Source organism: Ruegeria sp. BA2 (assembly GCF_056539605.1).
This window is the reverse complement of record NZ_JBQFVE010000005.1, coordinates 227,342-283,362: the sequence shown is the minus strand read 5'-3', so window position 1 is coordinate 283,362 and position 56,021 is coordinate 227,342. Positions and strand designations below refer to the sequence as shown.

Sequence of the window (56,021 nt, the reverse complement as noted above, 5' to 3'; positions counted from 1 at the left end):
TTACAACGACTCTGCGCATGAAATGCCTCTTGCCTGCTTCCTGTTATGAGAACCGCTCATACCCCGGCCCGGGGTGTGGGGGCAAGAGCAACGGCACATTCTGAACCGGCATCATATCGCCATTGCCGGATCAGAGCGTTTGCCAAGTGAGTTGAAATCGCCTCGAGTGCATATAAACCGCCTAGCCCTGCAAGACGTGCTAAGCGGTTTCACCTTGACTGTTTAGCTTACTGGAATTCCGCAACAGGCTCATGCGCCAGTTTCGCAACCTCGAGCGCGTCGGCCAAATCAACGGTCTTGCGGAACAACGCTCTGCCAACAATGGCACCCGAGATGTTCGAGATATAAGCCAGGCGCGAAATGTCGTCCGACGTACGTACAACACCGCTGGCGATGATCGGGGTGCGTGATTGTTCGGCCAAACCCGAGATCAACCCAAGCTGCGCCTCGACATCCTCCATATCGCTATCGATATCGGTGACCAGAATGGCCGCAAAGGGTGCGTCGGCGAAGGCTTCAATGAAGGCTTCCGGTGTAAACGCACTTTGGCTACGCCAGCCTTCGGTCATCACCTGACCCTGCCAAACATCCACCGCCAACACGATCTGATCGGGATAGAGCTTTGCCAGTTCTTTCACCAAAGTCGGGTCCCAGGCCGCAAGTGTGCCGATGACGATTCGACCAGCACCCTTGTTGATCCAGTATTCCACCTGCTCGCGTGTGCGCATGCCGCCCGCCAGTTGCACCGACATTTCACAGGATCGAATGATCTCTTCGACCAATTCAGAATTGGTGTCGTGACCTTCGATGGCGTCAAAATCTGTCAGTTGCATCCACTCGGCACCCGCCGCAGACCAACTGCGGGCAGTTTCAACCGGATTCACATGCCAGACCATCGCGTCATCCAGACGCCCCTTGTCCAGCGTCACGCACCGGCCGTTCTGCAACTCCATCGTGGGGTAAATCATCATGATCCATATCCTCCGCTGAATCATTCCGGAATTCCACGATAGCATAGAGTCTCAAATTGCCGCCTTATTTCACAAGATCGGCAAAGCTCGGTCATTTTGCGGCATCAGACGATTGGATGCGTTTCACACCCGTGCAGGGGGTCCATTTCGACGAAACAGATGAACTTGCTTTTCGCGGTATTCCGCCTCGCGCAGCAAGGTATATCCAAGCTTTTCGGCCAGCCGTTGTGAGGCTTCGTGATCCGCATCGATCAAGGCGACCAGCGGGCCGGGTATCACACGGTCAAACCAGTCATGCGCGGCCTGCACAGCCTCGCACCCGTATCCTTGCCCCTGCATCTCGGGTGCCAACACCCAACCGGCCTCGGGGAACCCATCAAAGTCGTCTCCAAGCCCGCGATTGCCGTAGAAGAACCCGGCCTGCCCGATCAAGGTACGATTCGATTGCAGCACGACACCCCATTGGCCAAACCCGGTCATCTGCCAATGTCCAGCATTGCGCAAAAACTTGTCCCACGCCTCGCCACGTGTCAGGGGGGTGCCGCCGATATGGCGCACAACATCTGGATCACGCCAAATCTCGGCGAAGCGGTTGAAATCTTCAGGGCGCATCGCACACAAGGTCAGACGCGCCGTATTGATCATCGGGGTGGATCTTATCATGCCCTTGCCCGCTCTGAATTTTATGCCTCAGACTGCAGAGTGCGAAGCACGGCCCACATATGGCAAGCATGAATTGTGGCGGGCACAAAAAAACGGCGCCTCCGTTGCCCGGAAGCGCCGCTTTTCTATCAGTCAGTTAAGCTTAGGAAGCTTCGCTGATGAACTTGACCGCGTCGCCAAACGTCTGGATGGTTTCGGCGGCGTCGTCCGGGATCTCGATGCCGAACTCTTCTTCGAATGCCATTACCAGCTCAACGGTGTCTAGGCTGTCTGCGCCCAGATCGTCGATGAACGAGGCGTTTTCAGCAACCTTGTCCTCTTCAACACCCAGGTGCTCAACAACGATCTTCTTTACGCGATCTGCGACGTCGCTCATGTCTATTCCTCATTTCATTTCAGGGCTGTCCGCCCGGTTCTGCCCTTGCCCGTTCGGGATGGACTTGTTTTGCCCTTTCCGGGCGGTTTGGGTCCCGGGTCCCCGGGAAATCAGAGAACCGGCCCTTGGACCGGTTCCTGCGCATATGCGCCGCCTATAACACAGACAACGCACAAGGCAAACGCTTTCGCATCCGCCCCGAATTGCGATTACAACATGGCCATACCGCCATTCACATGCAAGGTGCTTCCGGTCACATAACCCGCCTCGGGGCTGGCAAGGTACAGAACGGCTGCGGCGATTTCATGCGGATCGCCCATGCGACCGGCCGGAACCTTGAGCAACAGACCCTTCTTTTGTTCATCCGTCAGCTTTTCGGTCATGGCGGTGGTGATGAAACCCGGTGCCACCGCATTCACCGTAATACCACGGGTTGCAACCTCATGCGCCAGCGCCTTGGAAAAGCCGATCATACCGGCCTTGGATGCGGCATAGTTCGCCTGCCCCGGATTGCCGATCGCCGCCACTACGGATGAGACGTTCACGATCCGGCCCCAACGCGCCTTCATCATGCCGCGGATCACGCCTTTGCACAGCTTCATCGTGGCGGTCATGTTCACGTCGATCACGCTCTGCCACTCTTCATCCGACATGCGCATGAACAGGTTGTCGCGCGTGATGCCTGCGTTGTTGACCAGAATATCGACGGAACCCATCGCCTCGGCAGCCTGTTTCGGCAGGGCTTCGACGGCTTCGGGATCACTCAGGTTGCAAGGCAAGACATGTGCGCGCTCGCCAAGGCTGTCGGCCAGAGCTTGCAGCGGCTCGACGCGTGTTCCGGATAGGCCAACAGTGGCTCCGGCATCGTACAATGCGCGGGCGATATCGCCGCCGATGCCACCCGATGCGCCCGTGATCAGCGCATTCTTACCTGTCAAATCAAACATCAATGTTCCCTCTCTGGCCGCCGACACCGGCGACTGTTCTTTGTTCATGCGCCGGGGTTAACGGCTTTTTGCACGTCTTCGGGCGACCCAACGGCCGTGCAGGCCAAGGCACGATCGATCTTGCGGATCATACCCGACAGTGCTTTGCCAGCGCCGATCTCCCACGCCTCGGTCACACCCTGCGCAACCATGTACTGCACGCTTTCGCGCCACCGGACCGAGCCGGTGACCTGTTCCACCAGCAGTTGGCGGATCACATCCGGATCGTTCACAGCCTCAGCGCGCACATTGGCGATCAGTGGCACTGCGGGTGCCTTGATTTCCACAGAAGCCAAAGCCTCTGCCATTACATCTGCCGCAGGCTGCATCAGCGCACAGTGAAATGGAGCACTTACAGGCAACATAATTGCGCGTTTGGCCCCTTTTTCCTTCGCGATCTCGGCCGCACGCTCGACAGCGGCCTTCGCACCCGACACCACGACCTGCGTTGGGTCATTGTCATTGGCCGCCTGACAGACCTCGCCTTGCGCGGCTTCATCAGCGACCGCACGCACGGCCTCAAGGTCGAGCCCCAGGATGGCCGCCATTGCACCTTCACCGACCGGCACCGCGCTTTGCATCGCCTGTCCGCGTGTCCGCAACAGGCGCGCCGTATCAGCAACTGTCAGCGCTCCGGCTGCTGCTAAAGCCGAATATTCACCCAGCGAGTGCCCGGCCACATAAGACGCCATCGAGATTGAAGCTCCTTCAGCCTCGAGCGCACGCATCGCTGCCATCGAGGTTGCCATCAGCGCGGGCTGCGCATTTTGGGTGAGGGTCAGTTCCGCGATATCGCCTTCCCAGATCAGGTCACTCAGCTTTTCGCCCAAAGCCTCATCGACCTCATCGAATATGGCGCGGGCGGCTGGATAGGCTTCGGCCAGAGCTTTGCCCATTCCGATCGTTTGGGCGCCCTGCCCCGGGAAAACAAACGCGCGTGTCATTGGTGCCTCTTGCGTGACGTCAGGTTTCGGCGCGGTGTAAACTGACTGATCGCGCGGCACAAGCATTGCCTGCGTTCTGCATCAGGACACCTTTGATGTGCATTTCTCTGCCTTGTGTCCGCACAGCATCCATTTAACTTACCCACAACTCAGCAATGCGGAGAGCCCAGCAATGTCCCTGACAAACACCCACTCCAGCTATGGTGGTGTAACCAAAGCATTTCATTGGCTGACTGCCCTGCTGATCTTCACGGCTCTGCCTCTGGGTTGGTTCGCAAATGAACTGGCCCATGCGATATACGATCCGAACATCCCAACGACCGAAGAGGATATCGCCCGCGCGGCCCGCCTGTTTTCGCTGCATAAAACCGTTGGGGTCACTGTGTTCTTCGTGGCATTGGCCCGAATCCTCTGGGCCATGACGCAGAGCAAGCCGGGCCTGCTGAACGCCGACAACAAGCCCGAGGCCTTTGCGGCTGAAACCGTCCACTGGTTGCTGTACGGATCGCTGATGCTGGTCCCGCTCAGCGGCTGGGTTCACCATGCTGCAACCGATGGTTTTGCACCGATCCTTTGGCCGTTTGGCCAAAACCTGCCTCTCGTCCCAAAGTCAGCCTTCCTGGCCGAGATTACTGCGGCGCTACACTGGTTGTTTGTCTGGATTCTGGGCGTGTCGCTGGTACTGCACATCGCAGGCGCACTGAAACACCACGTGGTAGACAAAGACAGCACCCTGCGCCGCATGCTGCCGGGGCGGTCGGATGCGCCCGAACCACCAGAACAACACCATTCGGCCTTGCCTGCGTTTACCGCTTTGGCCGTCTGGTGCGTGGTGCTTATCGGAGGTTGGGTCACTGGTGAGTTTGACGATCACGGCCAATCTGCGGTGGACACAGCAGAGCTTGAAGAGGTCCAATCGGACTGGGAGGTCGAAGACGGCACCCTCTCGATCACGATCTCCCAACTGGGCAGCCCTGTGACAGGCAGTTTCGCAGATTGGACCGCTGCCATTGCATTTGAGGACCCAGCAGAACCGGGACTGGCAGGCACTGTTGATGTGACGATTGCCATCAACTCTCTCAGCCTCGGTACTGTGACCGAGCAGGCAATGGGCGCTGATTTCTTTGACAGTGCTCAGTTCCCGACAGCCCAATTCAAAGCTGATCTGTTCAAAACCGATGCGGGCTATGAAGCCCGCGGGCCTTTGACGATCCGGGATCAGTCTGTGGACGTCGTCTTGCCTTTCACCTTGGAGCTTGAGGGTGACACCGCGACCATATCAGGCGCGCTGGAGCTTAACCGCATGGATTTCAATGTTGGGACGTCGCAGCCGACCGAAGACTCACTGGGGTTCGCTGTCGCAGTCTCGGTTGAGCTAACGGCAGAACGCGACGAGGAATAGAGAAACCGCCGGAGGGTTTGCCTCCGGCGGTTAGAAATTCTGTTCAGGTCGGCTTAGTCGGCTTTCTGTGCCTCAACCGAAATCCGAACCTCAACCTCGTCACTCACGAACGGAGCGAACTGACCAAGGTCGAACTCGCTGCGCACCAGTGTGGTGGTTGCGTCAAAACCGGCCCATGGCTTGCCTGCCATCGGATGCTCGCCCACTTGATTCAGCTTGGCATCAAGAACAACGGATTTGGTCACGCCGTTCATTGTCAGATCGCCGGTGATATTGGCTGTGCCTTCGCCTGTAACTTCGATACCGGTCGAAGTAAAAGTGATCAGATCGCCTTCGGTAACGCCAAAGAAGTCTTCGGTCATGAAGTGATCTTCGCGTGGCTTCCAGCCGGTGAACATCTCAACGACTGGCATCGACACGCTCACGCTTGAAGCAGCCGGGTTTTCCTGATCGAACATGATCTCGCCCTCAAAGCCTGAGAACATGCCGTAAGTGGTCGAAAAACCAAGGTGGTTATAGTTGAAGATCACCTGGCTGTGGCTGGGGTCCAGTACGTATTTTTCTGCGCTGGCGAATGCTGTGGTCGCCGATACGGCCAGAGCAGCGGCAAGAAGGGTGGATTTCATGACAATCTCCGCAAATTTTGTGTTGGCAAACCGGGTGGGTTGCTCACAAACCAAAATGTGCCGCCCTAGGGCGGCACACAAGTATTTTTGATTCACAAACTCTGTTCCTTTTTGAACAGAATAAAATTCAGGCGAAAATTGTTACGTTTTGGCTGAGTTGACCTTTGAGCGCTGAGCTGACATCCGCTGACTCCAAAGGCAGCTTCATCAGCAGGCTGCCATCTACGTCGAATAGTTCGACCTGATCATCCACAAAACGTGCTCCACCCAGCGAGTCATAGCTGCGGCGCAATACTGTTTGCGGGCGGCCATTTTCGTTTTTCTGGAGAATGCGAACCTCACGACGGATCGGATCAAAATACGCATCTGGGCGCGGGTCCATCGTTTGGATGGTCAGCAGGCTGACACCAACGATCAGAAACATGAGTGACGCGACCAGCTTGATGGGCCAAACCTCGGCCCCCATCACAGCACCGGGCATCAGCCACATCGAAAAGGCGGATACGATCAGGAATGCACCCACGGCACGCAAAAGAACCATCCGGGCGCGCCAGTTCGGAGCGAAGGTAATTAGAACGGGTACGGATTTCTCAAATACCGCGCGGGGCGCTGTTTGTTCAAAAGTATTTGTGTTCATGACGGCCATTGTCTTGCCCTGTCTATGTTTTTCGGGTTGCCGGGTTCTCCCGACCTCGCAAACAACCTCGGGGTGAAAAGCGTCAGGAATTGGGCGCACCAGTGGAAATTGGGCGACTTCACAAGGGCATATGTGGCAGGGCTTGCCCCGCCGCCATAAACGTGTATACGGGGCCATCCTTCGCAGGAGTTATGAATCGCGCAGCCTCTCGTGGCAGGGTCGCGAAGGATCATCTGGCCCCGCCTTTGAAATGCGCCTTGATATAAACAGGAGTGCACATGCCACTGTATGAGCATGTAATGATCGCGCGTCAGGATCTGTCCAACGCGCAGGCAGAAAGCCTTGTCGAACATTTCGGCACCGTTCTGGCTGACAACGGCGGCAACGTCGTCGAAAGCGAGTACTGGGGCGTCAAGACGATGGCTTACAAGATCAACAAGAACCGCAAAGGCCACTATGCCTTCCTGAAAACCGATGCCCCTTCGGGTGCGGTTCAGGAAATGGAACGCCTGATGCGCCTGCATGACGATGTAATGCGCGTTCTGACCATCAAGGTCGACGAGCATGCCGAGGGCCCCTCGGTTCAGATGCAGAAGCGCGACGAGCGCGAAGGCCGCCGCGAGCGCCGCTGATCAACGCCTGACGAAAGGACATAAACCATGGCCGCAAAACCATTTTTCCGCCGCCGCAAGGTCTGCCCGTTCTCGGGTGAGAACGCGCCGAAAATCGACTACAAAGACACCCGTCTGCTGCAGCGCTACATCTCTGAGCGTGGCAAGATCGTACCTTCGCGCATCACCGCCGTTTCGGCGAAAAAGCAGCGTGAACTGGCCCGTGCTATCAAGCGCGCCCGCTTCCTCGCCCTGCTGCCCTACGCCGTGAAGTAAGGAGAGACTGACATGCAAGTTATCCTTCTGGAACGCGTTGCGAAACTGGGTCAGATGGGCGACGTCGTTGACGTTAAGCCCGGCTACGCCCGCAACTTCCTGCTGCCCCAAGGCAAAGCGCTGAGCGCGTCGAGTGCGAACATCGCCTCGTTCGAAGCCCAGAAAGCACAGCTTGAGGCGCGCAACCTGGAAACCAAGAAAGAAGCTGAAGCGCTGGCTGAAAAGCTGGACGGTCAGCAGTTCATCGTGATTCGCTCGGCATCGGATGCCGGCGCTCTGTACGGTTCGGTCACACCGCGTGACGCCGCAGATGCTGCGACCGAGGCTGGTTTCACTGTCGACAAGAAGCAAATCGTTCTGGTTGCTCCGATCAAGGAACTGGGTCTGCACGCGGTTGCCGTCAAGCTGCACCCCGAGGTCGAAGTCGAGATCAAGATGAACGTTGCTCGTTCGGAAGAAGAAGCCGAACTGCAAGCGTCGGGCAAATCGATCCAGGAACTGGCCGCTGAAGAAGAAGCAGCTGCTGAGTTCGAGATCGCCGAACTGTTCGACGACATCGGCTCGGCTGCGTCAGAGGACGAAGATCTTGTCGCCGAAGAAGCTCCGGCTGAGGAAGACGAAGCCAAAGCCTGATCTGGCAATACTTCAGAATGCGAAGGGCTGTGCTGTTGCGCAGCCCTTTTTCTTTTCGCGAGGCGACAGGCAAAATTTAGCCCGATTATACGCGTAGGCTTGCGGACAAGTCGCGGTTTCATATCATCACCGCTCGAAATCAGGAGTACTAGAATGACCCCCCTCCTTCGCCGCAGTGTATTAACCTTGATGCTATTGGCACCATTGGCCGCGTGTGGTGGCCCCGGATCGTCGGGTGGCGATGACTCATTTGATCCGCCGCTTTACCCGAATGAAACACCCGAGCTGCGCGCCTCGATCAATAAATGGGCCGATCACTACGAGCTTCCGCGCGAGTTGGTGCACAAGTTGGCGATCCGAGAAAGCACCCACAGGCCCTGGGCCGTAAACCGGCCCTACTATGGGTTGCTGCAAATCCTTCCGGCGACTGCGAGATCAATGGGGTATTCCGGAAACGCCGAAGGCTTGCTTGACGCGGATACAAATCTGGAGTTCGCCGGAAAATACTTGCGCGGTGCCTGGCTTTTGTCTGACGGGGATCAGCAGCGCGCCATCTTTCTCTACGCCAAAGGCTATTGGCCCGAGGCAAAGGCCCGCGGCATGTTGGTTGAAACTGGTCTGGTTTCTGCCACAGAATAGGCATGTTTACTTCGCAATCGTCGCGTAATGCACACACATAATCATCATAATGCCACGGCGAATCCCATGACCCACTGCACAACCATGACGTTAACACCCTGCGGCGGTGCGTTATTGTGTGTCTGAAAGGCACAATTGCCTATAAAAGGCAGACATTTCCCACATCTTCTTGTCTTAACAGGCGAAATGTGATGTGCTGCTTGACGTCAGGGAAGACTGTACCATTTTCCTGGCCAAGGGGATCCGCCCGCTCACTCGGGTCTAACTGGTCGTTACCGTATGGATATTGTTGATCTCAGCACCCTTCCCGAACAGGACTCTCGCTATGATGAGTTCCTGCAGCAGGTCTGTGACAAATACGAAATGGACCATGCGGCCTATGCTGGTATGAACCCGGCCGCGGGAACGATCCATGGCCATGTGACCTATGGTGACGACTGGAAAAATCACTATCAAGAGCAAGGTTTGCACTTGATTGATCCTACCCTGCACATGGTTCAACGCAGCATCGCCCCAGTCGATTGGAGCCGCCTTGAGCGTGGCAAGGATTTCCAGCGCGTATTCCGTGATGCGCATGATTTTGGAATACCTGATCAAGGGGTTACCATCCCAGTCAGGGGCCCATATGGCGACATCGGTCTTCTAAGCGCCACACGGGATTGCAGCCGCGAAGAATGGAAGAAGCTGGTTCCAAATGTGATCAGCGACCTGCAATCTCTAGCCGTGCACATCCATGACAACGTCATGACGTCGGATACGATCAGCCGGATGCTGTATCACCCGACCCTCTCCAGCCGCGAGTTGGAGATTTTGCAATGGGCCGCAGCGGGCAAATCCCAACAGGATATTGGCGATATTTTGTCTATTTCGCACCGCACGGTTGAGGTGCACTTGCGTTCTTCGCGCGAAAAGCTTAATGCACTCACGACTCCTCAGGCAGTCGGTCGCGCCATCGGAATCGGGCTAATCTACCCAGGTTAAAGCCAAATTCTTCCGAAATTCGGCCAAAAAAAGCCAATATTACGGGAAACCCCCAATAGATTCGTCCTCGAATCCGAGTAACGTCTTATCCACAGACAGATCACTCGAAGGGGGTTAACATGATTTTGGTAGTTGATGGGCTGAACAGACATCTGTTCACCGAGGTACTTGACGAAATGTTCGAACTGCGCGCCCGCGTCTTTGGCGGTCGGCTTGGATGGGATGTACAGATCGAAGATGGGAAAGAAATCGATCAGTTCGACCACCTGGATCCTGCATATGTAATCGGTCTCGACGATGAGGGGAACGTCGTAGCCGCAGTGCGTGCACTCCAGACCACCGGTCCACACATGCTTTCGGATGTCTTCTCGGATATCCTGTGCGGCGAAGCACCGATGCGCAGCGCGACCTTGTGGGAATCAACCCGCTTCTGCGTCGACACTCAGCGACTGACGCGTGGCAAAGAAAAGAACTCGGTCTCTTATGCGACTTGCGAGTTGATGATCGGATCTTTGGAATACTGCCGCAGCGCAGGTATTCAGGACATCATCACCGTGATCGACCCGGTAATGAACCGCGTCCTCAAACGATCGAATTGCGCACCTTACGACTATGTAGGCGAGACGGTTCCGATGGGCAAAGTGCCCGCGATGGCCGCCCTACTGGACTGCAGTGAAGAACGGATTTCGGGACTTCGTGAATTTGCAGACATCCAACATGATGTCTTCATCGAAGAAGAAACGGCGCTTGAGATGTTCGAGGCCAAGAAAGCCAAGACACTCAGCCCGGCAAATCGTGACCACAAGCCGCTTACGGATCTTGAGAAGTACTTTGTCGAACAGATGAGTGCGGCCAAGACCGAAGATGAAAGACAGGCAGTGCTGAAACTGATCGAAGCGCTGACGGACACCTTCACCCCAGAGCAGAAGATCGCTCTGTTACAAACCCCCCGTGCTTTTGCTCATGAGGCCTGACCCCCTCACCTCATAGTACAAAGCCACCCATGCGGAGCCGTCTAATTTCGAGACGGCTCCGCTTTTTTTGCCCCTGAAAAAAGGGAAGGTAGAGGATTATTCCTCTTCCAGTGCCTCAACGGCTTTCTGCAGATCGTCTTTGCTGACTTCTTTGTCTTCGACCTTTGCCAGCTCGACGATATAGTCGACAACCTTGTCTTCAAAAATCGGCGCGCGCAGTTGCTGTTGCATCTGAGCGTTCTGCTGCACGAATTCAAAGAACTGGCGTTCCTGACCCGGGTACTGACGCGCTTGGTTCATGATCGCCTGCGTCATCTCGGCATCGGTCACTTCGACCTCGGCTTTCTGGCCCAGTTCAGCCAGCAACAGGCCCAGGCGCACGCGGCGCTCGGCCAGCTTGTTGTGCTCGTCGGTCGGCTCGATCGGATCATGATCGTGACCTTCGACTTCCGGGTTCTCTTCGTGCCACAACTGATGTGCGATCTGCTTGGCTTCGGCTTCAACCAGCGACGGCGGCAGTTCGAACGACACTTTCTCGTCCAGCACGTCCAGCAGAGCACGCTTCATAACAGCACGCGATGCTCCTGCGTATTCGGCTTCCAGGCGTTCACCAATTTGTTCTTTCAGTGCAGCCAGATCGTCGGCGCCGAATTTCTTGGCCAGCTCATCGTCGACCTCGGCGGCAACCGGTTCCTTCACCTCTTTGATGGTGCAGGAGAATACGGCGTCTTTACCCGCCAGATGCTCGGCACCGTACTCTTCTGGGAAGGTGACGTTGACGTCTTTTTCTTCCTCGGCTTTCACACCAACCAGCTGCTCTTCAAAGCCGGGGATGAAGCTGTTCGAACCCAGAACCAGCGGGTAATCCTCGGCTGAACCACCTTCGAACTCTTCGCCGTCAACCTTGCCAACAAAGTCGAAAACGATCTGGTCGCCGTCCTTGGCTTTGGAACCCTTGCGGCGCGCTTTAAAGTTCTGCGCGGTCTCGGCCAGATTGTTCAGCGCTTCTTCAACGGCTGCGTCATCGGCTTTGACAACCAGCTTCTCCAGCTCGACCGATTTCAGGTCAACTTCGGGGATCGAGGGCAGTGCCTCATAAGACATCTCGACGTGGACGTCGTCGCCTTCTTTCCAGTCCTCATTGGTCATCTTGACCTCGGGCTGCAGAGCCGGACGATCACCGCTGTCTTCAAAGTGCTTGTTCATCGCACCATCGATGGTTTCCTGCATCGCTTCGCCCAGCAGGCGCTGGCCAAACTGCTTTTTCAGCAACGCCATAGGCACTTTGCCTTTGCGGAAACCCTTCATTTCAACTTCGGGCTGCGCTTCGGTCAGCTTTTCGTTGACCTTGTCGTCCAGCTCGGCCGCGGTCACAACGATGTTGTAGCCACGTTTCAGACCTTCGTTCAGCGTCTCGGTAACCTGCATTTTGGTAGTCCCCATAGGATTCGGGGCGCGCAAAACGGGCGCGCCGGGCAAATTTGACGCCTTCTATTTGCCCTGCCGCCTGCGTGCAAGAGGCAAAGGCCCTTTCGGCCCTGTTTTACCCCTCTCTCAGACGAAAAAACGCCCCGACACAGGCCGGGGCGTTCGAACATCAAAAGCCGCGAAATCAGAACTTCCAGCGGGCGCCCAGCACCCAGGCTTCGTTATTGTCAAACGAAGCGCCATCTTCGAAGTCGTGATTGCGGTATTTCAGGTAGGCATCGGTATTGATGCTGTCGATGCGCTGAACAACAGCAATGCCCCATGCATCTGTGCTGGAGCCGTCATTCACAAAGTCCGAACCTGAATAATAGTCGATCCCGATACCGGTTTTGCCCCAGGATACCCAATCATCTTCATAGGCAATCTTACCGTAAAAGTAATTCGGATCAGACGCCCCATCCGCATCATTGTCGCGCGTACCGGCAGCAACGGTAAAGCTGAGGCCACTTTGTAGCAGAACCGAGGCCGATCCGATGGTGTCTTTGCGATCGCCTGATCCATCGTCAGCCGACCGAACCGAGTACGCAACGGCCGCTGCAAACTCAACCCCACCACCGAAGGTATTGTTGTAGCGCACACCGATGTCGTAATAATCGTCGTCATCGCTGCTGGACAGAATGTTTTGACCATAAGCGATCCCTGCCTTGAAACCGCTGAACTCAGGCGTGTCATAGCGAACGCGGCCGCGGCGTGCACCGTCAAAGTTGCTGCTGGAATCACCAACGGTGATGTCGCTCAGCAAACCGTCAGTACCGCGATAGAAGAACCCTCCATTTTCGTCATTGGTAAAGGAATACAGCGCGGTTCCGACATAAGACAGGTCCACTTCGGCAGCGCCATCCGCAACCATGCTACCCTGACCCGCCGAAAATTTACCCCAGTCACCGGCAAGCGCGAAATCAACGTGGCGGATATCTTCACGGGTCCAGCCGCTGAAATCCGTGCCCAGCTGGTTCCACTCACTCGAGTTCGGAAGACCAAGGCCGGTTTCAAAGCGGAAGGTGAAATCGTTGTTGCCGAAGGGCTGAAGCAGTTCCAAACCAACGCGGCTGTTCGACAGGTCATTGTCCAGAACCCGCGTTTCGGTTTCCTCACCATCGTCGACCGAGATCAAGGCCGGGTGCAATTGACCATAGAGTAGGACATAGCCGCCCGTATTGTTTTCGTATTTCAGTTCGGCGGCGGCAGGGATTGCTGTCGTTGTGACAAGCGCCGCTGCGATCGAAGTCAGCTTAAATTTCACTGTCATGTCATTCACCATAGATGGGTCAGTTTCTTGATATTGCCGATATGTTCACGCGGTTCATCTGTTCCAACGTTCGCAAATGCGAATAGGTCAGGCATTGCATTTCTGCCACATGCGGCGGCAGGCACCCTCTGGAAAGAACTTTATTATCAATAAGTTGACCTAATTCGGTAGATGCCGCCAACCCGCTCGCAAGACAATTCTGGCCCTGAGCGTTGCAGCATGCAAACATCCGTTATGCGCCATACGGGACAGAACGGCGAAACATCGCCGCTTTGCCCGGCCATCGGCCAATATCTGCCTATATTCTTAGATATCTAATTGCCTGAATACGGCTGGCACCTGTTCCGGAAGGTCTTCGGCAATCAATCCCGGCCCAAACTGCCTTGCGCATTCCACGTGCAACCATGCGGCGGTTTCAGCCGCGAGCACCGGGCGAAAACCTCGCGCCATTAGACCCACAATAAAGCCCGCCAACACATCACCTGATCCGGCGGTCGCCAGCCATGGTGACGCTCGATCATCAACCCCGGCATTGACCAGGCATCGACCATCTGGCGCTGCAATCACTGTATCAGGTCCTTTGAACAGAACCACGCAACCCGCTCGTTCAGCGGCTTCGCGGGTAGCATCCACTTTGGAAAAAGCCGGCCCCTTGTTCGGGGCCGCCGAGAGCTTTTCTGCGATACCAGGAAACAGCCGCGCGAACTCTCCCCCATGCGGCGTCAATACGCATCTGTCATGGAGCATTCCTAACAACGTATCAGGCGAATCCGCAAAGGTGGTCAACGCATCCGCGTCCAAAACAACAGAACGCCCCGTCGCCAAGGCGATGGGAACCAGATTTCGCGCTCGCTCCAACCCCAAGCCCGGGCCAAGGCACAGCGCATTCAACCGCTCGTCGCGTAGTATGTCAGTGAAGTCTTCGCTCTCATCAACTCGCTTGAGCATGAGCGCCGTAATCTGGCTGGCGACCTCCATCAATGCAGCCGGTGGAACGCCGAGCGTCACCAAACCTGCCCCAACACGCAATGCACCCCGGGCTGCCAACCGCGCAGCGCCGGTCTTGCCGACCCCACCCGTTAGAACGAACGCGTGCCCATGGGAATATTTATGGGCATCCTGGCTTTTTCCGAGGTCCCCGCCCGAGGGACGGCTTACAGCCTGAGCGATGTCAGTACCGCCTGTATTGTCGCTCAGCCCGATGTCTTTCACGACCACCCGACCACACATTGCTGGCCCTTCAGCCAGAATATGCCCAAGTTTCCGCGCGTGGAATGAAACTGTCAGGGCTGATCGCGCACAGCGACGACCATGCGGGGGAAACGCACCGCCCAGCACCTTCCCGGAATCCGAACAAAGCCCGGATGGCAAATCGATTGCAACAGTGCGCGGCGGCACGATGTCGGTTCCCTTACTCTCGCCGCGTGCTTCCCATGCATCCTCAGCATCATCGTGGGCCCACAAGTGTTCCCACAATGCCGGATCCTCGATCGGACGCGCCAACCCGGTTCCAAACAGTGCATCTATGGACAAATCCGGGTGCCGGATTTTCAACTTGGCAAGGTCAGCAGCGCCCAGTGTCCATCCGTCCCATCGTTCGAAATTTGTCTTTGCGTCCGGTGGCAATTTGGCCGGATCACCGAAAAGAAACGCTTCGACCTCCCAACCTCGGTCTTTAAGCAACCGCGCGACAACAAATCCGTCCCCGCCATTGTTGCCTGGTCCACAAAGAACAACTGCCCGACCGTGGATATTCTGCAGCTCGGGCCATTCTTCGAACATAGCCTCAACCACACCCCGCCCGGCCCGCTCCATCAGCTCCAATCCCGTCACCTGACCAGACTCGATTGCAGCTTGTTCAATGGCGCGCATCTGTGCGGCGGTCAGGAAATCTGTCATCTCAATCCCCAAAGCGATTCAATTATGATTACATTTTGTGCAAATCGAACAAAATTTCATCTGCTGCACGATTTCACAGCACAACAAAGCGACCAAATCCGCAGCGCCATTGCCGCCCGATCTTAGACGTGATCATTGCCGTCGTGACAACCATGCAAGGTGAGCCGGAATGAAAAAGATCGAAGCGATCATCAAGCCGTTCAAACTGGACGAAGTGAAAGAAGCGCTGCAGGACGTCGGCGTTCAAGGCCTCAGCGTGATCGAGGTGAAAGGCTTTGGCCGTCAGAAAGGTCACACCGAACTGTATCGTGGCGCAGAATATGTTGTCGACTTTCTACCAAAGGTGAAGGTCGATGTCGTTCTGGACGACGATCAGGTTGACGCCGCGATCGAAGCCATCGTCGGCGCTGCAAAAACCGACAAGATCGGAGACGGCAAGATTTTTGTCTCGCCTGTCGAACAAGCCATTCGCATCCGCACCGGTGAGACCGGTTCGGACGCTCTGTAACAGACCCATCTTCAATTCAGAGGAAACAAGAGTATGAGCAAGGACGCAGTTCTTCAGCTGATCCGGGACGAAGACGCAGAATACGTCGACATCCGTTTCACCGACCCGCGCGGTAAACTTCAGCACGTGACGATCATGTCTGACCAGGTTGACGAGGACTTCCTGGAAGAAGGCTTTATGTTTGACGGCTCGTCGATCGCGGGTTGGAAGTCGATCGAAGCATCTGACATGAAACTGATGCCCGACACCGACAGTGCCTATGTCGATCCGTTTTATGCGGAAAAAACCATCTGCCTGCATTGCTCGGTCGTAGAACCCGACACCGGCGAAGCCTACGAGCGCGACCCGCGTGGCACCGCTCAGAAAGCCGAAGCGTACCTGAAGGCTTCCGGTATCGGTGATGCGGCTTATATGGGTCCTGAAGCCGAGTTCTTCCTGTTTGACGACGTTCGTTTCTCGAACAGTATCAACAAGGTATCCTACGAAGTTGATGCAACAGACGCATCGTGGAACACCGACACCGAATACGAGATGGGCAACATGGGCCATCGCCCGGGCGTCAAGGGCGGCTACTTCCCTGTTAACCCGGTTGACGAAGCCCAAGACCTGCGTTCGGAAATGCTGTCGACCATGAAGCGTCTGGGCATGAAGGTTGACAAGCACCACCACGAGGTTGCTTCGTGCCAGCACGAGCTGGGCTTGATCTTCGACAGCCTGACCAAGCAGGCCGACGAGCTTCAGAAATACAAGTACGTGATCCACAACGTTGCACATGCCTATGGCAAATCGGCGACCTTCATGCCGAAGCCAATCGCAGGTGACAACGGTACCGGCATGCACGTGAACATGTCGATCTGGAAAGACGGCAAGCCGCTGTTCGCGGGCGACAAATACGCCGACCTGTCTGATGAGGCGCTGTACTTCATCGGCGGCATCCTTAAACACGCCAAAACGCTGAATGCCTTCACCAACCCGGCAACCAACAGCTACAAGCGTCTGATCCCAGGGTTCGAAGCCCCCGTCTTGCGCGCCTATTCGGCCCGCAACCGTTCAGGCTGCGTGCGTATTCCGTGGACCGAAAGCCCGAAAGCCAAGCGCGTCGAAGCTCGCTTCCCCGATCCGGCCGCTAACCCCTATCTGGCGTTTGCAGCCCTGCTGATGGCCGGTCTGGACGGCATCAAGAACAAGATCGATCCGGGCGAAGCTATGGACAAGAACCTGTATGATCTGCCTGCCGAAGAGCTGGCCGACATCCCGACGGTCTGCGGCAGCCTGCGTGAAGCTTTGGAAGCACTGGCGTCAGATCACGACTTCCTGCTGCAGGGCGACGTGTTCACCAAAGACCAGATCGATGGCTACATCGCGCTGAAGATGGAAGAGGTCGAAACCTACGAGCACACACCGCACCCTGTAGAATACGGCATGTACTACAGCTGCTGATCTAGAATTTTCGACGAAAATTCTTACGGGGGCGCCCATCGGGCGCCCTTTTTCATTGGCCTGCACCAGATTTGACGGATCGCGGCTGATCTTTCAAACTTGGCACACAGTTTCCAGCGGAGAAATCGCATGGCCGCACGCGGTGCACCCTTTTCTGAGTACTCAAATCTGGTGAAAACAGATGAAGAGCTAGAGCAAATTTCCGGTCGGCCGTTGCCGCAGATCATTGCCAAGGAACTGTCATCGCTTGATCAGATGTGCCGTGATTTCATCGACGCCTCGTCCTTTTGTCTGATCGCCTCGGCAAATCCCGATGGACACCTTGATATCTCGCCCCGTGGCGATCCCGAGGGTTTTGTACATGTGCTTTCCCCGAAAATGATCGCGATCCCGGATCGGCCGGGAAACAAGCGCGTGGATACGTTTCACAACGTCCTGAGAGACCCACGCGTCAGTGTTATTTTCTTTGTTCCGGGAAAGATGGAAACTCTGCGCTTGCGAGGGGCCGCAAGGATATCTGCGGATCCGGATTTGCTTTCAGAAATGGAAATGAGTGGTCGCGCCCCGAAGCTGGCCCTGTTGATCCATGTCGACACTGTTTTTGCACACTGTCCCAAGTGCATCATTCGATCAAACCTCTGGCAACCGGATGAGTGGCCGGACTCATCTCACCTGCCCAATATGAACGCCATGATGGTCAAACACGCGAAGATCGACAAAACTCCGGATGAGTGGTTCGAATGCCTGAAAGACTCAGGCGAGCTTGACTTGTATTAAACCACTTTTCGGTGTGTCGGTCTCGGCATAGGCTGATCGCGTCACTTCCAGCTAACGGATTTTTCTATGCTTCGCCTCTGCTCCTACGTCGCCCTCGCTTTGCTCTTGCCCTCAATGGCGCTGTCTGCCCCTTGCGGGAATACAAGCAGTGGGTTCGAAGCATGGAAATCAGACTTTGCCAAAACCGCCAAAAGGGCCGGAGTGAAAAAGAAGGGTCTTCAGGCGCTTGCGCAATCTCAGTATGCGACCCGAACAATCGCGGCAGATCGCAATCAAAAGAGTTTCAAATACTCGCTGGACAAGTTCATGCAGGTCCGCGGTGCCAACACAATCGTTGCACAAGGGCGCAAACGCAAAGCGCGCAACCCTGAGTTCTATGCCGCACTGGAGCGCCAATATGGCGTGCCTGCGGGTGTTCTGATCGCCATTCATGGCATGGAAACGGGCTTTGGAAATTTCATGGGAGACAGCCAGGTTGTTTCCGCAATCACAACATTAGCCTACGATTGTCGCCGATCCGAGTTCTTCATACCACACGCCATTGGAGCGCTGAAATTGGTCGACCAAGGCACCCTTACGATGGCGACAAAAGGGGCAAAACATGGCGAGCTGGGTCACACCCAGTTTCTACCCGGCAATGCTTTGACCTACGGAGTGGACGCAACTGGGGACGGTCGCGTTGACTTCTACAACATGACTGACTCGCTGGCCTCGACCGCAAATTTCTTACGCAAGAAAGGGTGGAAGCCCGGTCGCGGCTATCAAAAGGGCGAGCCTAATTTTGCGGTGATTCAGCAGTGGAACGCGGCCTCGGTCTATCAGCAATCCATCGCCATTATGGCCGCCCGAATCGACAACTAAACTGGAAACTCACCTGAGGTCAGCATATCTGATTTCAGCCACATTCCCGCCACACAAACTTTAGAAAACCCTGATTTCCTCAGTTTCCAAAGCGTAATCAATCTTAGGATTTTCCGACTTTTTTTCAGTTTCGCCAAAATTTGCTCTATTTCGCTTGGTATTTTGTTGTGAAGATTATTACGGCAAAGGAACATGCTGTGACTGCGAAGCATACGTACCACGGTGGCCTTCAGTTCGATGGTTCTGCAGATGGCGCGCTTGAGCGTCTTTGCGAGGTCGTTTCGACCACGCTGGGGGACTATGGCCATCTGGTCGAGCGCAAAACGCTTCTCAGCGCGTCTGAGGCCAGCATCGTTTGCAGCCAATACCTTGTTCGCCTGACATTGGATTCGAAACCCGCCGAAGCTGAGCGCAGTCATCATGAGCGGATGGATCGAACCGCTGGCCTGAAAACCAAGACCCGCCCTGCCGTTACACCGCCGGGTAATCGGTTGACCATCACCATCTGCCCGGTTTCAAAGTTACTCGACGACAGCGAGATTTCCGAACTGATGTTGGTGGTGATCCTGTATCGGATGGTCGACATCTGCACAACCAGACGCGTCGAATGGCTGTCACCCAAGACCGTTCTGACAATTGAACAATTCATGAGCGCATTTGATTCAATTGCGCCACGCAACAGCCGGAATCGTAAGCAAATATTCGAAACGGTCAGCGGCCCGTTTGCCGGGCTCGATCTGCCCGATCCTGATGCGGACAATATCCAAACTGAACAGGCAAGACCACGTCCGATTCAGCTGAGCGATGATCAGTTGCTTAGCATTGCTTTCCGGACCGAAGCCGAGCCTGCCAGACCTGCTGTTAGCGCCACCCAAGCAGATGAAGACGAAGAACGCCCAAGCGACATTCTACGCCTGACCAGCTGGGGTATGACCGGCGCTGTGGCCAGTATCTCTGCCCCAATCGCCGTGTCATTGGCAGCGGTAAATTTGATCCGGGGCGAAGATTTTCGGCTTAATACACAAGTGCTTGCGTTCACCACGGCGATCTTCGGCCTAAACGCCACGAACGCCTTTGCCGGGGTCGCGAACGTCCTCGGCATGTAACCAAACGACCCAAGACCCTCCTTGGAGGCCCCGCCGTCAGGCGGGGTTTTCCATTTTCAGGACCTGTTCGGCGGCCAGCACATAGGTATGGATGGAGAATACCACAGCTTTGGTTTCAGGCAGGCGCAACAATGTTTGACGTTCACTGCGCAAATACCGCGCCGAGGTTTTGTTCTGAGGCTCGCGCCGCTGATTGATGCTTCGTGGTTGGAACAATTCCGCATCATGGTACCAAAGCGCGTTGAACCTCCACAACGGTCGCGCAGGTTGAATGCCATCGAACAGACGCTGCACGCGCCGGGCGATGTTGGCGTCATACGCATCGACGGGCGCATGAATGGCAGTCAGCGGGCGCATGAATTTCTCGGACAGCATCCAGCTTGCCGGGAAACACAATATCGCGCCAGTAAGAACATGCTCGTCGCCTTGCTGTTGCAGAATGCAGAAATCTTCCTGCACCAGTTGGCAGAGCGTTTCCAGCGGTTGATCCCGATCAATCGCAATCAGCAATCCGTCCGGACGAGAAACCGCATCGGTCGCGTCCGGATAGACTTGCTGAAGAACAAGATCCAGCAACTCTTGCGCGGGTTTCAACACCTCGGAACTCTGCGCCAAAACATCCGATTTCCGCTGAGCCAGAAGTTCTGATCGACGTTTCATCTGGGCTGCAAAGGCGTCGTCACGATGCAGCCAGTTCCCATGGTCGGCCGGCTTTATGCCGGGCAGCGGGTTCGGGGCGAGGGGATCATACGGGATGGCTTGCTGTAAAATCACGGTCATGTCCGAGGCATAACACCCTGCTCAGGCCGTGTCGGTCAAAAAGCGACCCAAAGTCAGTCGCAAACCTTGAAGACGCAATGGCTGAGGCTTTGCAGATAATACCGGTATGAAGAAAGGCTCACCCATGAACACACCCTATCGTGACACCCGCAAGATCGACCCGACCAAGGGCGCCACGCTTGGCGATGGCACCCCGAACGATAATGACAGAATCGAAATCGGGCCGACACAACTTGCGTTCAACGAATGGGAAATTGCAGGATTGAGCCTGCCAAATCTTGAGCGGATGAGGGAATATCGCTGGACTCGGCTGACCCAAGCCATCGTGCAGCGCGGTTGGGGAGGTATCCTGCTGTTTGACCCCCTGAACATTCGCTACGCGACTGACAGCACAAACATGCAGCTTTGGAACACCCATAATCCGTTCCGGGCCGTTTTGGTTTGCGCCGATGGATATATGGTCATCTGGGATTACAAAAACTCACCGTTCCTGTCGGAATTCAACCCACTGGTACGCGAGCAGCGCTCAGGCGCGGATCTGTTCTATTTCGACCGGGGCGACAAGGTCGATGTGGCCGCTGATGTGTTGTCGAACGAAGTGCGCGCGTTAATCTCAGAACATGGCGGCGGCAATATGCGGCTTGGTGTCGACAAGATCATGCTGCACGGCCTGCGCGCGCTTGAGGCGCAGGGATTTGAGGTGATGGACGGTGAAGAACTCACCGAGAAAACTCGTGCCATAAAGGGCCCGGACGAAATCCTTGCGATGCGATGCGCCAGCCACGCCTGCGAGACCGCAGTGGCCGAAATGGAACGCTTTGCACGTGCCAATGTAGGTGACGGGAACACATCCGAGGATGATATCTGGGCAGTGCTACATGCCGAAAATATTCGTCGCGGCGGTGAATGGATCGAAACTCGACTGTTGGCCTCGGGTCAACGCACCAATCCTTGGTTCCAGGAATGCGGCCCGCGCATTACCCGACAAAACGAGATTATTGCTTTTGATACCGACCTGATCGGTTCCTACGGCATTTGCGTCGACATCTCGCGCACTTGGTGGATCGGAGATCAAAAACCGCGCCATGATATGATCTATGCCATGCAGCATGCGCACGAGCATATCATGACCAATATGGAGATGCTGAAACCTGGCGTCATGATCCCTGAGCTATCCGCAAACACACACAGGCTGGACGACAAGTTCCAAGCGCAAAAATACGGCTGCCTCATGCATGGGGTCGGGTTGTGTGATGAATGGCCCCTGGTGGCCTATCCCGACCAAGCGGTTGAAGGTGCATATGATTACCCGCTTGAACCCGGAATGGTGCTGTGCGTCGAAGCAGCTGTTGGCGAGGTCGGTGGCGATTTCTCGATCAAGCTGGAAGATCAGGTTCTGATCACAGAAGACGGCTACGAAAACCTGACAAAATATCCGTTCGACGCACAGTTGATGGGTATCGACTGAGCATTATTTCGACCAACGAGACCTCCTGACATTTCCGTGCCAGTCCTCTTGCGCGGTGATTGTGTGCGTGTCGAAGGGCAAATTGGCCAAAGGCCAGCTTTGCCCTAGCGCAAACCCAATTGCGCCGGTTAGCAGGATTGCGAGCAGAACTCCGGGTCGGATCGCTGTGCTTGGGGGTGCAAATGTTGAATGTGCCATTTTGACCTCTGCTTTGGTTGATTAGGATGTCTGCAAGTTGGGGATGGTCGAGCAATAAGTAAAATGAATGTTTGATCGGATTATCATCACTAATCGTGAAGATATATGGCTAGTTTGGCCAAACATTCAGCGCATCGACCAACTGGGGCGCGCTGCCCCGCGACCTCACCTTCCCGTTACGCTGCTGACACATAGGTTGAGCCAACTGCCTGCAGCACACAGTATTGTTCAAACCCAGAGTACCAAGGATTCATCATGCCCACCGAACGCGTTACATTTGCCGGTCACGACGGCAGCCAATTGGCCGCGCGCCTTGACCTCCCCGACGGGCCGGTTCTGGCGACCGCTATGTTTGCGCACTGCTTTACCTGTTCCAAAGACATTCCCGCCGCGCGGCGCATCTCGGCGCGGTTGGCAGCGATGGGCATCGCGGTCCTTAGGTTTGATTTCACCGGTCTGGGTCATTCGGGCGGTGAGTTCGCAAACACGACTTTCACATCGAATGTAGAAGATCTGATCGCTGCTTCGCATTACCTCGCCAGTCGTAACATGGCCCCGGCCCTGCTGATCGGTCACTCACTTGGCGGCGCTGCAGTTCTGCGCGCGCGGGCCGGAATCCCTTCGGTCAAGGCGGTCGTTACGCTTGGTGCACCTGCTGATCCAGGCCATGTGTCCCACCATTTCGAATCCGCCCTGCCTGAGATACAATCCCAAGGCAGCGCCGAGGTGTCACTGGGCGGTCGCCCGTTCCGGATCGGCAAGGCATTTGTCGACGATATATCCGAGACCGCGCTGACCCCAGCAATTGCTGATCTAAAAGCGGCCCTACTTATCCTGCATGCACCGCGCGACGAAACTGTCAGCATCGACAACGCAAGCACCATCTTTTTGGCTGCGAAACACCCCAAAAGCTTTGTCACGCTCGACGATGCGGACCATCTGATCACACGCGCCGCAGATGCGGATTACGCGGCGGATGTCATTGCGGCTTGGGTGTCGCGCTATGTCAAACTATGTCCCCCAGCCCCGCCACCCGGAGCTCCGGAGGGCGTTGTTCGTGTGACTGAGGCTGACCCGGCAGGTTTCCTGCAAGACATCCAGTCCGGCCCGCGCCACCATGCGGTCGCGGACGAGCCTGCTTCGTACGGTGGCACGGATCGGGGCATGTCCCCGTATGGGTTCGTATCTTCGGGGCTGGGCGCGTGTACGTCGATGACCATTCGCATGTATGCACGGCGCAAGAAATGGCCGCTGACGGGGATCATGGTCGATGTCTGCCACGACAAAGTGCACGCTCAGGACGCCGGATTGGCCAGCGATGGCAAGGTAGATCAGTTCCGCCGCAAGATACGGCTGCAAGGCGCCCTGGATGCGGACCAACGGGCCAAACTGCTGGAGATTGCAGATAAATGCCCCGTCCATCGAACCCTTGAGGGTTCGGCCCATATCACGACCGAGTTGCTCGACTAAATAACGTGTGCACCAAATTGGGAATTTGATTGGGGGCAATTGCCCCCTTTCCTATCGGCGCGGTGAAGGCCGGTGAATCGGAGGCCTTGCTGCCGGCGGCCGCGCGACCGGAGGATGCGGACGCGACGGCGGTTTGGCGATTGGTGGCTTCGGTCGCGGCGGCGGATTGGGACGAACCGGTCGATCCGGACGATCCGGCCTGTCAGGGCGGTTGATCTCCACATCTACATTCACATCGCGGTCGTAGTAGTAGTCGTTCCACAGCATCGAGTCGTAAAACGGATCATAGCCGACGCCATATCCCACTCCGACAGACACGCCATCGCAGGCGGATAGAGTAAACGTTGCAGCGCCAAATCCCAGCGCCAGAATAGACCGTTTGATCACTTTGCGGGTCATTCCGAGCCTCCTTACTTCAAAGACCGGAACGACGCAAAAACGGCGTTCAATGCATCAACATAAGTCGGGTCGGCCCCGTCCCGCAGGATCGCGACACCAATGGCAACGCGGTCACGCGGCAGGTCGATAACAGTAGCGGTGAAATTCACACCCCGCCCATCCCGATTTCCAGTGCCGCGCACCACACGCGCTGGCAGACCGCCAATTCTTGTGTCGCTGGTGCTGGTCACGGTCGGGTCTTTGACCAGAAATTTGTCGATATCCTCGAGATAGCGCAGCCCGCCCTGGATGCTGGAAACACGCGACGGGGATACAAAGCCCATCCAGACATTGTCGTCGGTCACTGGCCTGATCCCCATCACGCGCGATACGGCGCGGGCATCGCCCAGATTGGTATCCTCAATTTCGCGCGGGCCACCGGTTCGCAGAGTCCAGAAGTCAGGAACCTCAAATCGAAACAGGGCTCGTCCATTGTCGGTATATGTGACGGGCGTGTCGGCCTGCGCAGGTGCTGTGACCAGCCCAGAGGCGGCACTGGCGACAAGCGCCAAACTTAACAAAATACGCATATCTCAATAACCTGATCAGTTTCTGGTATCAGGTTGCCCATGCAGATCGGCTTTGTCCAGCATCCTATTCTGCACGCAATAAAAAACCCGCGCCCGGACGGCTCCGAACGCGGGTGTGATTTTGGTATGTACGCGGAATTAAGTGCGCGCGTCGCCCAGAAGCTTCCACAGGCCTGGGATCAGCAGCGCGGCCAGCGCCAGTTTGATTGCATCACCCAGCAGGAACGGTGTCAGGCCCCATTCGAGGATCGGCTTGTCCCAGCCATAAAGTTGACCCAGCCACAGCAGGCCCGGTACGTAGATCAGGACGTTGGCCAGTACCAGCGCCAGCGCCAGCTTGCCAACCGAACGGTCCCAGCCGCGCGCGGCCAGTGCCCCCAGCAGTACGGTCGCCATCAAATAACCGACCAGATACCCGCCAGTTCCACCCATCATGTAGGTCAGGCCGAATTTTTCAGCCGAAGACCCCGCAAACACGTCAAAGCCAAGTGCGCCGACCAGCAGGTATCCCAGCATCGTGATCAGGCCAAGGCGCGCGCCATAGGCAGTGCCGATGGTCAGCACGGCGAATGTGCCCATAGTGATTGGAACCGGCCACATCGGCACTTTGATTTTGGCTGCAACAGCCAGAGCAACGATACCCAGGGCAACCAGAGCCGCCTGCTTGACGCGCAGCGCCGTCCCCTCACGCGGGCCAAAAGCGTTGGCCAGTACGTTTGCGTTCATCTCATTTCTCCACATTCGGACTTATTTGCACCTGCAGCAATGCCCGTTCCGGGCCGTTGCTGCAAGATGATTACGCTATCGCAACGCGTATTTGGTCTCCATTTCATAGGATTTTCGCGGTCCTGATACGGTCCAGCGGACTGTCCAGCGCGGCCATCCCGAGAAATCATAGTGTGCATCATAGCTGTCCGGCGGGCAATCGTGATGATCCTCGGCGCAGGTTTGGCCAAGCTTGAGGGTGTGAAAGTACCGATTGTCGTCAAAGTGAATGGCGATCTGATCCCCAGCATCACGCCAAAGATACCGGCGCGTTCCCGTCATTGCAGGCTGCCCCGGAATGCGCAGCGTGACCGTCTCATCATAGATCAGACCTTGGGTGTCGTGACGCAGAACCGCTTCGCCATCGGCGTCGATGATCTGCCCTGCCCGTTCATCTCGGATCAGTCGCGATAGGCGCCAAACACCTTGAAAGTCTGAGATATTCCTAGGCGCACTCACTCGGCATAGATTCCGTCGGTTGTATTACCCGCATCATCCACAAATCGAATTGTTTCGCCACTTTGCTCGATATCGTAGCAGGCCCAATAGTCCGATGGCGGCCAGACTGAGCAATACCGATCCCCACGTACAGCCCATCGTCCTGAACTTGGGCGGCCCGAAAAGTACTGCGTCAGCATGTTTTCATCGAAGGTCTGGGTGACCCCCTCGCCGTAATCGAGTTTCTTGCCCGAAAGCGTCTTCAGAATCTCATCGCCCGCCAGCTTCTGAAACCCTTCAGCCGCCACAATCCCGGGCAAAAGCAATAAAATCAGGGCAAACCGTCTCATCCCGCCACTCGCGCCTTGTTCCTTGGTGAATGCGCGGCTAAACCCCGCGCCAACGCCTCATCCCAATCACAAAAAGGTGCTGCCGCCAATGATTCCCCGCTATTCCCGCCCCGACATGGTTGCCATTTGGTCGCCCGAGACCAAATTCCGCATCTGGTACGAGATCGAGGCCCATGCCTGCGATGCCATGGCCGATCTGGGCGTGATCCCGCGTGAAAACGCCGAGGCGGTGTGGAAAGCCAAGGACGTGGAATTCGATGTTGCCCGCATCGACGAGATTGAGGCCGTCACCAAACACGACGTCATCGCCTTCCTGACCCATCTGGCCGAACATGTCGGCAGCGAAGAGGCGCGGTTTGTGCATCAGGGCATGACCTCTTCGGATGTATTGGACACTTGTTTCAATGTGCAGCTGACTCGCGCTGCCGACCTGCTAATTGCAGACCTCGAAGGTCTGTTGGTCGCCCTGAAGCGGCGCGCGATCGAGCACAAAGACACCGTTCGCATCGGTCGCAGCCACGGTATCCACGCCGAGCCGACCACTATGGGCCTGACCTTCGCGCGTTTTTATGCCGAGATGGATCGCAACCTGTCGCGCATGCGGGATGCGCGTGCTGAGATCGCCACTGGCGCGATCAGCGGCGCTGTCGGGACCTTCGCCAATATCGATCCGGCAGTCGAAGAGCATGTCTGCGACCAACTGGGTCTGGTGCCCGAACCGATCAGCACACAGGTCATCCCGCGCGACCGCCACGCAGCTTTCTTTGCCACACTGGGCGTCATCGCCAGCAGCATCGAAAACATCGCCATCGAAATCCGCCACATGCAGCGGACCGAGGTGCTGGAGGGGGCCGAGTTCTTCTCGATGGGTCAGAAAGGCTCGTCTGCGATGCCGCACAAGAAGAACCCGGTGCTGACCGAGAACCTGACCGGTCTTGCCCGTATGGTCCGTGCAGCGGTCATTCCAGCAATGGAGAACGTGGCGCTGTGGCACGAGCGCGACATCTCACACTCCTCAGTCGAGCGCATGATCGGGCCGGACGCGACCATCACGCTGGATTTTGCGCTGGCTCGCCTGACCGGCGTGATCGACAAGATGCTGATCTTCCCGGAAAACATGATGGAAAACATGAACAAGTTCCCGGGCTTGGTTATGAGCCAGCGGGTGCTGCTGGCGCTGACCCAAGCCGGTGTCAGCCGCGAGGATGCCTATGCCATGGTGCAGCGCAACGCGTTGAAGGTTTGGGAACACCGCACTGATTTCAAAGAAGAACTGTTGGCCGACGCCGATGTCACCGCCGCGCTGAGCCCGCAAGAGATCGAAGAGAAGTTCGACCTCGGCTATCACACCAAACATGTGGATACGATTTTCGCGCGCGTCTTCGGTGAATAATTCAGGTTCCGAGCATTTTCTGGCATGGCCCGGCTGCAATCCGCAGACCGGGCTATGTTCTTTTGCCAGCCAAGCAAAAATACGGTAAGCTCAGCGTGTATTTTCCAAGAAAGGGAAACACGATGCTAAGAACTGCTCTCTGCACGATCACTCTTGTTTTTGTGGCCTCGGCTAGCATGGCCTGTAACGGGCACACCAAGCAAACTCAGTCCTGCGCGGAAGGCACGGTTTGGGACAGTGAAAGCCACAGCTGCCAGAAAATCGTCAATAGCTGACACTTTTCTTTCCTGCTTGTGAATAAAAGCGAACCGTCAATTGTTAGCTTTTCTGAAGATCACGCTATGATTTTGACAAGTCACTTTGACAACGGAGTAGGAAAATGCGTCTCGTTCTAGCCTCGGCCATTGCACTTCAGGCCTTTACGTTTGCCCCCATGGCCATTGCTGCGGGTGGCGGCGATAGCAACCCGCCCAAGCCGACCAATACCACCAAGAAATGTCTTTTCGGTCGCGTCTATGACGAGGCAGCTGGCCGTTGCGTCAAACCGAACAAATCCAATTTCACCGAAGATCAGCTGTATGATGCGGTGCGCGAACTGGCTTACGACGGGCAGTTCGAAAACGCTCAGGGTATTCTGCGCATCATGGATCAGGAAGATGACCGGGTGCAGACCTATTGGGGCTTCACCTATCGCAAGATGGGTGAACTTGAGTTGGCGAATGCCTTCTACCAGCAAGCCATCGAGACCAACCCCGACAACTTCCTGGCCCGCAGCTATATGGGTCAGGGCTTTGTCGCCGAGGGGAAAACCGATCTTGCCATCGCCCAGTGGCGCGAGATCAAGGCACGCGGCGGTGAAGGCACATGGGCCGAAGCCTCGCTGCGCGATGCGATCCGCACCGGACTGACATATAGCTACTGAGTTTCAGGGTTTCTTTACCCGACTCTCTCTAATCTGCCTGCAACGCAAATTTAGCAATGCAGGCAGATGCAGGATACGAATCTCGTGGTACAGATGACGCCGGATGCCCAAGCCCCGGCGTCTGATCAGGAAACCGACACCCCGCGCGTCGTGCCGCGCGCTCTCAGCAATCGGGAAAAAGCCGCTGTTGTGGTCCGGCTGCTCCTGAACGAAGGTGCAGATATCCCGCTTGAGGAATTGCCTGATCTGCTGCAAGAGCAGCTGACGCATCAACTCGGCCAGATGGGATTGGTCGATCGTGTGACGCTTGCCTCAGTTGCACAAGAATTCGCCGATGCGCTGGATGGGGTGGGCCTGTCATTCCCCCACGGGCTGGCCGGGGCGCTGGACGCCGTGAATGGCAAGATTGCACCGGCCACTGCAGCCCGGCTGCGCAAGGTTGCAGGTGTGCGCCAGATCGGCGACCCGTGGCAGCGCCTGCGCGAAGTGCCTGCCGAAGATCTGGCCGAAATGGCCAAAGCGGAAAGCACCGAGGTCGCCGCCGTTATGCTGTCAAAACTCGAAACTGCTAAGGCTGCCCAATTGCTGGGCCACCTGCCTGGCCCCACTGCGCGTCGGATCACGTATGCGATTTCAAAAACCTCCAATGTGACGCCCGAGGCGGTAGAGCGGATCGGCTGGTCGCTCGCCGCGCAGTTGGACCAACGCCCTGAACCCGCTTTCTGGGACGGTCCCGGGGAACGGGTGGGCGCGATCCTAAACCAGTCTGCCGCGGCGATGCGCGACGGGCTTCTGACCGCACTGGATGAGGAAGATGTTGACTTTGCCAAGACCGTCCGGCAATCGATTTTTATCTTCTCGCATATCCCCACGCGCATCCAGCCCCGCGATATCCCTGCGATTCTGCGCGGCGTGGAACAACCTGTTCTTGTCACGGCGCTTGCCGGGGCCAGCACCGATGAGGATCTTGCAACAGCCGAGTTTTTCTTGGCGAATATGTCCTCTCGCATGGCAGACAACCTGCGCGAAGAAATGGCTGAGCGTGGCAAGGTCAAACAAACCGATTCCGAGGATGCAATGTCTCAGATCGTTGCCGCCATTCGCGCTCTGCTAGACGAAGGGGCGATTACGCTCGCTGAAACAGAGGATGCGGAAGAGTAATCTGGCCCAGCGCGGACACTTGTGATCGCAGGATCGGGCCTGTATGTCTTGTCGCGAAATTCACATTACCCGGTGAGCCCTTCCCAATGCCCGTCGAGAAGTCGGAACTGAGCCGATTTGAGCTTGGAAAATACTACGTCGCCAATCTATTCCTGACCGGCGTGATCGGCGGCATGCGATTGCTGCCATACGAGCGTCGCATTGCAGCGATGGGCGCGATTGTGCGCTGGCTGGCCCCTGTTGTCGGTTTTCGGACCCGCGTGCGCCGCAATCTGAAGCTCACCTGCCCTGACCTGCCGGAGGCCGAAGTCAAACGCATCTGTCGTGCCGTGCCGGACAATGCCGGACGTGCCATCATGGAGCATTTTTCAGCGGATGGCTTTATCGAACGGCAAAGCAAGGCCAAGGTCTCGGGTTCTGGCGTCGAGGCGTTTGACAAAGCGGTTGCGGACGGGCGTCCGGTGATGATGATCACCGCCCATTTCGGGCATTATCTGGCCGCGCGGGTCGCGTTGCAGGCGCGCAGCGGTCAGCCTATTGGTTGCCTCTACCGCCGCATGGCGAACCCCTATTTCAACGACATGTATGTCGAAGCGTTCCACCAGACCGGATCGCCCATGTTCGAGCAGGGTCGCCGAGGCATGGTTGAGATGGTTCGCTCGCTCAAGAAAGGTGGCATTATTGCCATCGTCTCTGATCTGCATGCGCATGGCGGAGAGGAACTGACCTTTTTCGGCAAACCCGCTGTAACTTCAGTGCTGAACGCGGAACTCGCGATCAAATACAATGCGGTACTGATCCCTTGCTACGCGGTGCGCCAGCCGAACGGGATCGATTTTGAGATCGTTCTGCACGATCCGGTCCCGCACACCGACGCCAAAACCATGACTCAGTTCACCAATGATGACCTTGAGGCGATGGTGCGGCAGCACATGGGGCAGTGGTTCTGGATTCACCGCCGCTGGAAGGCTTGGAGAGGTCTGGGCGTTCAACCCAAGGATATGCCCTGATCACTCAACCCGCGTGGCGGCGACGATCGGCCCGTAACCGGCACGCTGAATCAGAACAACCGTGGGCAATTCCGATGATAGCGACGCGGTGAATACCTGCGGCGCGACCCCGTCCCACTGACCTGCGATTTGCCAGTTTTCAACCACATTGACGTAATCCAGATCGTGGCCAGCCAGTTCTCCACGCCGGATCGAGGCATGGCGCATAGGTGAATATTGCACGACCCGGATCTCGTATGTTTCGCCTTCGGGCAGCTCGACCGGCGTGACATCAACTGTCACTTCGTTGCCAACGCGTTTGGCACTGACTTCGGCCTCGGGCGCGGCCGTTAAATGCGCGTCGATCAAGCGGCTTAACTCTCCCGCTTTGGCACCAACGACATCCTGCTGCCCGTTGATGACCATCTGCGGCGTATAAATCATCGTCCGCCCCCCTTCGCGCGCATAAGCGCGTTGCCGCGCCGTATGATCCGGGTGGGCATATTCGTCTTTCCAGCCGATGTAGTCCCAATAATCCACATGCAGGGCTAGCCCGATCACATCATCCCGCTTGGCCAGATCATGCATGATCCGATCCGCCGGAGGGCACGATGAACAGCCTTGAGACGTGAATAGTTCGACCACCACGGGGTCGCCATCGGCCATCGCAGGGGCCGAAAGAGTAAGGGAAACAAGTGCTGTCAGTGCCGCAGATCTGAGCATATTTTCATCTCGTTTGGTAAGACGTTTCAACTGATCTAAACCGTTAACAGTTCAACCTCCAATCAATGTTTCTTGAAAGCCATCAGGTCAGCGGGTGGATAAAATGTATGCAATGGCATACATTTTATACTTATCTCGCCTGCAAGCCCTTGAACCAATGGCAAACGTGGTACAGATACCCCATAGCGAATCCCATTTTCTACGTCATTTGAGAGGGAGGCCACCCGATGCCCATCAAAGTCGGACAGGATACCGCCAAGACACGCCGCAGCCTGAGCGTAAATGGCAAATCCATTTCCTATTACTCGATCCCCGCCGCGCAAGACGCCGGTTTGGGTGATTTCTCAAACCTGCCCGCCGCGCTGAAAGTGGTGCTGGAAAACATGTTGCGGTTTGAGGATGACGGGTTCTCGGTCTCCGTCGAGGACATCAAAGCCTTTGCTGAATGGGGTGACAACGGTGGTAAAAACCCGCGCGAGATCGCCTATCGCCCCGCCCGCGTTCTGATGCAGGATTTCACCGGCGTTCCGGCAGTTGTGGATCTTGCTGCGATGCGCGATGGTATCAAAAGCCTGGGCGGCGACGCGCAAAAGATCAACCCGCTGAACCCCGTCGATCTGGTCATCGATCATTCGGTCATGATTGATGAGTTCGGCAACCCACGCGCCTTTCAGATGAATGTGGACCGCGAATATGAGCGCAACATGGAACGCTATCAGTTCCTGAAATGGGGCCAGAACGCGTTCAACAACTTCCGCGTCGTTCCCCCCGGCACTGGTATCTGCCATCAGGTTAACCTTGAATATCTGGCCCAGACCGTTTGGACCGACACGGATCAAAACGGCGAAGAAGTCGCATATCCCGATACGCTGGTTGGGACCGACAGCCACACCACCATGGTTAATGGCATGGCGGTTCTGGGCTGGGGCGTTGGCGGGATCGAGGCCGAGGCCGCGATGCTGGGCCAGCCGATCTCGATGCTGATCCCCGAGGTTGTGGGCTTTGAACTTACCGGTTCGATGGTCGAAGGCACAACGGGCACCGACCTTGTTTTGAAGGTTGTCGAGATGCTGCGCGAGAAAGGTGTGGTCGGTAAATTCGTCGAGTTTTACGGCGAAGGTCTGGATCGCCTGCCGTTGGCCGACAGGGCCACCATCGCCAACATGGCTCCTGAATACGGCGCGACCTGTGGCTTCTTCCCGATCGACGGCGAGACCCTGCGCTATATGCGCAATACCGGGCGAGACGAAGATCGTATCGCTTTGGTCGAGGCATACGCGAAGGAAAACGGCTTCTGGCGCGATGCCGACTACGCGCCGATCTATACCGACACCCTGACGCTGGATATGGGCACCATTGTACCCGCCATCTCGGGCCCGAAACGGCCGCAGGATTATGTCGCACTGACCGACGCCAAAGCCGCGTTCACCAAAGAAATGGCTGAGACTTTCAAGCGCCCAATGGGCAAACAAGTTGAGGTCAAAGGTGAAAACTACGGCATGGAATCGGGCAAGGTTGTGATTGCCTCGATCACATCCTGCACCAATACATCGAACCCTTACGTGATGATCGGCGCGGGCCTCGTTGCACGCAAAGCGGCCGCACTGGGTTTGGATCGTAAACCGTGGGTAAAGACGTCACTGGCACCCGGTTCGCAGGTCGTATCCGCCTACCTAGAGGCCGCGGGACTGCAGGACGACTTGGACAAGATAGGCTTTAACCTCGTCGGTTACGGCTGCACCACCTGTATCGGCAACTCGGGTCCGATCCAAAGGGAAATCAGCGAAGCGATTGCCGAGGGCGATCTGGTCGCCACGTCGGTTCTGTCAGGCAACCGCAACTTCGAAGGCCGTATCTCGCCTGACGTTCGCGCCAACTATCTGGCCTCGCCTCCACTGGTTGTGGTCTACGCGCTGGCCGGTACGCTGGACATCGATTTGACTTCGGAGCCGATTGGTCAAGACAAGGACGGCAACGATGTCTATATGAAAGACATCTGGCCGACCCAAAGCGAAATTGCCGAACTGGTTGAGGCCACCGTGACCCGCGAGGCGTTCCAGTCGAAATATGCTGATGTCTTCAAAGGCGACGAGAAATGGCAAGAGGTTGAGGTTCCGCAACAGGAAACCTATGACTGGCCGCCAACGTCGACTTATATTCAGAACCCTCCCTATTTCCAGGGCATGGGGCCTGAGCCTGGCTCGATCTCAAACATCGATGGTGCGAAGGTTTTGCTGATCCTCGGGGACATGATCACCACTGACCACATCTCGCCGGCCGGCTCATTTGCGACGACTACGCCAGCGGGTAAATATCTGACCGACCGTCAGGTTCAGCCGCGCGAGTTCAACTCGTACGGTTCACGCCGCGGCAACCATGAGGTCATGATGCGTGGTACCTTCGCCAATATCCGCGTCAAGAATGAGATGCTGGACGGTGTTGAAGGTGGCTACACCAAAGGCCCCGATGGTGAACAGACCTCGGTCTACGAAGCGTCGATGGCATATCAAGAACAAGGCACCCCGCTTGTCGTCTTTGGTGGCGAGCAGTATGGCGCGGGCTCTTCGCGTGATTGGGCCGCCAAGGGGACCGCACTGTTGGGTGTGAAGGCCGTAATCGCCGAAAGTTTTGAGCGTATTCACCGTTCAAACCTTGTCGGAATGGGTGTCATTCCGTTTGAGTTCACTGGTGGTGATACCCGCAAAACACTGGGCCTGAAGGGTGATGAGACCGTCTCGATCCTTGGGTTGGACTCGGTTGAACCCCTTCAAGAGGTGCCCTGCACTATCGTCTATGGGGACGGAACCGAAAAGACGATCACATTGAAGTGCCGCATCGATACCGCGCCCGAGATCGAGTACATCGAAAACGGCGGCGTGCTGCAATATGTACTGCGGAACCTTGCGAAGGCGTCCTAAAGCCGCAACAACATACCTGATCCGAACCCCCGGCCCTGCGTCGGGGGTTTTTGTTTTCTGGCCATTCATTCAAAAGTCTGAAACTGTTAGCCAAAGCCATTCACGGACATCAACCGCCATGCAAAAACCCAACGCCCTGCTGGTTTGCTCGCTCTGCGTCATCGCGGTGATCGGAATTTGGGGGGTCGTCGATATCGAAAGCTTGGTGACTTGGGCCAACGGCATCGTGCAACAAACGTTCCACAGTCGCGGCTGGTTCGTGATGCTCGCCGCCTCAGGCATGTTGATCGGGTGTCTGTTTCTGGCCTTTTCTCCATATGGCAACATTCGCCTGGGTCGAGATGACGAAGAACCGGAATTCTCAACCGCAACTTGGATTTCGATGCTGTTCTCTGCCGGAATGGGCGTTGGGCTGTTGTTCTGGGCGGTTGCCGAGCCTTTGACCCATTTCAACTTCATATCCGGCATGGCACCGGATTTCATCGCCGCTCAGCAGGCTATGCTAGCGACGAATTTCCACTGGGGTCTGCACGCTTGGGCAATTTACGGCTCGACCGCGCTGACGATCGCCTATTTCAGCTTTCGGCGTGGGACGGGGATGATGGTCAGTGCTCCGATCATAAGCCTGTTCCCCGGCGAGCGTTGGGCCGAGCGAGTCGGATGGCTGTCGGATTTTATGGCCATCGTCGCAATCGCCATTGGCGTCGGCGGTTCAATGGCGATGGGCGTATTTCAGGTCGCGGACGGGATTGCAGTTCTGGGTGGCCGGGAAACGGTAGGTGCGTTGTTAATCGGCATTGTCTTCCTAGCCATGGTCGCGGCCTATATCCCTGCCCTCCTGATCGATCTGGGCCAAGGCATGGCGCGCTTGTCCAACGCTGCCATGCTTATCGCGATCTGCCTAGTTTCTTACACTGTGGTCCTTGGACCGACGGAATATCTGTTGAACACTGTGGTTCAGGGATTTGGCGATTACATCACCAATGTCATCCCGCGCGGCTTTCAAACCTTCACTTTCTTCGGCGATGACGTCGCCAGATGGTTCAGCGACTGGACCCTGACCTACATGGTCTGGTGGATCGCCTGGGGGCCGTTTGTGGGCGTGTTCGTCGCGCGTATTTCGCGCGGGCGTACGATCCGGGAATTCGTGATCGGAGTTCTCTTTGCACCCACGCTGTTTTCGATCCTCTGGTTCGGCGCGTTCGGCGGTATCGGTTTATTCGAGGCACTCAACGGAGCCGGAGAATTACTGGCCTATACTCAGACCAACATCGAACGAGTGACCTTCGCCCTGCTCGATCGTCTGCCCTTTTCCCTGATCACCACCCTCGCGACCGTTGCGGCGGCGTTTTTATTCATCGTGACCAGTGTGGTAAGCGCAGCCTTTGTTCTGGGCACGTTTTCGACTGAAGGCGATGAAAACCCGCCCCCGCGTGTGCGTTTGATCTGGGGCGCATTACTGGGTCTGTTAAGCGTTGCGATGATCTTGTCCGGGTCGGTGGATTCGGTGAAGATCCTAATCTCCCTTGGGGCGTTGCCCTTTGTGTTCATCTCAGTTCTGCTGATGGTCTGCCTGTTCCGAGGGTTGCGGGAGGAGGGTCAAGACCATGCTGATCGGTGATCTGACAGACACCCTGATGAACCTGACAACATTCGCTTTCATCGGTGCGATGATCTGGATTCTGGTGCGCAAGTAACAGCTTGAATTCCCGACGTTTTGCCGATTTGCTTAGACCATGGACAAAGTTGCATTGATAACCGGCGGCGCACGCGGAATTGGGCGCGCGATCGTCGAAGACCTTGGCCGCGATCACCATGTCGCCTTAACATGGCTGACAAGCGAACCCGCGCCCGAGCTATTGTGTGAGGATAATCTGGCCATTCGTTCTGATCTGTCCAAGCCGGATCAGCCTGCGAAGGTGATCGCGCAGGTGATGGAACGCTTTGGACGTCTAGATGTGATCGTCAACAATGCCGGCTTGGTGAAATCCACGCCAAAAGAGGTGTTTCAAGCCGAGGATCATCGCGCCATTCTGGACCTGAACCTGCTGGCTCCAGCCGCGTTGTTGACCGCCGCGCTGCCGCATCTGAAACGCGATGCCTCAATTGTCAGCATCTCATCAATGAACGCGGTCCTGCCGCCCCGTGACGCGGTGACCTATGGCGCCAGCAAGGCAGCGTTGAACCTGTGGACCCGCGCCATGGCTAAAGAACTTGGACCAGAAGGAATACGGGTCAATGCGGTGGCGCCTGGGGCGATCAATATTCCCGAAGCGCCCCGGCCCGAGGAACTGACAGCGCTATTCGTCAAAGATACGGCGCTGGGTCGTGCTGGTAAGCCCGAGGATATTGCCAAGGTGGTCAGGTTTCTTGCCTCCGATGCCGCGTCCTTCATAACTGGTGAGGTTCTGGGCGTGACCGGCGGCTACCGCCTATGACCCGCCTGCGGCCTTCTCAAGTGCGGGGCGAATTGTGCTTTCGATCACCCGCTGCGTGATCGGCCCGGCCCAACGCAGGATGATCGTGCCTTCGCCGTCGATCACATAGGTCTCGGGTACGCCATAAACGCCCCAATCCAACCCCATCCGGCCTTGTTCATCGCGTCCGATTCCGGCATAGGGATCGCCCAGCTCGGTCAGGAAGGCTTCGGCATTGCCCAGCTGGTCTTTGTAGTTGATCCCGTAGACAGGGATTCCCTCGTCAGACAGAGCCTGCAGATTGGGGTGTTCAACGCGGCACGGGGCGCACCAGCTGGCCCAATAGTTGACCAGCTTGACCTCGCCGTCGCGCAGGGTTTCGTCGTCAAAGCCAGGCTTACCCGCGAATTCCGTCAGAACCACGGGCGGAGCTGGCTGGCCCTCACGCGCAGAAGGTAATGCGTTGGGATCATCGCGAAACATGCCGATGCCTGCGAGCACAGCGAAGGCTCCGAAAATCAGCGGAGGAGCTATCATCAGGGGTGATATCTTAGCCATTGCGCGACATCCTCTGCTCAACCTTCTCCATCTCGGCTCGCATCTTGCGGCCACGCATCACACTGAAGCCGACCAATGCAATCAGAAGCCCAAGGGACACTACATAAGACCACAAGACAGTATCAGCGTATTTACCAAGATCCGGGATCATCCGTTCACCCTTTCCCGCGCCAGCAACGCTTTGATCCGGCGAGCGCGAATTTCCGTGCCCGTACGATAGAGGACGAGTGCAATGAACAGCAGCACGAATCCAATGATACAAAGGAGCAATGGATAGAAATAGATATTGCTGACCTTCTCTTCGGTGTCGGTGCCAGTAATGGCCCCGGCACGCATCACCGAGGCCCCCTGGTGCAGCCCCTGGTTCCAGAAATTAACCGCATAGCGGCTGAGGATCGCAAAGACCGAGCCTACAAGGCACAGAACCGACGTCAGGTCTGCCGCTGTATCGGGGTCTTCGATTGCTTCCCACAAGGCGACATAGCCCAGATAAAACAGGAACAGAATCAGGAACGAGGTCAGGCGCGGGTCCCAGGCCCACCAAGTGCCCCACATGGGCTGCCCCCAGATCGCGCCCGTAGCCAGTGCGATCAGTGTCATCACGATGCCAATAGGTGCTGCTGCACGCGCCGCCAGCGCGCTGACATGGTGGCGGCGGACCAGCCAGACCAACGAGGTTGCCAGCATCATCAGCCAGCAATTGATCGCCATCAGCGCCGATGGAACGTGCAGATAGATGATCTTTACCGTTGAGCCTTGCTTGTAGTCATCCGGCGTGAAGAAAAATCCCCAGACCAGTCCTACGATCAAGCAAACAGCCGAACTGATCCAAAAGAACGGCAAGACGCGCTCGCTGGTGGCGAGGAACTTGCGCGGGTTGGCATATTCCCAGAGGGAGCTGGCTTTGGCTGTGATTGTCATGAGCCCTATCTAGTCCGAGTCGGCGTGGTTCTCAATTGACCTCAGTCAATCTTGGCCCTCGTCACCGAAGATTGATCCGCAACACGGCGGCGCTGGCAAAAGGTAATAGTGCAACTGTCGCGGCAGTAGTCCCCGCCAACATCAATAGTGGAGTTTGCGTCTCCATACCCGTTGCGCCGCGTCGAGCGACCTCGGCCCCGAAAATCAGGGTCGGCACATAGAGCGGCAAAACCAACAGCGACAGCAGCAACCCGCCGCGTTTCAGACCAACGGTGAGAGCCGCGCCAAAGGTGCCGATAACGCTCATCGCCGGTGTGCCGATCAGCAAGGAGATCACCAGCCAGGAGAATCCCGGAACCGGCAGGTTCAGCAACACGCCCAGAAATGGGGCCGCCAGAACCAGTGGTAATCCGGTGGTAAGCCAATGCGCCAGCGCCTTGATGGTAACAACCGCCTCAAGTGGTAGTGGCGCGGTGGCAAGCAGATCAAGCGAGCCGTCCTCCCAATCCAGCGCCAGCAGACGATCAAGTGAAAGGAGGCAAGCCAGCAATGCACCCAGCCAGAGAACGCCCGGAGCGATGGTTGAAAGCAGCGAAGATTGCGGGCCGACGGAGAACGGTACCAAAACGGTAACGATCAGGAAGAATGCCAGCCCCAATCCAAACCCTCCACCCGCGCGGAAAGCCAGTTTCAGGTCACGCAACAGCAGGGCAATCACAAGAAGCCTCCGTCGAAATCATCGATGGGTTTGGGCTTGGCCTTGTTGGGGCCGACATCCAGAACCTCGCCGTCAAGACCAAGGTCGATATGGGTTGCGATCAAGGTCGAACCGCCCTGCCCCAGATGCGCGCGAACGGCGTCCGCGAACATCTGTACCGCGTTTTTGTCCAAGGACACGGTTGGTTCGTCCAGCATCCAGATCGGTCGTTCGGTGACCAGCATCCGAGCCAATCCCAAGCGCCGTTTCTGCCCAGCAGACAGGTTGCCTGCGTGTCGGTCGCCCAGTTCATTCAGCTCAAACGCATCGAGAGCGTGCTGAATATCGTGAGTGCCAAAAACAGATGCCCAGAACTTGAGGTTTTCAACCACGGTCAGTGTGGGCTTCAGCCCGTCAGAGTGGGACGCATAGGCGATCTGATCTTCCGCCCCTTCGATCCGGCCCGCCAGCGGTGGTTGCAACCCGGCAAGCGTGCGTAACAGCGTGGTTTTACCAATCCCGTTTGGCCCTCGCAGGATCAACGCCTTTCCGGCCCCAAGCGAAAAGCTCAGCCCTTCCAGCACAGGAACGCCACCGCGCGCAATGGCCAGATCGGTTACTTTCAAAGTCATAGAGCCCGCTTAGCGGATTGTGCGGATGCGCAAAAGGTCGGAATTGCCGCAGAGTGGTTGAGACTGAGCAGAGCGAGGGGCCAGCCCCTCGCGCTCCCCGGGATATTTTTGGCCAGATGAAGGGCAGATCCTCAAACAGGCATCAATGCGAGGGCAACACGGCGACCTTCTGACAGCAACACGTTATAGGTGCGACAGGCAGCGGGAGAGTTCATGATTTCAACTCCAATACCTGCTTCTTCCAGTGTTGCGCGCAGACTGGCGGGAATGTGGCAGAGATCTTTGCCGGTTCCGATGAACAGAACATCAATATGTTCGGACAAGGCCAACAATGGGGTCACATCAGAATAACCCGCCCAAGCCGATGTGCCGTTGGGGCCTGTCAGAACGGCACCATCAAAGACCTGCCCTCCGATCCGAAAGAACCCCGGACCATAGCCATCGACAGGTTGTGCGTTTGTATATGTGATCTCATTCAGGCGCATGCGCAGGGTTCTATCCCCAAAGTGGCAGACCCGACAAGGCCGCCATTGCGATCACCAGATAAGCCACACCGCGATACAGTTTTCCGTGTTCCGGCCGAAACATCCAGCCGCCCAGCCAGTTGCCCGCGATATTGGGTATCGCAAGCGCAAGGCCCAATCCGATGCTTTCAACTGAAAGGCGCCCCATACCGCCGAGATATCCAAGGATCAGAATATCGAACCCAAACAGGAACAGCAGAATTGTCGCGCGGATGATCTCGACCGGTAATGGGCGCGACATGTAGAACAGAATAACGGCGGGCCCCGGTAACCCGGCAATGCCGCCAAGGAACCCTGCAGCCCCGCCGATAACAGTGACCATGCGCCGCCGCACCTCTCCGCGATATCGCAGGCCCAGTATCAATACGACCAGCATCGACAGCGAAATCAGGCTGACCAGATAGCGAAACACTTCGGGGTCTGAACGGGTTAGCAGCCATAAACCCATCGGCAAGATCAACCCGCAGCCAAGCAAAAGCCGAAACAGATCGCCCTTGTCAACGACAGCCCAAGCACGGCGCAAATTGGGGATCGGGCCAAAGATGTCCATGACCGTCAGCGCGATGATGGCACCAAACGGTCCAAGATATGGGCTGGCGATGGGTAGAAAGATTAGCGCTGTACCAAAGCCCGAGAAACCGCGCACGATGCCACCGATAAAGGCGGCAAAAACAATGACGGCCAGACCGGTTGGGGTCTGGCCGAAATATTCAGGCGTCAATATTGGCAAACTGGTTGCCCGACGTATTCGACGGTTTTGACCAGTCTCGTTTGACCCCCAGCCACAGCAGGATGGTCGAGGCCACGAAGACCGAGGAATAGGTCCCGACAATCACGCCCCAGATCATCGCGAAGACGAAACCGCGGATCACATCCCCGCCCAGCACATAAAGCGAGATTAGCGCCAGCAGTGTGGTGACCGAGGTCATCACGGTCCGGCTAAGCGTTTCATTGATCGAGATATTCAGAACCTCTTTGAGGTCTTTCTTCTTGTACTTCCGCAGGTTCTCGCGCACCCGGTCGAAGACAACCACAGTATCGTTCAGCGAATAGCCTACGATGGTCAGAAGTGCGGCGATAATGGCCAGATCGAAACGGATTTGCAGCTCCGAGAAAATCCCGATGGTCAGGATCACGTCATGCACGAGCGCCGCCACTGCCCCGAGTGCGAACTGCCATTCGAACCTGAGCCAGATATAGACAAGCACCGCGCCGATGGCCAAGGCGACGGCGATCACAGCAGTCTGGATCAATTCGCCCGAGACCTTGGGGCCGACAGATTCGACCGAGACAAACTGGATATCCGGTGCCGCGACGGTCAAAGCCTCCTCGACGGCTGTAACGGTTGCGGCCGCCACAGCTTCGGCCCCATCCTGTGCCTGAATGCGGATCATAGCCACATTTTCATCTTCGCCGAATGTCGGGTCAAAAATCTCGGTGATGGTCACATCGCCAAGCCCAAGCGGTGCGATGGCGTCGCGATAGGCGCCCACATCGATCTCTTGCGCGGATTGCGTGCGGATCGTGGTGCCGCCCCGAAAGTCGATGCCGAAATTCAGCCCTTGCAGCAGGAAGGACGTGAAGGCGATCACCATCATCAGGCCCGAAATGCCCAGCCAGACTTTCCAGCGGCTGAAGAAATCGAACGAGGTGTTTTGCGGTACGAGTTTCAGTCTCATGTCAAACCTCGATCGTTTTCGGGCGGCGGCGTTCAAACCACATGACGATCATCAAGCGCGTCACAAAGATCGCGGTGAAGACCGAGGTTAGAATGCCCAGACCAAGCGTAATGGAGAAGCCGCGCACCGGACCACTGCCCATAGCAAACAGAATCACGGCGGTGATGAATGTGGTTACGTTGGCGTCCAGAATGGCCGACAGCGCCTTTTCATAGCCCAGCTCAATCGCGCGTGCCGGGCCTTTGGCGGATTTCAGTTCCTCGCGGATACGTTCGAAGATCAGCACATTGGCGTCCACCGCCATACCAACCGTCAGCACGATCCCCGCGATGCCTGGCAGGGTGAGCGTAGCACCAATCAGTGAGAGCAAGCCAAACAGCAGCCCAACGTTCAAGATCAGCGCGATATTGGCGAAGATGCCGAACAGGCCATAGCTGAGCGCCATAAAGACCAGCACCGCAACAAAGGCCACAATCGTTGCGACCTTACCTGCATCGATACTGTCCTGCCCCAATTCCGGGCCGATGGTCCGCTCTTCTAGAAAGTCCAGTCCCGCAGGCAACGCACCTGCGCGCAGTAGGACGGCGAGATTGGTACTCTCTTCAACTGTGAAGTTGCCAGTGATGATGCCCGAACCGCCCGGGATATGGCTTTGGATCACGGGGGCCGAGATCACCTCGTCGTCCAGAACGATGGCGAAAGGCGCCCCAATGTTTTCCAGCGTATAGTCGCCGAATTTACGCGCGCCAGACGTGTTGAACCGGAAACTGACAGCGGGGCGTCCGTTCTGGTCAAAAGATGGCTGCGCGTCGACCAGTTCCTCACCGGTTACAACGGGGGCAGCATCAAGAGTGTAATAGACCCCGTCTTCATCGATGGACGGCACAAGTTTCTCACCCACTCCCGGTATGGCGTCAGGATCAGTTCCGCGTCCTGCAACCGGATTAAAAGTCAGTTGTGCGGTTGTCCCGATGATCTCTTTGAGCTCCCCAGCGCTTCCGATACCAGGCACCTGAATCAGGATGCGATCTGCACCCTGGCGCTGGATCGTCGGTTCGCGCGTGCCAACTTCGTCGATCCGGCGGCGGATGATCTCCAGGGACTGCCGTACCGTGCGGTCGTCCGATGCAAGCTTTTCCGCCTCGGACAATTGGACGACAATGGTGTTCCCTTCGGCGCGGGCCTCGATATCTGTTGCCCCTACCCCGGTGAGCGTTTGCACCTGACGCGCCAGACCGCGCACAACCTCCAAAGCACGAGGCATACCCTCGGGCTGGCTGATAAGCACACGAATCTCATCGGGGGCCGAGTCCTGTCGGCGGATAGTGCCAACTGTCGCGCGCTCATCGCGCAGCGCATCGCGGATTTCAGGCCACATCGCCTCCATCCGGGATTCGTAGACATCGTCGACCTTGACCTCGGCCAGCAAATGCGCGCCACCGCGCAAATCCAGCCCGAGATTGACCAAAGACGAAGGCAACCAGTTCGGCCATTGCGCAGCCTCAGCCTGCATTTCAGGCGTATCAATGCCAAGTTCAATCGCGGCTTTGGCATCGTTCGATTGCTCGACCCGCGTGTAGAACGCATTCGGCAGGGCCATCAGCAGACCGATCACGCAGACCGCCCAGATCAGAACCCGCTTCCAGGAATCAATTTGCAGCATTACCCTGCCTTTTCAAGGATTTGTCGTGCGAGGTTACTTCGCCGGCTCGGTCTTGTTCAGAACCTGAGCGACGGTCGATTTGACAACGCGAACCTTTACGCCCTCGGCAATCTCGACCTCGATCTCGTTTTCGCCTTCCTTGACTTTCGACACTTTGCCGATCAGCCCACCCTGCGTGACAACCTGATCACCCCGGCGCACGGCTTCGACCATGGCTTGATGTTCCTTCATCTTTTTCTGCTGCGGACGGATCAGCAAAAAATACATGATCGCGAAGATCAGGATCAGCGGGAGAAACTGGGCGATTGCGCCACCTTCCATGGGATATTCCTTTGTTCTGATGATGCAGAGGGCTCTCTGCAAAGTTTGCGCGAACCTATGCTTTGGATCAGGCGTTTGCAAGCAAACCCACGTCCATTTCGCTTAACTGGTCCATAGGATTGCGGCGTGACGTTGCAGATATGTTCTAGGCAGAGCTCTTTAGTCGGATATAGTCATGCAGTAGGAGACGTAATGATTCAATCAATCCAGACCCTTGGCATGTTTGTCCGCCTGATTTCCGTAGCTGTATCGCTTTGCCTGTTCATACAGCCGCTTTGGGCCCAGAACACGGCTGTCGATGAGCCCAGCGTTGACGAAGTTGAATCGCAAACCTTCCAGGCCCCTGTGATCGTCGACGGCGACACTTTGTTTCATCTGCGCGGCTCCAGCGCTTTGCCTGCCCCAGAGCGGGCCGCAAGTGTGCAGAACAAGATCATTGAGGTCGCCGAAGCGTCAGAGGCGGAGCAGGTTTCCATAACTTTCGAGGATTCCGAATTCGGTATCCGAATATTTGCCGATGGCACGCAGATTTCTATTGTGACTGACGCCGATTCCGAGCTTGAGCAGATGGAGCTTAATGTTCTCAGCCTCTTGCACGGCGACGCTATAAAACAATCGATCGAGAGCTATCGTGCCAATAGAACCGAAGAGGCACGCGTGTCTGGCGCGATTGAAGCGCTGGCATGGACGCTCGGCTTTGCGCTTTTTGTCCTCATCATACTGTGGTTGCATCGGCGCATCCGCCGGCGTACGCTGAAGCTGGTCAAGCGATACCTTAAAGACGTTGAGACCGCGACCGCCAAGAGCGTACAGGCCGAGGCTATTGCCGCGCTAATCCGGTATGCTCTGAACTTCATTCTGTTGGTCGTCTTTTTCTTAGGCTTCTATTACTACCTCTCTTTCGTTTTGCTGGCCTTTGCCGAAACGCGTTACTTCGCGCAATTGCTGCTGACCTATCTGACTGAACCGGTCCTTCTGATCTTTAAAGGCGTCCTGAGTTACATCCCGAATCTGATCATGCTGGCGCTGATCACATGGATTACCCTCTATGTTATCAGAGGCATGCGTGTGTTCTTTGATGCGGTCGAGGCCGGGTCGTTCGACCTTGGCGATTTCGAAAGACACTGGGTAAACCCCACGTTCAACATCGCCCGTGTCGTGGTGATCCTGATCGCGCTGGTTTTTGCTGTACCCTACATCCCGGGATCGGATTCTGCTGCGTTCCAAGGCTTGACCATTCTCGTAGGGGCGATGCTGTCACTGGGTGCGAACTCGGTGGTCTCAAACATGCTGGCTGGTCTCTTCGTGATTTATCGCCGTTCAACCTCGATTGGCGATCGCATCCAGATCGGTGAGCATATCGGCGATGTGGTTCAGATCAAGCTGATGGAAACACATCTGAAGTCGATCAAGAATGAGCTCATCTCGATCCCGAACGCGCAATTGATGAATTCGGATGTGGTGAATTTTTCGAAAAAAACTGACGGCAGCGGGCTGTTGCTGCATACCACCGTTGGCATCGGTTATGAAGAGCCGCCCGAGAAGGTCGAGGCGATGCTGATCGAGGCCGCGCACCGCACCAAAGGGATCAAGGCCAAACCCGAACCCTTTGTTTTATGGACGGCTTTGGCTGATTACGCGATCAACTATCAGATCAATGGATACACCACGCGCGGCAGTATCATTCCCAAAATCCGGTCAGACCTGCACCGCAACATCGTCGCCGTTTTCAATGAAAATAACGTGCAGATCATGACACCTTCGTACATGGCTGATCCGCCCGAGCCGAAGATCCCGGCTGAAGAATGGGACGGCCATCTGGCGCATGAAACCCACGACGATCCCGATAAGTCGTAACCGGCGCTACACCCTGCCTTTCAGATGGTGCATAAGCGGTTTCAGTGATTCACGCAGTTAAGGATCTGAACCATGCACGACATCCGCGCCATTCGCGAAAACCCAGCCGCCTTCGACGCCGCCCTTGCGCGCCGTGGGGACGCGCCGGTGTCGTCAGATCTGCTGAGGCTGGATGAAAGCCGCCGCGCCAAGATTTTGGCCGCTGAAACCGCGCAGGCCGAGCAGAACAAGGCCAGCAAAGAGGTCGGTGCTGCCAAAGGGCGCGGGGATGAGGCCGAATTCGAACGCCTGCGCGCTCTGGTCGCCGAGAAAAAGGCCGAAGTGGCCCGGATGCAGACCGAGGCCAAGGATCTCGACGCCCTGCTGACCGATCAGCTGATCCGCATCGCCAACCTACCTGCCGAGGATGTGCCTGAAGGCGCAGATGAGAATGACAATGTCGAAATCAATCGCTGGGGCACCCCGCGCGAACTGGACTTTGCCCCGAAAGAGCATTTCGAGATCGACGCGGTGCAGAACGGCATGGATTTTGAGACGGCTGCCAAACTATCGGGTTCGCGCTTTGTGCTTCTGTCCGATGGCGTTGCACGTATTCATCGCGCGCTGGCGCAGTTCATGCTGGACACGCACATAAACGAGAACGAACTGACCGAGGTCAATGGCCCGGTTCTGGTGCTGTCCGAGATGATGCAGGGCACAGGACAATTGCCGAAATTTGGCGAGGACAGCTATCAAACCCGTGAAGGCTGGTGGTTGATCCCGACCTCCGAGGTCTCGCTGACCAATATCGTCAATGATACGATGATCGAGGAAAGCTACCTGCCCCGTCGTTATACCGCGCATTCCCTGTGCTTCCGGTCCGAGGCCGGATCGGCAGGCAAGGACACGCGCGGGATGCTGCGTCAGCACCAGTTCGAAAAGGTCGAGATGGTTTCGGTCACGCACCCGGACAAATCGGATGACGAGCAGAAACGCATGCTACGCTGCGCCGAGGGGATTTTGGAAAAGCTGGGCATCCCCTATCGCACCGTGATCCTGTGTACCGGCGATATGGGCTTTGGCGCCCGCCGTACCTTTGACATCGAGGCCTGGTTGCCTGGTCAGAACACCTATCGCGAGATCAGCTCGGTCTCGACCTGTGGCGATTTCCAGGCCCGTCGCATGAATGCGCGGTTCCGCCCTGAGGCTGGTGGCAAACCGGAATACGTTCACACTCTGAACGGCTCTGGTCTGGCTGTTGGGCGCTGCCTGATTGCTGTTTTGGAGAACGGTCAAAACGCGGATGGAACAGTCACCCTGCCCGAGGTTCTGGCGCCCTATCTGGGTGGCAAGCTGACCCTTCAGACGGACGGCACATTGGCATAAGAAAACCGGCGGGCCGAGGTCGCCGGTTTAACAAGATCAGAGGCGGAGAAGTCTTACTTCTTCGCCTTTTTCTTATCCTTCTTCTTGCCGGGCTTTTTGTCGGATTTCTTCTTGTCATCCTTCTTTTTGCCATCCTTTTTGGGCTTTTTATCTTTCTTGCCCTTCTTGGACTTTTCCTTGACCTTTTCCTTGGCCTTGGAAAACGCCGCTTCCATCTCGGATTTCTTCTTAGCGGCTTTTTCCGCCTTGGCTTTCGCCTTGGCCTTTTTCTTTGCTTTGGCTTCCGCAGCCGCCTGTTCCGCCTTGGCCCTCTCTTCTTCGGTCTTGCGTGCGGCCTTGGCCTTGTTCGCAGCCGCGTTGCTCTTTGCCGTCGCGCGCTGTACAGGCGATTTCCGATCCGCTGGCTTGCGGGCGGCTGTTCGACGCGCTGGCGCTTGGTTTGCCGGCTTCGGCTTTGCCACAGCCACTTCTTTTGCTGCCGAAATCAACCGAGCCGCGCGGGCGATACCTATGCGGGGAACACTGGACAAATCCTCGGGTTTGGCCTTGGCAATCGCCTCTGCCGTTTTAAAGCCCTTTGCATTCAGGGCCTGGGCCAGCGCTGGTCCAACACCACGCACCTCGGTAACTGCGGTCATTTCGGTTCCTTTCGTTGTCACTCCCCGTCATGTACATACACAGCATATACACCACAGCAAGAGCGTTGAATCCACTACCAGACTGGGTGTTATCCGCTTTCGGCCAGACGATGGCCTGCGGCGCGGTCGGGAAATGGGACAAGCCGTTTAGCGTCTTCATCCCAAAGTTTCAGGTTCAGTGCCGCCACCGCCTCGGGGAATTTGATCCGTCGAGGCGTGTATTCGGGCGGCAGGTTATAGTGGCACGCGCGCAGCTTGTAAGATGGAATACGCGCGTTGAAATGGTGAATGTCATGCAGCGTGATGCAGGCCACGGCATTGTCGAACCACCAGCCGAAATCCAAAGCTGACGATCCCTGAAGCGCCGCAAGTTTTGGATCAAGATCAGGGCGGCGATCCCAGTACGTATCTTCAAAATTGTGCTGCAGATATACGAGGAACACACCCAGCATCCCGCCCAACAGCGAGAATACCAGCCAGATCAAGATGCCGGTGCTACCCGCAATCAGATAAAGCAATCCCAGAAAAACAACGATCGAGAGGTTGTGCATCAGCACCCCCATCACACCGAAGCGGATTGTGTTCTTGGGCCAGCGGTAGCGGATGAAATAGGTGAACATTGCCCCGACCGGCACCAGAATGAAGGGATTCCGATACAACCGGTAGAACAAGCGCTTTTTCCAATCTGCCTCATTCCATTCGCGAAGCGTCATGGTGTGAATTTCACCGGTCTCGCGATGTTCGAGGTTACCAATGCCGGAATGGTGCAGATTATGGTTCTGCTTCATCACTTCAAACGGCGCGAAAGTAAAAGGTGACAACCCATGGCCCGCCCATTCGTTTTGCAGGCGGGTCTCAAACAACGAATGGTGCCCGCAATCATGCTGCAGCACATAAAGGCGCACAGCGGAGAAGGCGAACGCAATCCCCGCCGGGATCATGATATACCAGCGGTCAACATAGGTGATCGCCAGCGTAAGCGATGCAAAATACACCGCGAACGTTCCGAAATAGCTCAGCGCGGCAAGTCTGTTGTCCTGAACCGCGTATTGTCTTGTATATTCTCTCAGATCCATCACGCCCGCTCCCCAGGGTGGTCCGACCAATCGCAAACTCAAAATTAAGTGCGGAAAGCCCGCAAACAAGCAGCGCGCACAATACAAATGCACGCACTTGAATGCTAGCGCGCGGAAACGGGGCTGTCACGCCCCCTCTCTGAAAATGCTGAAAATTAGCGCAGTTACGCGCGTCCCTTGAGATGCTTGGCCAGGGCGCCCGCGTTTTTCTTGCGCCGCCCTTTATAGGGGTTCTTGTCCCCTTGCCCGCGCAAGGTCAGCCGGATTGGGGTGCCAGGCATGTCAAAATCTTCGCGCAATCCATTGACCAGGTAACGGTTATAGCTTTCGGGCATTTTGTCCGGGTGCGAGCACATCACAACGAAGCCCGGCGGGCGGGTCTTGGCCTGCGTCATATACCGCAGCTTGATCCGGCGCCCCTGCGGGGCTGGCGGCGGGTGCTGTTCCAGCATGGCGGTCAGCCAACGGTTCAGCGCAGCGGTTGGTACACGGCGATTCCACACGTCATGGGCACGCAATATCGCGGCGCGCAGACGTTCAAGCCCACGGCCCGTTTTTGCAGAAACAGTGATCAGAGGTGCGCCGCGCAGCTGTGGCAGCAGCCGTTCGAACGACTCTTTCAGATCGCGCAGTTTTTCCTGCTTGTTGTCTTCGACATCCCATTTGTTGACGGCTACGACCACGGCGCGGCCTTCGCGTTCAGCCAGATCGGCGATCCGCAGGTCCTGTTGTTCGAATGGGATGGCCGCGTCCAACAAAACCACAACGACCTCAGCGAACTTCACCGCGCGCAGGCCGTCCGAGACCGAGAGCTTTTCAAGCTTCTCCTGCACCTTGGCCTTTTTACGCATACCGGCGGTATCAAATATCCGCATCGGGGTGCTGCTGCCATCAGGGTCGGCCCAATCGATCTGCAAGCTGATCGCATCGCGGGTGATCCCGGCCTCGGGGCCAGTCAACAGACGATCTTCGCCGATGATCTTGTTGATCAGCGTAGATTTTCCGGCGTTTGGACGTCCAACTACGGCAACTTGCAAGGGCTTGTCGGCGGTGATCAGCGGGGTTTCGCCCTCACCCTCTTCGTCCAGTTCAATATCGGTCTGCGGTGTTTCTTCTGCGCGCGCCTCTTCTGCCGCATCGGCCAAAGGCATCAGTTGCGCATAGAGATCGGTCATCCCCTCACCATGTTCACCCGACAGACGCACCGGCTCACCAAGGCCAAGATTGTAAGCCTCAAGCACACCCGCGTCAGCGGCGTTCCCTTCGGCCTTGTTCGCGGCAAGGATCACGTGCTTCGAGCGTTTGCGCAGAATATCGGCGAACATCTCATCGGTCGGCGTCAGACCCACCCGAGCGTCGATCATGAACAGGCAGACATCCGCCATGTCCACAGCACGCTCTGTCAGGCGACGCATCCGGCCCTGCAGGCTGTCATCCGTCGCATCCTCAAGACCCGCCGTATCGATCACGGTAAAGCGCAGATCGCCTAGACGGCCCTCACCTTCGCGCAGGTCGCGCGTTACGCCAGGCTGGTCATCGACCAAGGCCAGGCGTTTGCCCACGAGGCGATTGAACAGGGTGGATTTGCCCACATTCGGGCGCCCCACAATGGCGAGGGTCAGCGACATGATACCAATCTTTCAAGACTCAAGATGCGCCCTTTAACGCATCTTTTCGTCAACGGAAAGCGTGCAGTTCGCCCTTGGTCGACACAACATAGAGCGTCTGGCCCGCCACAACCGGTGCCGTGGTTGCACCGCCCGGCACTTCGACCTGATGCACCAGCGCACCGTCAACGGGGTTGAAGAAGCGCAGATAACCATCGTTCGAGGCCACGACAAGACGTCCACCCGCCATGATCGGGCCGTAATGAGCAAAGATCGGGCCGCGACGACCCGGCTTGTTCTTGACAAAGCCCGGCAGATCGATCGCCCAGACGGTCGAGCCCTCATTTGCATCCAACCGCACCAATTGGCTGCGGTCGCTGATCAGAAAGACACTGTTCCCAACAGGCCAGACGGTATCAACGGCACCTTCAGGCGCCGTCCAATTCCGCTCGCCCGAGTTTCCGTCAAAGGACACGGTGCGCCCCGAGTGATTGCCGATGATGACCGAATTGCCCGACACCATCGGCCCGGCGGTTACGTCCACAATCTGTGCAGTCGCGCGGCCTCTGCGCCCACCGGCCACAGAGGCATTCCAGCGCAGAATGCCGCCTTGGCGGAACGTGGCGGCAATATCGCCCGATCCAAAGGCAAAGACTGACAGGTCCGAGGCAATCACGGGCGCGGGCGCACCCAGAACGTTTCCAACACTCGGCGTGCCTTCGATCTGCCAAATGATACGGCCATCCTTGGTATTCACGGCCCAACCGGCTTCATCCCCGGCTACCAGATAAAGAATACCGCCGCTGACCAAAGGCGCTCCGCTACCGGTTGCGTTCAGACGTTTCTGCCACTTCTGAGCACCGGATTTTGCATCCAACGCCGTCAGGCGTCCAAAACCGGATGAGACGTACAAAACACCGTCGGCGTAGGCGAGCCCACCGCCCGTGGCATCCGCATCCTTTTCATTCGGCGGGATCAGGTTTGTGCTCCAGGCTACCTGCCCCTGTGGAGTGACAGCTGAAACATTCGCCCCGGAATCGAGCGTATAGATCAAACCACCTGCAACAACCGGGTCCGCGGTAATGCGCTGTTTGCGGCTGTCGCCGGAACCGATGTTGGCAGACCAAATGCGTTGTGGCGTAGCATTCAGCGCAGCGTTGGTGGTGCGGAACGCAGGCGTGCCTGCGCTTTGCGACCAACTGGCGTTGCGACTTTGTGCCGGGAGGCTGATCGGTTTGGCACCGCGTGTTTCCACGGTTTCATTGTCGATGGCGGCGCGAATATCCTCACGTTCACCCGGCAGAATGACCTCGGGCTCCTGACACGCACTGAGTGCGGAGAGCGCGATGGCCGCCACGGGCAATCCAAAGCCTGAGAAATAACGTGCTACCATGGTAAATTAACTCGCCTGTGATGTTCCGTTTCGCCGCCTCGTTAACCCTGCTGCGCCGCTACCGGCTGAGGTTCGCCGCCAAGGGCCACGATCAGCTGCGCGGCGCGCTGCTGCAGGTCAACGCTGGATTCGGCGTCCTGACGCAACGCCTGCAACCGATCCAACGCAGCTTGCGTGTTGCCTTCAGCCACATCGATCAGGGCCAGTTGTTCTTCCGCCAGCAACCGCAGCGGAGCACCGGGTATCGCCAGCGCCTCGAATTGCTGACGGCGATCTGCCACGGGCATAGTATCGGTCTGCAGCAGCAGCGCCTTGAAGCTGGCGATGGCACGGTAGATTTCGGGCAAATCACCCTGTGTAGCAATCGCGTTCAGGCTGTTTACAGCATCTTGCTCGGATCCGGCTTCGGCCTGAGACGCAGACAGCAACATGTTCAATACGGCATCCCCGCCCACCGACGCAGGATCAACCGCCTGCAGGCTCTCTGCTCGCTCAGACGATCCGTTTTCAGCAAGCGCTGAAAGAATCGCATCTCCCAACGCTTCGGCCAGATTGGTGTCGCGGGCTTTGCGATATTCGTTGAACGCGGCGCCTCCGACGATAGCTACAACAGCGACCACGCCGACCCAGCCCCAGCGGCGCAACAGCAGGTACATGCGATCGCGGCGCACCTCTTCGGTGACCTCATCAATAAAACTGTCGGCGTCGCTCATCCCTGCCCCCAGGCTCATGTGTCCGGTTTTCTAGCGCCATGTCATACCCCGGTGATCAGGCCAAGCCAAGTGCCCGATTTTACACATTTGCCTGCGTCGGCTTGACCCTTGCGCAAAAAACTAAACCGAACTATTCAGTTCAGTATGGAAAAGCCGTGCCATCTGCCCCATTTCTAAGGGTATGAGCCGAAGCCATTTGCGCGAACAGATCTGGAGATTGTACCGCATGCGATTGATTTCATTCGTTAACGCCGTATTGGTTATTGTTGCGTTGTATTTTCTTGTGTTCGAGCGCGACACGCTTTTTGCATTCGCAGGTCGTGGGGATGAACCGACTGAAACCGCGACTGAGGTTTCAGAATCAGTACCTGCACCGGATTCGATTGGTGTCGTCGTCGTCCGCTCAACTGCGCGCGAAATCGGCAGCGCAGTGCAACTGAGGGGGCAGACCAAGGCCAACCGTCAGGTCGAAGTCCTCGCTGAAACCATTTCGACCGTGGTGTCCGAACCCAAGCGCAAGGGTGCGTTTGTCGAGGCGGGCGATCTGCTATGTGAGCTTGATCCGGGAACGCGCCCTGCCAGCCTTGCCGAAGCCATGGCCGCAAAGCTAGAGGCCGAAAGCCGCGTTCCCGAAGCCGAGGCGCGCTTGGAAGAAGCCCACGCGCGTGTAGCCGAGGCCGAGATCAACCTGAAGGCAGCGCGCAAACTGTCAGAAACCGGATTTGGGTCGGAAACACGCCGCATCTCCAGCGAAGCTGAAATGAGCACCGCCGAAGCCGGTATCAAATCCGCCGAGGCTGGTCTGGAATCGACCCAAGCCGGGATTGAGGCTGCCACTGCAGCGGTTGCCGCAGCTGAGCGTGAAATTGACCGCCTGACCATCGAGGCTCCGTTCAAGGGTTTGCTGGAAAGTGACACCGCAGAATTGGGCAGCCTGATGCAACCGGGTTCTCTGTGTGCAACTGTTATTCAGTTGGACCCGATCAAGCTGGTGGCGTTCGTGCCTGAAACCGAAGTAAACCGGATTGTTGTCGGCTCGATGGCGTCCGCGCAATTGGTCACCGGTCTTCAGGTCGAGGGGCGTGTTACCTTCCTTAGCCGTTCGGCCGATGAGACAACGCGAACCTTTGAAGTCGAGATCACCGTTCCCAACCCAGAACTGCTGATCCGGGACGGCCAAACGGCCAACATTCAGATCGCCGCCGAAGGGGTCAAAGCGCATCTGCTGCCGCAATCCGCGTTGACCTTGAACAACGAGGGTGAGCTTGGGGTACGCACTGTTGTCGCCGATAACGTGGTTGATTTCGTCCCGATTCACCTGTTGCGCGATACAACTGATGGTGTGTGGGTTGGTGGCCTGCCGGAAACCGCTGATATCATTGTGATCGGGCAGGAATTCGTAACCCGAGGCGTTACGGTTGCGCCAACCTATAGGGAAGCATCGCAATGACGGGCGTCGTCAGTTGGGCCGCAAGCCGTGCCAGAATGGTTCTGGCTTTCATCGCGATCTCGCTGGTCATTGGCGGGTACGCCTATGTGGGCCTGCCGAAAGAGGGTGAGCCGGATATTGATATCCCGATGCTGTTCGTCTCGGTCCAGTTTCCGGGCATCTCAGCAGAGGATAGTGAAAGCCTGCTGATCAAGCCCATGGAAACCGAGATGGCCGATCTCGACGGGCTGGACTCGATGACAGCCACCGCGGCTGAAAGCTACGCGGGTGTTTTGCTGGAGTTTGAATTCGGTTGGGACAAGTCCGCCACGATCGCCGATGTGCGCGATGCGATGAACAGTGCCCAGGCCGATTTCCCCGACGGGGCCGAGCAATATACGATTACCGAGGTCAATTTTTCGGAATTCCCCATCGTCATCGTCAACCTGACCGGCCCGGTCCCCGAGCGTACGATGGCGCGTGTTGCTAAAGACCTGCAGGACGAGCTTGAGGCTCTGGATGCGGTGCTGGAGGCGGGCATTGCCGGGAACCGCGACGAAATGCTCGAAGTGGTGATCGATCCGCTCCGGCTTGAGGCCTACAACGTTACGGCCGCAGAACTGATCAACGTTGTGCAAAACAACAACCAACTGATCGCGGCAGGTGAAGTTGAAACCGAACAGGGCACATTCTCGGTCAAGATCCCATCGTCCTTCAAGACTGCACAGGATGTCTATGCGCTGCCTGTCAAGGTCAATGGAGACCGCGTGGTCACCTTGGGTGAACTGGCCGAAATTAACTATACCTTTGAAGACCGCGAAGGCACTGCCCGGTTTAACGGCGAGTCCACGGTTGCGCTGCAGGTCGTCAAGCGCAAAGGCTTCAATCTGATCGACACCGTCGCGCTGATCAAATCAACGGTTGCCGAGGCCCAGACCAACTGGCCTTCTGAACTGCAGGCCGCTGTTGATGTGGGCACTTCGAACGATCAAAGCCGCATCGTCGATTCAATGGTCCGTCAGCTTGAAGGGTCAGTGCTAACCGCCGTCGCACTTGTGATGATCGTGGTTCTGGCCTCTCTGGGGACACGCGCCGCGTTGCTGGTGGGTTTTGCTATCCCGACGTCATTCCTGTTGTGCTTTGCCTTCCTAGCGATGATTGGGGTCACAATCTCGAACATGGTGATGTTTGGCCTGATCCTTGCGGTGGGCATGCTGGTCGATGGTGCCATCGTTGTGGTCGAATACGCTGATAAGCGCATCAAGGAAGGCGTCGGCCCGATGCACGCCTATGTCGAGGCGGCACAGCGGATGTTCTGGCCGATTGTCTCTTCAACCGCCACGACCTTGTGTGCCTTCCTGCCAATGCTGTTCTGGCCCGGCATTCCCGGCGAGTTCATGAAGATGCTGCCGATCACGCTGATCTTCGTTCTATCAGCCTCGCTGATTGTGGCACTGATCTACCTGCCGGTTGTTGGTGGTGTTTCGGGCCGCATGAGCCGTAGTTTTGATCGCAGTTCCAACTGGCTGCGGGCACGCACAGCATGGTGGGTGCGCGCGCTTTTGGTGCCGCCATCGCTTTACATGATCTTCCTTGGCGCAATGCAGGTCTTGAACCCCAACTACCTGCTACCCGGCGGTTCACTTGCTGGCGTTCTGTTGTTCTTGTTCGGTGCTTTCGCTGGCTCGGTCACGCTGAGCGCCGCCAAGATCGAACGCGCCCCGGATGAACATGTCCATACCACTAAAGAGCACACGCCATTCGGTTATGTGATCAAATTCTTGGTCGGCAATCCGGTCATGCCGGTAGTGTCCATCGCGGTGGTCTTTGCGGCAGTCTTCTGGATCGCATTCATCCTGTTCCCGCAAAACTCGCGCGGTGTCGAGTTCTTTGTCGAAAGCGAACCGGAACAGGCCACGGCCTATGTTCGGGCGCGCGGTA

General features: G+C 56.8%; 59 protein-coding genes (2 of these 59 running past the window's edge). 25 read left to right on the top strand and 34 right to left on the bottom strand.

All coding sequences use genetic code 11. From position 1 onward, the window contains the following. The 6 genes from fabF to fabD form a co-directional block, all read right to left on the bottom strand. Positions 1–19: the 5' end (the start) of a beta-ketoacyl-ACP synthase II gene (gene fabF / locus ACR0NN_RS13655; RefSeq protein WP_170724045.1), read on the bottom strand. Its footprint begins 1,247 nt before the window's first position; only the first 19 of its 1,266 coding nucleotides appear in the window; its start codon is at positions 17–19; its stop codon lies off the left edge, out of view. A 208-nt stretch (positions 20–227) separates the two neighbouring features. Further along, the gene (locus ACR0NN_RS13650; protein WP_170724044.1) at positions 228–971 is read right to left on the bottom strand and encodes a 1-(5-phosphoribosyl)-5-[(5-phosphoribosylamino)methylideneamino] imidazole-4-carboxamide isomerase; all 744 of its coding nucleotides are present in this window, start codon (positions 969–971) and stop codon (positions 228–230) included. A 123-nt stretch (positions 972–1,094) separates the two neighbouring features. After that, positions 1,095–1,634, bottom strand: coding sequence for a GNAT family N-acetyltransferase (locus ACR0NN_RS13645; protein ID WP_170724043.1), 540 nt, complete (start codon positions 1,632–1,634; stop codon positions 1,095–1,097). 142 nt (positions 1,635–1,776) lie between these two features. Beyond that, entirely contained in the window at positions 1,777–2,010 is a 234-nt protein-coding gene (locus tag ACR0NN_RS13640) for an acyl carrier protein (RefSeq protein WP_008756330.1), read from the bottom strand. Positions 2,011–2,219: 209 nt separating this feature from the next. Then, on the bottom strand, positions 2,220–2,957 hold the full coding sequence (gene fabG, locus ACR0NN_RS13635; protein WP_170686171.1) for a 3-oxoacyl-[acyl-carrier-protein] reductase: 738 nt from the start codon (positions 2,955–2,957) through the stop codon (positions 2,220–2,222). Between the two features lie 44 nt (positions 2,958–3,001). Beyond that, positions 3,002–3,940: an ACP S-malonyltransferase gene (gene fabD, locus ACR0NN_RS13630; protein ID WP_170724042.1), complete on the bottom strand. Its 939-nt coding sequence runs from the start codon at positions 3,938–3,940 to the stop codon at positions 3,002–3,004. Between the two features lie 172 nt (positions 3,941–4,112). Between fabD and ACR0NN_RS13625 the strand changes: the two genes are divergently transcribed. Further along, on the top strand, positions 4,113–5,342 hold the full coding sequence (locus ACR0NN_RS13625) for a cytochrome b/b6 domain-containing protein (RefSeq protein WP_170724041.1): 1,230 nt from the start codon (positions 4,113–4,115) through the stop codon (positions 5,340–5,342). A gap of 53 nt (positions 5,343–5,395) precedes the next feature. On the opposite strand, the gene ACR0NN_RS13620 is transcribed toward ACR0NN_RS13625, so the two are convergent. Together ACR0NN_RS13620 and ACR0NN_RS13615 are read right to left on the bottom strand one after the other, a co-directional pair. Next, complete coding sequence (locus ACR0NN_RS13620; protein ID WP_170724040.1) at positions 5,396–5,968, bottom strand: YceI family protein; 573 nt, start codon at positions 5,966–5,968, stop codon at positions 5,396–5,398. 127 nt (positions 5,969–6,095) lie between these two features. Then, a complete protein-coding gene (locus tag ACR0NN_RS13615; RefSeq protein ID WP_170724039.1) occupies positions 6,096–6,614 on the bottom strand; it encodes a hypothetical protein in 519 nt (172 codons plus the stop codon). A 269-nt stretch (positions 6,615–6,883) separates the two neighbouring features. Between ACR0NN_RS13615 and rpsF the strand changes: the two genes are divergently transcribed. The 6 genes from rpsF (at position 6,884) to ACR0NN_RS13585 (ending at position 10,719) form a co-directional block, all read left to right on the top strand. Beyond that, positions 6,884–7,237 carry a 30S ribosomal protein S6 gene (rpsF, locus tag ACR0NN_RS13610; RefSeq protein WP_068332653.1) on the top strand — a complete coding sequence of 118 codons (354 nt, stop codon included), beginning with the start codon at positions 6,884–6,886 and terminating at the stop codon, positions 7,235–7,237. 27 nt (positions 7,238–7,264) lie between these two features. Next, positions 7,265–7,492, top strand: a complete 228-nt coding sequence (rpsR, locus tag ACR0NN_RS13605; RefSeq protein ID WP_005608650.1) for a 30S ribosomal protein S18 — start codon at positions 7,265–7,267, stop codon at positions 7,490–7,492. A 12-nt stretch (positions 7,493–7,504) separates the two neighbouring features. After that, positions 7,505–8,125, top strand: coding sequence for a 50S ribosomal protein L9 (gene rplI, locus ACR0NN_RS13600; protein WP_170724038.1), 621 nt, complete (start codon positions 7,505–7,507; stop codon positions 8,123–8,125). 189 nt (positions 8,126–8,314) lie between these two features. Continuing rightward, entirely contained in the window at positions 8,315–8,764 is a 450-nt protein-coding gene (locus ACR0NN_RS13595; protein ID WP_170724255.1) for a lytic transglycosylase domain-containing protein, read from the top strand. A 279-nt stretch (positions 8,765–9,043) separates the two neighbouring features. Then, entirely contained in the window at positions 9,044–9,745 is a 702-nt protein-coding gene (locus tag ACR0NN_RS13590; RefSeq protein ID WP_170686177.1) for a LuxR family transcriptional regulator, read from the top strand. 119 nt (positions 9,746–9,864) lie between these two features. Further along, positions 9,865–10,719 carry an acyl-homoserine-lactone synthase gene (locus ACR0NN_RS13585; protein WP_170724037.1) on the top strand — a complete coding sequence of 285 codons (855 nt, stop codon included), beginning with the start codon at positions 9,865–9,867 and terminating at the stop codon, positions 10,717–10,719. Between the two features lie 96 nt (positions 10,720–10,815). Here ACR0NN_RS13585 and tig read toward each other — a convergent pair whose 3' ends face one another. The 3 genes from tig to ACR0NN_RS13570 form a co-directional block, all read right to left on the bottom strand. Then, positions 10,816–12,147 (bottom strand): trigger factor, encoded by a 1,332-nt coding sequence (tig, locus tag ACR0NN_RS13580; RefSeq protein WP_170724252.1) that lies wholly within the window; start codon positions 12,145–12,147, stop codon positions 10,816–10,818. Positions 12,148–12,331: 184 nt separating this feature from the next. Next, positions 12,332–13,456 (bottom strand): porin, encoded by a 1,125-nt coding sequence (locus tag ACR0NN_RS13575; RefSeq protein ID WP_170724036.1) that lies wholly within the window; start codon positions 13,454–13,456, stop codon positions 12,332–12,334. Positions 13,457–13,762: 306 nt separating this feature from the next. Then, positions 13,763–15,355 carry an NAD(P)H-hydrate dehydratase gene (locus tag ACR0NN_RS13570; protein WP_480684874.1) on the bottom strand — a complete coding sequence of 531 codons (1,593 nt, stop codon included), beginning with the start codon at positions 15,353–15,355 and terminating at the stop codon, positions 13,763–13,765. A 169-nt stretch (positions 15,356–15,524) separates the two neighbouring features. Between ACR0NN_RS13570 and ACR0NN_RS13565 the strand changes: the two genes are divergently transcribed. From ACR0NN_RS13565 to ACR0NN_RS13545, 5 genes are all read left to right on the top strand, one after another. Next, on the top strand, positions 15,525–15,863 hold the full coding sequence (locus ACR0NN_RS13565) for a P-II family nitrogen regulator (protein ID WP_170686181.1): 339 nt from the start codon (positions 15,525–15,527) through the stop codon (positions 15,861–15,863). Positions 15,864–15,896: 33 nt separating this feature from the next. Then, positions 15,897–17,303 carry a type I glutamate--ammonia ligase gene (gene glnA, locus ACR0NN_RS13560; RefSeq protein ID WP_170686182.1) on the top strand — a complete coding sequence of 469 codons (1,407 nt, stop codon included), beginning with the start codon at positions 15,897–15,899 and terminating at the stop codon, positions 17,301–17,303. Positions 17,304–17,432: 129 nt separating this feature from the next. Beyond that, positions 17,433–18,080, top strand: coding sequence for an MSMEG_1061 family FMN-dependent PPOX-type flavoprotein (locus ACR0NN_RS13555; protein ID WP_170724034.1), 648 nt, complete (start codon positions 17,433–17,435; stop codon positions 18,078–18,080). A 66-nt stretch (positions 18,081–18,146) separates the two neighbouring features. Further along, positions 18,147–18,941: a lytic murein transglycosylase gene (locus ACR0NN_RS13550; protein ID WP_170686184.1), complete on the top strand. Its 795-nt coding sequence runs from the start codon at positions 18,147–18,149 to the stop codon at positions 18,939–18,941. 197 nt (positions 18,942–19,138) lie between these two features. Further along, positions 19,139–20,047: a hypothetical protein gene (locus ACR0NN_RS13545; RefSeq protein ID WP_480684871.1), complete on the top strand. Its 909-nt coding sequence runs from the start codon at positions 19,139–19,141 to the stop codon at positions 20,045–20,047. Between the two features lie 36 nt (positions 20,048–20,083). Here ACR0NN_RS13545 and ACR0NN_RS13540 read toward each other — a convergent pair whose 3' ends face one another. Beyond that, positions 20,084–20,827 carry a heme-dependent oxidative N-demethylase family protein gene (locus ACR0NN_RS13540; RefSeq protein ID WP_170724032.1) on the bottom strand — a complete coding sequence of 248 codons (744 nt, stop codon included), beginning with the start codon at positions 20,825–20,827 and terminating at the stop codon, positions 20,084–20,086. Between the two features lie 124 nt (positions 20,828–20,951). On the opposite strand from ACR0NN_RS13540, the gene dddP reads away from it, so the two are divergent. After that, positions 20,952–22,295 carry a dimethylsulfonioproprionate lyase DddP gene (gene dddP, locus ACR0NN_RS13535; protein ID WP_170724031.1) on the top strand — a complete coding sequence of 448 codons (1,344 nt, stop codon included), beginning with the start codon at positions 20,952–20,954 and terminating at the stop codon, positions 22,293–22,295. 3 nt (positions 22,296–22,298) lie between these two features. On the opposite strand, the gene ACR0NN_RS13530 is transcribed toward dddP, so the two are convergent. Next, entirely contained in the window at positions 22,299–22,493 is a 195-nt protein-coding gene (locus ACR0NN_RS13530) for a hypothetical protein (protein ID WP_170724030.1), read from the bottom strand. A gap of 255 nt (positions 22,494–22,748) precedes the next feature. Here ACR0NN_RS13530 and ACR0NN_RS13525 point away from each other — a divergent pair, with 255 nt between their 5' ends. Then, a complete protein-coding gene (locus ACR0NN_RS13525) occupies positions 22,749–23,963 on the top strand; it encodes a bifunctional alpha/beta hydrolase/OsmC family protein (protein ID WP_170724029.1) in 1,215 nt (404 codons plus the stop codon). A gap of 51 nt (positions 23,964–24,014) precedes the next feature. Here ACR0NN_RS13525 and ACR0NN_RS13520 read toward each other — a convergent pair whose 3' ends face one another. From ACR0NN_RS13520 to ACR0NN_RS13500, 5 genes are all read right to left on the bottom strand, one after another. Further along, entirely contained in the window at positions 24,015–24,362 is a 348-nt protein-coding gene (locus tag ACR0NN_RS13520) for a hypothetical protein (protein WP_170724028.1), read from the bottom strand. A gap of 11 nt (positions 24,363–24,373) precedes the next feature. Next, on the bottom strand, positions 24,374–24,931 hold the full coding sequence (locus tag ACR0NN_RS13515) for a hypothetical protein (RefSeq protein ID WP_170724027.1): 558 nt from the start codon (positions 24,929–24,931) through the stop codon (positions 24,374–24,376). Between the two features lie 138 nt (positions 24,932–25,069). Continuing rightward, complete coding sequence (locus tag ACR0NN_RS13510; protein WP_170686192.1) at positions 25,070–25,657, bottom strand: biotin transporter BioY; 588 nt, start codon at positions 25,655–25,657, stop codon at positions 25,070–25,072. Positions 25,658–25,732: 75 nt separating this feature from the next. Continuing rightward, complete coding sequence (locus ACR0NN_RS13505) at positions 25,733–26,155, bottom strand: DUF6314 family protein (protein WP_170724026.1); 423 nt, start codon at positions 26,153–26,155, stop codon at positions 25,733–25,735. Beyond that, a complete protein-coding gene (locus ACR0NN_RS13500; RefSeq protein WP_170724025.1) occupies positions 26,152–26,484 on the bottom strand; it encodes a hypothetical protein in 333 nt (110 codons plus the stop codon). Before ACR0NN_RS13500 ends, ACR0NN_RS13505 begins: the two co-directional genes overlap by 4 nt. An 88-nt stretch (positions 26,485–26,572) precedes the next feature. Between ACR0NN_RS13500 and purB the strand changes: the two genes are divergently transcribed. The 4 genes from purB to ACR0NN_RS13480 all read left to right on the top strand — a co-directional run bounded on the left by purB (position 26,573) and on the right by ACR0NN_RS13480 (position 30,970). Further along, positions 26,573–27,877 carry an adenylosuccinate lyase gene (gene purB, locus ACR0NN_RS13495; protein ID WP_170724024.1) on the top strand — a complete coding sequence of 435 codons (1,305 nt, stop codon included), beginning with the start codon at positions 26,573–26,575 and terminating at the stop codon, positions 27,875–27,877. A 379-nt stretch (positions 27,878–28,256) separates the two neighbouring features. Then, positions 28,257–28,799, top strand: a complete 543-nt coding sequence (locus tag ACR0NN_RS13490) for a tetratricopeptide repeat protein (protein WP_480684868.1) — start codon at positions 28,257–28,259, stop codon at positions 28,797–28,799. Positions 28,800–28,892: 93 nt separating this feature from the next. Continuing rightward, entirely contained in the window at positions 28,893–29,960 is a 1,068-nt protein-coding gene (locus tag ACR0NN_RS13485) for a FliG C-terminal domain-containing protein (protein ID WP_170724250.1), read from the top strand. 86 nt (positions 29,961–30,046) lie between these two features. Beyond that, entirely contained in the window at positions 30,047–30,970 is a 924-nt protein-coding gene (locus ACR0NN_RS13480) for a lysophospholipid acyltransferase family protein (RefSeq protein WP_170724022.1), read from the top strand. Here the strand turns inward: ACR0NN_RS13480 and ACR0NN_RS13475 are convergent, their stop codons facing one another. Further along, positions 30,971–31,672: a DUF1223 domain-containing protein gene (locus tag ACR0NN_RS13475; RefSeq protein ID WP_480684866.1), complete on the bottom strand. Its 702-nt coding sequence runs from the start codon at positions 31,670–31,672 to the stop codon at positions 30,971–30,973. 227 nt (positions 31,673–31,899) lie between these two features. On the opposite strand from ACR0NN_RS13475, the gene acnA reads away from it, so the two are divergent. From acnA to ACR0NN_RS13460, 3 genes are all read left to right on the top strand, one after another. Further along, positions 31,900–34,590: an aconitate hydratase AcnA gene (acnA, locus tag ACR0NN_RS13470; protein ID WP_170724020.1), complete on the top strand. Its 2,691-nt coding sequence runs from the start codon at positions 31,900–31,902 to the stop codon at positions 34,588–34,590. Positions 34,591–34,708: 118 nt separating this feature from the next. Further along, a complete protein-coding gene (locus tag ACR0NN_RS13465; RefSeq protein WP_170724019.1) occupies positions 34,709–36,211 on the top strand; it encodes a BCCT family transporter in 1,503 nt (500 codons plus the stop codon). A 115-nt stretch (positions 36,212–36,326) separates the two neighbouring features. Continuing rightward, a complete protein-coding gene (locus tag ACR0NN_RS13460; RefSeq protein ID WP_170724018.1) occupies positions 36,327–37,028 on the top strand; it encodes an SDR family oxidoreductase in 702 nt (233 codons plus the stop codon). Here ACR0NN_RS13460 and ACR0NN_RS13455 read toward each other — a convergent pair. The 10 genes from ACR0NN_RS13455 to yajC form a co-directional block, all read right to left on the bottom strand. Further along, positions 37,023–37,565 (bottom strand): DsbE family thiol:disulfide interchange protein, encoded by a 543-nt coding sequence (locus ACR0NN_RS13455; RefSeq protein WP_170724017.1) that lies wholly within the window; start codon positions 37,563–37,565, stop codon positions 37,023–37,025. The two genes, ACR0NN_RS13460 and ACR0NN_RS13455, sit on opposite strands and share 6 nt — an antisense overlap. Next, entirely contained in the window at positions 37,558–37,716 is a 159-nt protein-coding gene (gene ccmD, locus ACR0NN_RS13450; protein WP_170686203.1) for a heme exporter protein CcmD, read from the bottom strand. The genes ACR0NN_RS13455 and ccmD overlap by 8 nt, the downstream gene beginning before the upstream one ends. After that, positions 37,713–38,486, bottom strand: a complete 774-nt coding sequence (locus tag ACR0NN_RS13445; protein ID WP_170724016.1) for a heme ABC transporter permease — start codon at positions 38,484–38,486, stop codon at positions 37,713–37,715. The genes ccmD and ACR0NN_RS13445 overlap by 4 nt, the downstream gene beginning before the upstream one ends. A gap of 61 nt (positions 38,487–38,547) precedes the next feature. Then, positions 38,548–39,204: a heme exporter protein CcmB gene (gene ccmB, locus ACR0NN_RS13440; protein WP_170724015.1), complete on the bottom strand. Its 657-nt coding sequence runs from the start codon at positions 39,202–39,204 to the stop codon at positions 38,548–38,550. Then, positions 39,201–39,815 (bottom strand): heme ABC exporter ATP-binding protein CcmA, encoded by a 615-nt coding sequence (ccmA, locus tag ACR0NN_RS13435; protein ID WP_170724014.1) that lies wholly within the window; start codon positions 39,813–39,815, stop codon positions 39,201–39,203. Before ccmA ends, ccmB begins: the two co-directional genes overlap by 4 nt. A gap of 131 nt (positions 39,816–39,946) precedes the next feature. Beyond that, positions 39,947–40,300 carry an Mth938-like domain-containing protein gene (locus ACR0NN_RS13430; protein ID WP_170724013.1) on the bottom strand — a complete coding sequence of 118 codons (354 nt, stop codon included), beginning with the start codon at positions 40,298–40,300 and terminating at the stop codon, positions 39,947–39,949. 10 nt (positions 40,301–40,310) lie between these two features. Continuing rightward, a complete protein-coding gene (locus ACR0NN_RS13425) occupies positions 40,311–41,060 on the bottom strand; it encodes a sulfite exporter TauE/SafE family protein (RefSeq protein WP_480684863.1) in 750 nt (249 codons plus the stop codon). Further along, positions 41,050–42,018: a protein translocase subunit SecF gene (gene secF, locus ACR0NN_RS13420; RefSeq protein WP_170686209.1), complete on the bottom strand. Its 969-nt coding sequence runs from the start codon at positions 42,016–42,018 to the stop codon at positions 41,050–41,052. Before secF ends, ACR0NN_RS13425 begins: the two co-directional genes overlap by 11 nt. 1 nt (position 42,019) lies before the next feature. Then, the gene (gene secD, locus ACR0NN_RS13415) at positions 42,020–43,681 is read right to left on the bottom strand and encodes a protein translocase subunit SecD (protein ID WP_170686210.1); all 1,662 of its coding nucleotides are present in this window, start codon (positions 43,679–43,681) and stop codon (positions 42,020–42,022) included. Positions 43,682–43,714: 33 nt separating this feature from the next. Further along, positions 43,715–44,002 (bottom strand): preprotein translocase subunit YajC, encoded by a 288-nt coding sequence (yajC, locus tag ACR0NN_RS13410; protein ID WP_170686211.1) that lies wholly within the window; start codon positions 44,000–44,002, stop codon positions 43,715–43,717. Positions 44,003–44,194: 192 nt separating this feature from the next. Between yajC and ACR0NN_RS13405 the strand changes: the two genes are divergently transcribed. Together ACR0NN_RS13405 and serS are read left to right on the top strand one after the other, a co-directional pair. Continuing rightward, entirely contained in the window at positions 44,195–45,859 is a 1,665-nt protein-coding gene (locus ACR0NN_RS13405; RefSeq protein ID WP_170724011.1) for a mechanosensitive ion channel domain-containing protein, read from the top strand. 72 nt (positions 45,860–45,931) lie between these two features. Beyond that, complete coding sequence (gene serS, locus ACR0NN_RS13400; RefSeq protein WP_480684860.1) at positions 45,932–47,224, top strand: serine--tRNA ligase; 1,293 nt, start codon at positions 45,932–45,934, stop codon at positions 47,222–47,224. Positions 47,225–47,277: 53 nt separating this feature from the next. Here serS and ACR0NN_RS13395 read toward each other — a convergent pair whose 3' ends face one another. The 5 genes from ACR0NN_RS13395 to ACR0NN_RS13375 all read right to left on the bottom strand — a co-directional run bounded on the left by ACR0NN_RS13395 (position 47,278) and on the right by ACR0NN_RS13375 (position 52,651). Continuing rightward, positions 47,278–47,862, bottom strand: a complete 585-nt coding sequence (locus ACR0NN_RS13395; RefSeq protein WP_170724009.1) for a helix-hairpin-helix domain-containing protein — start codon at positions 47,860–47,862, stop codon at positions 47,278–47,280. An 89-nt stretch (positions 47,863–47,951) separates the two neighbouring features. Next, complete coding sequence (locus ACR0NN_RS13390) at positions 47,952–48,938, bottom strand: fatty acid desaturase (protein WP_170724008.1); 987 nt, start codon at positions 48,936–48,938, stop codon at positions 47,952–47,954. A 164-nt stretch (positions 48,939–49,102) separates the two neighbouring features. Then, positions 49,103–50,566, bottom strand: a complete 1,464-nt coding sequence (gene der, locus ACR0NN_RS13385; protein ID WP_170686216.1) for a ribosome biogenesis GTPase Der — start codon at positions 50,564–50,566, stop codon at positions 49,103–49,105. A gap of 49 nt (positions 50,567–50,615) precedes the next feature. Next, a complete protein-coding gene (locus ACR0NN_RS13380) occupies positions 50,616–51,938 on the bottom strand; it encodes a PQQ-like beta-propeller repeat protein (protein WP_170724007.1) in 1,323 nt (440 codons plus the stop codon). A gap of 41 nt (positions 51,939–51,979) precedes the next feature. Beyond that, complete coding sequence (locus ACR0NN_RS13375; RefSeq protein ID WP_170724006.1) at positions 51,980–52,651, bottom strand: hypothetical protein; 672 nt, start codon at positions 52,649–52,651, stop codon at positions 51,980–51,982. 226 nt (positions 52,652–52,877) lie between these two features. Between ACR0NN_RS13375 and ACR0NN_RS13370 the strand changes: the two genes are divergently transcribed. Next, positions 52,878–54,101, top strand: a complete 1,224-nt coding sequence (locus tag ACR0NN_RS13370) for an efflux RND transporter periplasmic adaptor subunit (protein ID WP_170724005.1) — start codon at positions 52,878–52,880, stop codon at positions 54,099–54,101. Continuing rightward, positions 54,098–56,021, top strand: partial view of an efflux RND transporter permease subunit gene (locus ACR0NN_RS13365; RefSeq protein ID WP_170724004.1) — the 5' portion only. It continues 1,892 nt past the right edge of the window; the window shows 1,924 of its 3,816 coding nt (coding positions 1–1,924); it begins with the start codon at positions 54,098–54,100; its stop codon lies beyond the right edge, outside the window. The genes ACR0NN_RS13370 and ACR0NN_RS13365 overlap by 4 nt, the downstream gene beginning before the upstream one ends.

Excerpts from the sequence above, each read along its gene's own strand:
- ACR0NN_RS13375 (WP_170724006.1), bottom strand. The coding sequence starts at position 52,651 with ATGAGCGACGCCGACAGTTTTATTGATGAGGTCACCGAAGAGGTGCGC.
- rplI (WP_170724038.1), top strand. The coding sequence starts at position 7,505 with ATGCAAGTTATCCTTCTGGAACGCGTTGCGAAACTGGGTCAGATGGGC.
- rpsR (WP_005608650.1), top strand. The coding sequence starts at position 7,265 with ATGGCCGCAAAACCATTTTTCCGCCGCCGCAAGGTCTGCCCGTTCTCG.
- secD (WP_170686210.1), bottom strand. The coding sequence starts at position 43,681 with ATGCTGCAAATTGATTCCTGGAAGCGGGTTCTGATCTGGGCGGTCTGC.
- ACR0NN_RS13455 (WP_170724017.1), bottom strand. The coding sequence starts at position 37,565 with ATGGCTAAGATATCACCCCTGATGATAGCTCCTCCGCTGATTTTCGGA.
- ccmD (WP_170686203.1), bottom strand. The coding sequence starts at position 37,716 with ATGATCCCGGATCTTGGTAAATACGCTGATACTGTCTTGTGGTCTTAT.
- purB (WP_170724024.1), top strand. The coding sequence starts at position 26,573 with ATGATTCCCCGCTATTCCCGCCCCGACATGGTTGCCATTTGGTCGCCC.
- ACR0NN_RS13540 (WP_170724032.1), bottom strand. The coding sequence starts at position 20,827 with ATGACCGTGATTTTACAGCAAGCCATCCCGTATGATCCCCTCGCCCCG.
- secF (WP_170686209.1), bottom strand. The coding sequence starts at position 42,018 with ATGAGACTGAAACTCGTACCGCAAAACACCTCGTTCGATTTCTTCAGC.
- ACR0NN_RS13565 (WP_170686181.1), top strand. The coding sequence starts at position 15,525 with ATGAAAAAGATCGAAGCGATCATCAAGCCGTTCAAACTGGACGAAGTG.
- serS (WP_480684860.1), top strand. The coding sequence starts at position 45,932 with ATGCACGACATCCGCGCCATTCGCGAAAACCCAGCCGCCTTCGACGCC.
- ACR0NN_RS13590 (WP_170686177.1), top strand. The coding sequence starts at position 9,044 with ATGGATATTGTTGATCTCAGCACCCTTCCCGAACAGGACTCTCGCTAT.
- ACR0NN_RS13500 (WP_170724025.1), bottom strand. The coding sequence starts at position 26,484 with ATGAGACGGTTTGCCCTGATTTTATTGCTTTTGCCCGGGATTGTGGCG.
- ACR0NN_RS13640 (WP_008756330.1), bottom strand. The coding sequence starts at position 2,010 with ATGAGCGACGTCGCAGATCGCGTAAAGAAGATCGTTGTTGAGCACCTG.
- yajC (WP_170686211.1), bottom strand. The coding sequence starts at position 44,002 with ATGGAAGGTGGCGCAATCGCCCAGTTTCTCCCGCTGATCCTGATCTTC.
- ccmA (WP_170724014.1), bottom strand. The coding sequence starts at position 39,815 with ATGACTTTGAAAGTAACCGATCTGGCCATTGCGCGCGGTGGCGTTCCT.
- ACR0NN_RS13405 (WP_170724011.1), top strand. The coding sequence starts at position 44,195 with ATGATTCAATCAATCCAGACCCTTGGCATGTTTGTCCGCCTGATTTCC.
- ACR0NN_RS13490 (WP_480684868.1), top strand. The coding sequence starts at position 28,257 with ATGCGTCTCGTTCTAGCCTCGGCCATTGCACTTCAGGCCTTTACGTTT.
- tig (WP_170724252.1), bottom strand. The coding sequence starts at position 12,147 with ATGCAGGTTACCGAGACGCTGAACGAAGGTCTGAAACGTGGCTACAAC.
- ACR0NN_RS13570 (WP_480684874.1), bottom strand. The coding sequence starts at position 15,355 with ATGACAGATTTCCTGACCGCCGCACAGATGCGCGCCATTGAACAAGCT.
- ACR0NN_RS13395 (WP_170724009.1), bottom strand. The coding sequence starts at position 47,862 with ATGACCGCAGTTACCGAGGTGCGTGGTGTTGGACCAGCGCTGGCCCAG.
- ACR0NN_RS13615 (WP_170724039.1), bottom strand. The coding sequence starts at position 6,614 with ATGGCCGTCATGAACACAAATACTTTTGAACAAACAGCGCCCCGCGCG.
- ACR0NN_RS13510 (WP_170686192.1), bottom strand. The coding sequence starts at position 25,657 with ATGAACGCAAACGTACTGGCCAACGCTTTTGGCCCGCGTGAGGGGACG.
- ACR0NN_RS13525 (WP_170724029.1), top strand. The coding sequence starts at position 22,749 with ATGCCCACCGAACGCGTTACATTTGCCGGTCACGACGGCAGCCAATTG.
- ACR0NN_RS13465 (WP_170724019.1), top strand. The coding sequence starts at position 34,709 with ATGCAAAAACCCAACGCCCTGCTGGTTTGCTCGCTCTGCGTCATCGCG.
- glnA (WP_170686182.1), top strand. The coding sequence starts at position 15,897 with ATGAGCAAGGACGCAGTTCTTCAGCTGATCCGGGACGAAGACGCAGAA.
- dddP (WP_170724031.1), top strand. The coding sequence starts at position 20,952 with ATGAACACACCCTATCGTGACACCCGCAAGATCGACCCGACCAAGGGC.
- ACR0NN_RS13460 (WP_170724018.1), top strand. The coding sequence starts at position 36,327 with ATGGACAAAGTTGCATTGATAACCGGCGGCGCACGCGGAATTGGGCGC.
- ACR0NN_RS13585 (WP_170724037.1), top strand. The coding sequence starts at position 9,865 with ATGATTTTGGTAGTTGATGGGCTGAACAGACATCTGTTCACCGAGGTA.
- ACR0NN_RS13370 (WP_170724005.1), top strand. The coding sequence starts at position 52,878 with ATGCGATTGATTTCATTCGTTAACGCCGTATTGGTTATTGTTGCGTTG.
- ACR0NN_RS13575 (WP_170724036.1), bottom strand. The coding sequence starts at position 13,456 with ATGACAGTGAAATTTAAGCTGACTTCGATCGCAGCGGCGCTTGTCACA.
- ACR0NN_RS13390 (WP_170724008.1), bottom strand. The coding sequence starts at position 48,938 with ATGGATCTGAGAGAATATACAAGACAATACGCGGTTCAGGACAACAGA.
- ACR0NN_RS13595 (WP_170724255.1), top strand. The coding sequence starts at position 8,315 with ATGCTATTGGCACCATTGGCCGCGTGTGGTGGCCCCGGATCGTCGGGT.
- ACR0NN_RS13475 (WP_480684866.1), bottom strand. The coding sequence starts at position 31,672 with ATGCTCAGATCTGCGGCACTGACAGCACTTGTTTCCCTTACTCTTTCG.
- fabG (WP_170686171.1), bottom strand. The coding sequence starts at position 2,957 with ATGTTTGATTTGACAGGTAAGAATGCGCTGATCACGGGCGCATCGGGT.
- ACR0NN_RS13645 (WP_170724043.1), bottom strand. The coding sequence starts at position 1,634 with ATGATAAGATCCACCCCGATGATCAATACGGCGCGTCTGACCTTGTGT.
- ACR0NN_RS13530 (WP_170724030.1), bottom strand. The coding sequence starts at position 22,493 with ATGGCACATTCAACATTTGCACCCCCAAGCACAGCGATCCGACCCGGA.
- fabD (WP_170724042.1), bottom strand. The coding sequence starts at position 3,940 with ATGACACGCGCGTTTGTTTTCCCGGGGCAGGGCGCCCAAACGATCGGA.
- der (WP_170686216.1), bottom strand. The coding sequence starts at position 50,566 with ATGTCGCTGACCCTCGCCATTGTGGGGCGCCCGAATGTGGGCAAATCC.
- ACR0NN_RS13515 (WP_170724027.1), bottom strand. The coding sequence starts at position 24,931 with ATGCGTATTTTGTTAAGTTTGGCGCTTGTCGCCAGTGCCGCCTCTGGG.
- ACR0NN_RS13430 (WP_170724013.1), bottom strand. The coding sequence starts at position 40,300 with ATGCGCCTGAATGAGATCACATATACAAACGCACAACCTGTCGATGGC.
- ACR0NN_RS13620 (WP_170724040.1), bottom strand. The coding sequence starts at position 5,968 with ATGAAATCCACCCTTCTTGCCGCTGCTCTGGCCGTATCGGCGACCACA.
- ACR0NN_RS13555 (WP_170724034.1), top strand. The coding sequence starts at position 17,433 with ATGGCCGCACGCGGTGCACCCTTTTCTGAGTACTCAAATCTGGTGAAA.
- ACR0NN_RS13480 (WP_170724022.1), top strand. The coding sequence starts at position 30,047 with ATGCCCGTCGAGAAGTCGGAACTGAGCCGATTTGAGCTTGGAAAATAC.
- rpsF (WP_068332653.1), top strand. The coding sequence starts at position 6,884 with ATGCCACTGTATGAGCATGTAATGATCGCGCGTCAGGATCTGTCCAAC.
- ACR0NN_RS13650 (WP_170724044.1), bottom strand. The coding sequence starts at position 971 with ATGATGATTTACCCCACGATGGAGTTGCAGAACGGCCGGTGCGTGACG.
- ACR0NN_RS13380 (WP_170724007.1), bottom strand. The coding sequence starts at position 51,938 with ATGGTAGCACGTTATTTCTCAGGCTTTGGATTGCCCGTGGCGGCCATC.
- ACR0NN_RS13485 (WP_170724250.1), top strand. The coding sequence starts at position 28,893 with ATGACGCCGGATGCCCAAGCCCCGGCGTCTGATCAGGAAACCGACACC.
- ACR0NN_RS13625 (WP_170724041.1), top strand. The coding sequence starts at position 4,113 with ATGTCCCTGACAAACACCCACTCCAGCTATGGTGGTGTAACCAAAGCA.
- acnA (WP_170724020.1), top strand. The coding sequence starts at position 31,900 with ATGCCCATCAAAGTCGGACAGGATACCGCCAAGACACGCCGCAGCCTG.
- ACR0NN_RS13520 (WP_170724028.1), bottom strand. The coding sequence starts at position 24,362 with ATGACCCGCAAAGTGATCAAACGGTCTATTCTGGCGCTGGGATTTGGC.
- ACR0NN_RS13550 (WP_170686184.1), top strand. The coding sequence starts at position 18,147 with ATGCTTCGCCTCTGCTCCTACGTCGCCCTCGCTTTGCTCTTGCCCTCA.
- ACR0NN_RS13445 (WP_170724016.1), bottom strand. The coding sequence starts at position 38,486 with ATGACAATCACAGCCAAAGCCAGCTCCCTCTGGGAATATGCCAACCCG.